Origin of the sequence: Terribacillus sp. 7520-G (genome assembly GCF_002271665.1) — a bacterium.
Classification (GTDB): Bacteria; Bacillota; Bacilli; order Bacillales; family Amphibacillaceae; genus Terribacillus.
Genome location: NZ_NQFP01000001.1, coordinates 1 through 57,671, shown reverse-complemented (window position 1 = coordinate 57,671; position 57,671 = coordinate 1). Strand labels below are relative to the sequence as shown.

Sequence of the window (57,671 nt, the reverse complement as noted above, 5' to 3'; positions counted from 1 at the left end):
GGAAATTACGGAATCCCTGTCAGTCAGCTCGTTTTCCAGAACAATCCGCTCGGGGTCTCGATCCAGCTGATCGTCATGGTATATCAAAACCTGCTCACCTTTACATACGGTCTTTACAATATGGTGAGTGTAAAAGCACAGGGAAATGCCATTTTGAAGGAACTCATCCGACTGCCGATGATTTATGCCATCATCCTCGGGGTCTTATGTGCGTCATTCCATATAGACATTCCAATCGTGCTGTGGAACCCGATTCAGTCGATCGCGGACGCCTTCCTTGCTGTCGCCTTGATCACACTCGGAGCACAAGTGGCACAAATCAAACTGCAGCGCCCGCATATTGTCCTTTATTTGAGTACGGCAGCCCGGCTTCTGATCGGACCTGCCGCAGCCCTGGGCATCATTTACTTATTGGGATTGGATGGTACGGTGGCGCAGTCGCTGTTCATCGCAAGTTCGTTCCCGACTTCACGGAACAGCTCCATCTTTGCCTTGGAGTATAACAATAATCCGGATTTGGCTGCCCAGACAGTATTGATGACGACCATCCTGAGCAGCATAACCGTCACCATTGTTGTATATCTGGCAGGAATCTTGTTCGGATAAGGATATTTTGATAGCGGAAGATAAAAGTTTTAGGCGGAAAGAGACAATAGGATTAACAGAAATGGGAATGCAGGATCGATAAATAGTATAACTCAGAACGGAAATATAGGTTATACTATTCAAGCTGTGTGAGGCGTTTATTAGGATGCAAACACAGGGGATCTGCCTGGATCTTGGCAGCAAAAGCTGTGACAGGCTTGTTTTGTCTGCTGCCAATGTATTTTCTTACTTAAAAAAGTAACAAAACTATTGAAATTATTTTTGGAAGCGCATACAATGGATGTAATATATTATGCAACGCTGCTTAGGATTTGGGGGAATTGTTTCAGGAGACGATGAGGGGGATTTAGCATGTTAGCTATAATGGGTTTCTTGATGGTCTTTCTATTCATGTATTTGATTATGACAAAAAAGCTATCTGCGTTAATTGCGCTGATGATCATTCCAGCGATTTTCGCTGTACTGACCGGGCATGCCTCTGAATTAGGAGAGATGTCACTCCAAGGCATCACAGACTTGGCACCAACCGGTATCATGCTATTATTCGCGATTCTTTATTTTGGAATCATGATTGATGCAGGTTTATTCGATCCAGTCGTCGGCCGCATTTTGAAAGCGGTCAAAGGGGATCCGACGAAGATCGTCATCGGTACGGCTGCGCTTGCACTTGTCGTATCCTTGGATGGGGATGGGACGACAAGTTATATGATAACGGTTTCTGCGTTCTTCCCGCTGTATCAGCGGCTGAAAATGAATCCGCTCATCCTGCCGGCAATTGCGGTCATGTGTGTGAGCTTGACCAATATGGTGCCATGGGGCGGACCGACTGCGCGTGCTGCGGCTGCCTTGAATGTGGATGTAGGCGATGTGTTCGTTCCGCTAATCCCGACTATGATCGGCGGGGCAATCTGGATATTCTTCACTGCATTCATCCTGGGGCGCCGGGAAAAGAAACGTCTTGGTGTCGTTACATTCGATGATGCAGAACGGCGCACTTTGCAGCAGCAGGCTGCCACGGTCGATGCTTCGCTGAAGCGGCCGAAGCTTCTATGGGTCAACTTTGCACTGACAGTTGTCTTAATGTTCGGTCTAATCAAGGGCATCATGCCGCTGCCGGTATTGTTCATGCTAGCATTTGCCGTTGCCATCACAATCAACTATCCGAACCTGAAGCAGCAGAAGGAACGTATCGCCGATCATGCCGGCAACGTACTCGCCGTCGTTTCCCTCGTATTCGCTGCCGGTATTTTCACGGGTATCCTATCCGGCACCGAGATGGTGGATGCAATGGCATCCAGCCTCATTTCCATCATTCCGGATTCATGGGGACCAGCATTTAGCATCATCGTAGCAGTCACAAGTATTCCCTTTACGTTCTTCATGTCCAATGATGCGTACTATTTCGGGGTTGTACCGATTCTGGCAGAAGCCGCTGCCAACTATGGCTTCTCGGCTGCTGAAATCGCGAGGGCATCCCTGCTTGGGCAGCCTGTCCACTTGCTCAGCCCGCTTGTACCAGCAACCTATTTGCTGGTCGGGATGTCGAAGGTCGACTTCGGGGAATTCCAGCGATTCACGATCCTGTGGGCGACAGGAACTGCATTTGCCGTTATTGCGGTGGCTATCGTAACGGGGATAATATTCTAGGAAATATAAAAATACCGTCCGGAATGGACGGTATTTTAGTGAGAAGCTTTCGCCGGGCCTCTGCCTGCGCCTGCGGCTTGTCAATCGGCCAGTTTTCTTTATACTTTCAGGGATAAAACTTTAACAGAAAGCAGATTCGATGCAGGTAAAGTTTTAAGGAAGAAAGTATAAGAGCAACTAGGCCTCTGTCTGCGCCTGCGGCTTGTCAATCGGCCAGTTTTCTTTATACTTTCGGGGCATAAAACTTTAACAGAAAGCAGATTCGATGCAGGTAAAGTTTTTAGGAAGAAAGTATAAGAACAACTAGGCCTCTGTCTGCGCCTGCGGCTTGGCAGTCGGCCAGTTTTCTTTATACTTTCCAGGGATAAAACTTTAACTGAGGGCAGATTCGACGCAGGTAAAGTTTTAAGGAAGAAAGTATAAGAGCAACTAGGCCTCTGCCTGCGCCTGCGGCTTGTCAATCGGCCAGTTTTCTTTATTTCGCTTTAAAATGTGCCACAGCGCTATAAAAGCGGCGGCCGTTTTCGTCTATATGCATATTGTGAGAGACGTGATGGAGCTCCAGCAGGATTGCTTTGTTGTGCTGGATTTGTTCGTTGATTTTCTTTTCCAAGGTGGCCAAGTCATTTGCTTCGAAGAACTCGACTTTGTCTTTCAGCATTTCCAAATCTAGCATGATTTCGTTCCTTTCTATTACAGCTTTCACCCTATTATATTATGCATGGGATATTTCGGGAAACTGGAATACAGCAGGGAGCAGCTCTGGTTTATTCACAAACAAAGTATCACGTTCGGTATGCTTGTGGCTGATAGGCTCCAAATCCGGGAAGGTCGGCGTGAAATGGAAAATGACCTCGGTAATGCCGTCCTGGGCGATGTAATCTTCTATTTGCTTCCAGACGAGCCGGGTCTGGCTGATCACTTCATATAAGTGCATCGTCTGCCCGATCTTTTTATAAATCAGCAGGGCGGCCGGCTCCAACAGCTCGATGATCTCGATTTCCGGATCATACAATGTGTGGAAGCCGAGGAGATGCTGGGCATCCGATATGTCGAGAATATCCGACTGCGGGCAGCGTTTGCCATAGCGGTCAAGCAGCACGACCATGTCCTGGGGATTGGCAGCAGGCTGAAGCTTGCGATAATCCGGAACAGGACGGAGCTCAGGGGACACTGGAATGGAAAACAAATATTCCTCGACAGCAGTGAAGCCAAGCTTCCCATAGAATCCTTCCATCCCTGGCCGGGAAAACAAATAAATCAAATCGGTCTCATCCTCATATTGCTGGATGACACGCTGCAGCAGCTTGGTAGCCAGGCCTTGATTCTGATAGCCAGGGTCTGTCATGACAGTGCCGATCTGGATTGCCTTCCTTTTCTGTTTGTGGATATGTACTGTGAGCGCGCTTACAGAAACATTTGCAACGATCTGTGCATCGTCTGCGAAGGCATGTGTATGATAGCGCTCATTCCACAGACCGCTTTCATATAATAATTCAAAATCGAAGCCGAAAGTTTTTCTGGCTAATTTATTAAAACTTTTACGTAAATTCTGTTCATGTGCAAATGCAGTTACTGCTTGCAAAGCAGTCATCATGCATCCCCCATTTCTGACAAACTAATCTGGATTTTAAGATTATTAATATTTCTATTTTATAATAATTTTCGTAATTGTACAGTCTGCGCTATCTGTTGACGCAGAAGGAGAAAACTTCCATAGTAGAATAAGAGAGACGAATGAGGTGATAGTTTTGCGATATGGAGCTATTGAAGCTGGCGGTACAAAATTTGTTTGTGCTGTCGGAGATGAGCATGGGAATGTGGAGGAACGAGTCTCCTTCCCTACAGCAAAACCGGAAGAAACAGTCCAGCAGGTGCTCGGCTTCTTCCGTGATAAACAAATCAAAGCGCTGGGTGTCGGTGCTTTTGGACCGGTCGATGTGAAGGAAGACAGTCCTGGCTATGGTATGATCGGCAACACACCGAAGCTGGAGTGGAAAGATTATCCGCTGCTGTCTGAGCTCAAAAGCAGGCTGGGCGTGCCGGTCAAGCTGGATACCGATGTGAATGCAGCTGCTTTAGGGGAGTATATGCACGGGGCGGCAAAAGATGCCGGAAGCTGCTTGTATATCACAGTCGGGACAGGCATCGGGGCCGGAGCCATCGTCAACGGGGAAACGTTGCGGGGCTTTTCGCATCCGGAAATGGGTCATATGCTGATCAGACGGAGTCCGCATGACGCCTACCCGGGGAAATGTCCGTATCATCGTGATTGCTTGGAAGGCCTCGCCGCAGGCCCTGCCATCGAGGCCCGCTGGGGGGAGAAGGCGCAGAAGCTCTATCACCAGGAGGAAGTCTGGCAGATGGAAGCCTTTTATTTGGCGCAGGCAATCATGAACTACACCTTGGTGCTAAGCCCGGAAAAAATCATCATGGGCGGCGGCGTCATGAAGAAGGACGGGCTGCATGGGATGATCCAGCAGGAGCTGGAGCAGCTTATGCATCAATATGTCCCGCTTCCGGATAATTACCTCGTCCCGCCTGGATTACAGGATGACGCGGGTATCGTCGGAGCACTCATGCTGGCAAAAGATGCTCAACGAATGGAGGGATCAGGATGAAGTACTTCGCAGCATTTCTGAAAATGGAGAAGCCGGAATTGAACCAGCAATACCGCCAGGCGCATTTGGATTTCCTGGCCGATATGGATGAGAAGGGGTATATCTTCGCCAGAGGGGCATTTGCTGACGGCGCAGGCGGTCTGGTTATCTATCAAGCGGCGGATGAGGCCGAAGCGAAGCGATTGGCTGAGCAGGATCCATACTTGATCAATGGCGTCCGCAGCTTGGAGCTGCATGAATGGAATAAGGTCTAAACTTTACCATTTCTGTAAGTGAAAGCATGCTATAATTTAATTGATAATATAGGAGAATCGAGGGATATGCTATGAAAGTGCTAGTTACTGGCGGTGCCGGCTATATCGGCTCCCACGCGGTGGCCAGACTCCTGGAAAAAGGACATGAGCCTGTAATCATCGATAATGTGATGACCGGCCATTTGGCAGCGGTCAACAAGGATGCGGTCTTTTATGAAGGGGATCTTCGCGATGCAGCATTTTTGGATGATGTATTTGCGAAGGAAAAAGTCGATGCAGTCGTCCACTTCGCTGCCAGCTCCCTTGTCGGGGAATCAGTCGAGGAGCCGCTGAAGTACTTCGGCAATAACGTCTATGGTATGCAGGTCCTGCTGGAAGCAATGCGCAGGCATGACGTCAAAAAAATCGTCTTCTCTTCCACAGCTGCTACATATGGAGATACGAATGTCGTTCCATTGACGGAGGATTTGGATACGAACCCGGAGAGTCCTTATGGCGAGTCCAAGCTGATGATGGAAAAAATGATGAAATGGTGCGACAAAGCTTACGGTATCAAATTCGTCTCCCTGCGCTACTTCAATGTCGGCGGAGCACATCCGGACGGAAAGATCGGGGAAGATCACAGCCCGGAAACACATTTGATTCCGATCATCCTGCAAACAGCACTCGGACAGCGGGAATATATCACCATCTTCGGCGACGATTATCCGACAGAGGATGGAACATGCATCCGCGACTACATCCATGTCATCGACTTGATCGATGCCCATCTGCTTGCTCTTGAATATCTGGATGATGGCGGCAAGAGTGATATCTTCAACCTCGGCTCCAGCCAAGGCTTCTCTGTCAAAGAGATGATCGACGTTGCCCGCACCGTCACGGGCAAAGAAATCCCGGCCAAAGTCGGTCCGCGCCGAGCTGGCGATCCGGCAGTCCTGATTGCCAGCTCTGATAAGGCGAAGGAAATACTGGGCTGGAATCCAACGCGCACGGATATGAAGGACATCATCGGTGATGCCTGGAGATGGCATCAGAACCGGCCGAATGGTTATGATGCATAAAATGACACAGCAAAGAACTGCCGAATGATTTCGGCAGTTCTTTGTCTTGCACGGAGTCCATCGGCAGTGACTTTATGGAAAAGGGGATATAATATGCATGACATTACAACAATCGAACTCATTTTGGAGGATTTCACAAGTTTCATCATACCTTCTGCATGCATAACAACATTGCAGCTGAGCCACAAAGAGCGTCATCCAAGCAATGACCATGGCGATAAAGTATTAGGCTGGCGTGCAGATGGTGTGGTATTGGGATTGAGCAGTGCAGTCAATGTCCCGACGATCATCCAAGGGAGCAAGGTTGTGATGCCTTTTGACAGAATAAGAAAGTATGAAGATATAACCCATATCCAAATTGACTATATACATGGGAAATCAGATTATATAACTGTGCCATGGCCTGGAGAAAGCGATATAAGCAATGATATACAGCACTCCATTGTGAATCAGGAGAATGGTGATTTAGAGATTGAGATTGGATAGCATTCGACTCTCCTCTCTCCTTATCGTGTATAACGGTAAACCAACACATCTTTATCATAGCGTGTCATCGTTTTCCACACCACCATCCCTATTTTCTCCGCAACCCGGCGGGACGCCATATTATCAGGGAAAATCAATGCAATCACACGCGCTTTATCCAATTGATGAATGGCTGTATCCTTAAACGCTGCAGCAGCCTCGGTGGCAAACCCCTTTCCCCAATGATCCGGAGCGATCCAATACCCGACTTCCAGCTCCATCACACCATCGATTTCCTGCGGGACCAATCCTGCATGGCCGATTTTCTCACCTGTGTCTTTCTCGATCAAAACCTGCAGACCCAAGCGATCATCCCCTTTTGTGTGGGATAAATTCCAGTTGAAAAACAAGCGGGCGCCTTCCTTGGTCCTTGGTCTTCCGTTTCCGATATAACGGACAACCCTCGGGTCGCCTACCAAGCTTTCCAGGAAAGTCATATCGTCCGAGGTATAAGGACGGATGAGCAGTCGTTCGGTTTCATGCATATTTCAGCCTCCTTTTCGTCGTTTCATGCTTAGAAAACATCGATTCAGGTAATAGGTAATATAGTGATATGATAACTATAGCAGTTCATACATAAAAAAGGAGTGAGGAAAGTGGCAGAAGCGACATTATTGATCGATGCGAAGCAAAGTCTGGCAGAAGGACCTTTTTGGCGGGAAGAGACAGAGGAACTGTATTGGGTCGATATCAACGGCAAGGCCATCCATGCTTACAATACGAAGACGAAGGAGCATCGGGAAATCCCGGTCGATCAGAAAGTTGGCGCGGCTATACTCAAGAAGGATGGCGGCATGATCCTGGCAATGGAAAACGGGATTTATGAAACGGATAGCGAACTGAAAGCAAAAGTGCTGCTTCATAGCCCGGAGACTGACAGACCCTCCAACCGCTTCAACGATGGCAAGGCCGATCCATACGGCAGACTTTGGGCAGGAACGATGCCGGAAAAAGGAAGCGGTTATAAAGGGGCTTTTTATCGGATGGAGCTGGATCAGACGCTGACCCGCATCATTGATGGCATCGGGAATTCCAATGGGCTTGCCTGGAGCCCGGATCACAAGTATTTTTATTACATCGATACACCGACAGGCGAGGTGCAATGCTTCGATTACGACGGAGAGAAGGGGGAAATCAGCAATCCGCGCACAGCTGTCTCATTCCAGGATGGAAAACCAGACGGCATGACGATCGATGAAGAAGGCAAGCTATGGATTGCCCATTACGGCGGCTCCAAGGTCTCGCGCTGGAATGCGGAAACAGGCGAGCGGCTGGAAGATATCCATCTGCCGGTCACCCAAGTGACAAGCTGCACCTTCGGCGGCCCGGAACGGAAGACATTATATATCACGACAGCAAGACAGAACCTGACCGAAGAGGACTTGGAAAAGCAGCCCCTTGCTGGCGGCATATTCGTATACGAGACCGATGTTGTCGGAGCACCCAACTATCGATTCGGAAAATAAAAGAACCGGCATCCGCCGGTTCTTTGTTTTTGGTATTAGAAGTCCGTAAGCGCAGGAGCATTAGGCAGGTGTCCTTTTTCCACTGCGCTATCATTAAATGAATAGCCTGCAATGCTGCTAAGGATTGTAGCAAGTACTAGAAATCCAACGATTCTTTTCTTTGTCATCTTTTTCACCTCCTTGAATGGAACATCACTATATTATTTTGATTACCCAGAGCTAAGCGATAAAAGTGGTTTGCCCGTTCAAAATCTTTTTCTTGCGTATAGAGAGTCGCGAGTTCATCTGCGTATATTTGTGTTTCAAAAATTCTATTCTTACTTTTAAAGTATTTGACAGCCTCCGTCAGAACCTTAATATAGTTACCCTTATCAATGTAACGAGCATAAAGGATCTTAAATTTCCAATAATAGTCCCTGTCATCTTTCTGGTTGAGGTGATCCATACCTAATTGATAGTACTCCATTGCAAGTTCAAAATTCTCTTCCTCGAAAGAAATACTGGTCAGCATATATAGCGTGGAAAGATAATTTTCGAAGTCCGGATGCGGCAAGACCTTCTTTAAATATCGCGTTGCAGCTCCGTACAATCGTTTGCGTTCATATAGTAATCCTAGATTATGATAAATACTTATCTTTACCATATCATCCGTTATAGCGTTTCTATCTTGCAGAGCTGAATGCAGATAATCCTCGGCTAAGTCAAATTCTCCCATGTCGATATAATTCAAGGCTATCAAGATCTTGGCTCGTGTCAGCTTCTTCTCATAAGCTGGATACAGCTGATAGATATAAATCGCCTTCTCCGCGTAGATAGCGGATCGATTCGTATAATCCAGATAATAAAGCGCAGAAGCAAACAGATCGAAGAATTCCGCTTTTTCTATTTCATCGTGGATATAGCCGAGATAGGATTCGACTTGTCCATATTCTTCGATGGCATTGTAATAGTCTTTTGTCGAATAGAGATACATGCCTTTGAATAGGTGCAGGTAATAGAGATGTTCTTCTTTGAGGTAGGGGGAGAATCCTTCTACTTGGCTGATGAGTTTTTCGGCTTCCGCGTGATTCTTGCAGAGAATATGATGGCGGCTATGGATCAGAAGTGCCAGCTTGACGACGTCGTCATTCGCTTCCCCTTTCGCGAGCTGTTCGGATACTTCCGCTTTCAGCTTTTCCGCTGCTTGGACTTTTTTCAATTTGATGTTCATATACCACAAATTGAGCAGTTCCCTTAGCTCTTCTGAGTTGAATGTGACGTCAGAACGCATCAGTTACACTCCCTAGTCTGTAAGTTTTTGCCTATTATAAGCATAGCATGTTTCCTGGCGGATTTTTATTGGGAAAGTAGGTCGAATTTTGCGACATTAATAAGCTGTTTTCCGTCATGGATATACTGCCTCAGGAAAGCTGACCTATAATCTGCTAGACATAAAAAGGCCTCCGTCCATTGGAAACGGAAGCTGATGGATTTTAAGAAACGAAAGGCTCCTTCTTTCTTACAGCCTGTGATTTTGTAAGCCGGGCCAGGAATAGGAAGGAGAGAATGGAAGACTTTTGGAATAGGACGCCGATTAGTAAAGGGATGCCTATACCGATGATGGTGTACGGTATGACCCCGTATCGAAGATCAAATAGCATCGCGATGAACATATTCACTGGAACATGGAGATACATGATGGTGACAGTGCGGACGCCCAATCTGCTGATCCAGCCAAACAGTCCATGGCTTGCAATCCGGACGCATACAGACAAAAGCAAAAGGACAAATGATAGCGGGATGATCAGATCCAAAAATATATGGTGGAAGATCCTATACTTCAGGTCGAGCTGAAATATAAATACCCCGAAATAATCTAGTGCAAGGAATGTACTGGAAATAAGGAAGCAGACAAGCAGCACTTTCCAATCCGCCATCCATTTTTTGATCCATGTCTTGCAGTAATAACCTGCTGCAAAATATGCTGCAGTTACAAGCGCGACATCCATATTAAGGGGGAAGGCCATGTCCGGGAAACAGGCTGCCAAAAGATGTGCCAATACATAGCCGCCTCCAATACAGCTTACTTGGATTGCAAGCGTATAGCGGAGCACATACCCGAAGAACAGCCGAGTCAGTAATAGGCAGGTGATGAACCAGAAGACAAGATGTGCGCCTTCCAGGATCTTTCCCCCATAAAGGAATTGGATGGACGTGTGTAACAGGTAGTCAATGGATGGATGAAAAACAAGGAATGATAAAATGAACAAGATACCGTATGAGGCATAAGGGATGAGCAGTTTCTGCATTTGTATCCTGCTCCATGCTTTATAGTTGAAATCCCCTGCGTATTTGAAGATGAGTCCGCTTACAAAAAAGAAAAAGGGCATACGGAACCAGGCTAGAAAGTGGTTTACTTCCAAGTGCCCGGAATGCCCGATCACAACCAAGATGATGCTCAATCCTTTTGCAATATCAATCCAATTTTCGCGATTGCTCATCGATTTAAGGCTCCCTATGGACTTTTACATAAAGTATACAGTACATGTGATTTTCGTTCCATATGGTGCTTCATGCAAGGTGCTGTGTCTCTTTGCGCTGGATGAACCGCAGCCGCAAGAAGAAGCCGATCGCAGCACAGGTCAGTCCGAGTGTGATGCCGACCCAGAAGCCGAATGGTTCCAATATCGTGAAGCGGGACAGCAGATAGCCGCTCGGCAGACCGACGATCCAATAGGAAATGAAAGCAATGATGAACGGGATGGTCACATCCTTATAGCCGCGCAGCACACCTTGAAGGGAGGCCTGGGCTGCGTCGGAAAACTGGTACATGATCGCAAACAGCATGAACTGCATGGCAAGCAGGACGACAGCGCGATCAGAGGTATAGAAGTAGCTGATCTGTTCCCGGAAAAGGAACAATAGCAAGCTCAAGATACCGATGATGACAAGAGCGGAACCAACACCAAGGATAGCGTATTGTTTTGCATGGTCCATCCGGCGGGCTCCGACTTCATAGGAGATGACGATCGTCATGCCGATCGAGATGCTGAGCGGCACCATGAACATCAATGTCGTAAAGTTCAGCGCTGTCTGATGGGCGGCGATGACTGTCGTATCGAATAACGAACCCATCAGCAAGGTGACGACACTGAAGATACTTGCTTCAAAAAACGTACTGAGCCCCATCGGCACGCCGATTTTCAATTGTTCCTTCCAAGCCTGGAAGGAAATCTTATACCAGCGGACGAACAAATGATGCGTGCGCATTTCCTTCAGCTTGAATGTCAGGAATACACTGGTACCGAAGATGAACCAATAGGTGAAGGCTGTAGCATAGCCAGCCCCTGCCCCGCCTAGCTCGGGGAAGCCGAAGTTCCCGAAAATAAGCAGATAATTCAGCAGCGCATTGATGGGCAAGGCCATCAGCAAAACCGTCATCGATACTCTTGTGTAGCCCTGGGCATCAAAGAAATTACGCAAAACGGCACTGGCAAACAGCGGAATGATCCCGATTGCGAGTCCATGCAGATAATCCGTTGCCACAGTATGTACATCCGCACTCAAATCCATGATCCCGAGCACTGGCTGGAGTGCAAATGCCCCGACGAACAGCACAACCAACGAAATCAAGATTGCCAAATAAAATCCTTGCATGACTGTCCGTCCGACATCGCTGCGGCGGTTGTTGCCGATCAGCTGCCCGACCATCGGCGTGATGGCCAGCATGATGCCGGTCAATCCGGTATAAACGGGCATCCAAAGGCTCGACCCGACAGCCACACCAGCCAAATCATCCGTCCCTGCCCGGCCCGACATCATCGTATCCAGCACCGTCATGGCATTGTAGCTGATCTGCGTCACCAGGATAGGCCATAATATGTGAAAGAATAAAGACGCTTTTTCGCGTAACGTGTTCGTAGGATACATATGTCCTCCTCCTGTTGTCAAAAAAAAGTGAAATCACAGCAACTAGTGTAACATACCCCCTGATGTAAAGCACTTTTGCTCTGGTGCTAAAGTTTCAGAAAGCCTGTGGATAAGTCGTTTGATTTTCAGCTGGGAGGGTACATAATAAGTAACAGCATCTGCCCAGACAGGAAAGGAGTGGTAAGAAATGACTTACCCTTCATTGACGTTAAGCGTGCAGGATTTTATCGAGCGAACAAAAAGAGGCTCGTCCATCAATGATAAATATTTTTTCGTTTTCAACCGCAAACCGATTGTGGCGAAGATAAATATAGGAAGCCATAAGATCGAAATACCCGATCTGCATGATATTGTGCTCGAGAAAGGGAAGGATGGCAAAAACAGCCTATTCTTCATGCCCCAATCCTTCATTTATGAAAACCCGAAAGCCAAGCGGACATTGGACGATATGCCCCGTATCATCCTGGAAGGAAAAGAACTATCGATGTCGATGGAGCAAAATGAAGAAGCCTACACAATGACGATCACCATTCGTTAGTGTAGGCTTTTTTTATATCTTGATGGAAATATGACAGAAGAAGGATATCCGGTAAAAAGATGAAACCAATCTGTCCCTCCATTCGTCTATCAAGTAACAAACATAGGAGGGAACGACATGTTCCAAATGGTTTTCTTTTCTCTAGGTGTCCTTGTCCTGCTGTTCCTGGTGGCAGAACTCGCCCGCCAGCTGACAGACCTTCGCCGGCTCATCTCACCGGAAAGCAAAAGAAAAAAGCCTGGGACAGAAGATCCTGTCCCAGGCTTTGGTGATCAATAGAAACGTTTGTAGCTATCGAAATGCTTGCTGTAGTAAGGGTTGCTTGTGCTTGTGATGCGTACGCCATCGTTATCCGCATGGATGAACTGACCGCCGCCAAGGTAGATACCCATATGGGAGATGCCAGATTTGTACGTACCTTCGAAGAAGATCAAGTCACCAGGCTGCGGTGAGTTTACATGGTAAGAACGGTTGTAGTAACCTTCCGCAGATGTACGGGAGATATCATACCCGGCATTCTTGAATGCGTAGTAGATGAATCCGCTGCAGTCGAAACCAGCAGTTGTGGCTCCGCCCCATACATATGGTTTGCCAAGCTGGGATTTAGCAACGCTGATCAGCTTGTCCACGCTCTTGGAAGTGCTTGCGGAATCCACTTGTGTGTTGTTCGCAGGCTTCGAAGAAGAGGAACCGCTGCTTGCTTTCCCATTGATCTTCAATGTCTGACCGACGCGGATGACATCGGAAGACAGGTTGTTCCAGCTCTTCAGGTTCGCAACGGAAACACCGTGCTGATTCGCGATCTTCCATAGTGAATCACCGGACTTCACTTTGTAAGTGGAAGAAGGGCTGCTGCTGGATGAGCTTCCGGAATTGGAAGAAGAACTGTTGGAAGAAGAACCGCTTGCCGAAACCTTCAGCTTGTCCCCAGGATAAATCAAGTCACCGGAGATATTGTTCCATTTTCTCAAATTGCTTACGGAAACTTTGTGTTTAGCAGCAATACCGCTCAGCGTATCACCGGATTTAACCGTGTAAGTGGAAGCGGAGCTGCTGGATGAACTTCCGGAATTGGAGGAAGAACTGTTAGAAGAAGAGGAAGAACCTCCTGCTGAAACTTTCAGCTTGTCACCAGGATAAATCAAGTATCCGGAGATATTATTCCATTTTTTCAAGTCGCTCAAAGAAACGTTATGCTTGGCCGCAATCCCGCTCAGCGTATCACCGGATTTAACAGTATATGTAGATGCACTGCCAGAAGATGACTTGGAACCAGAGTTAGACGAGCTGGAAGAACCAGAAGTCTGCAAAACTTGGTTAGGGAAAATCAAATCGTTTTTCAGATTGTTGATTTTCTTCAATTCAGAAACGGACATGTCATATTTGTTTGCGATCTTCCAGAGCGAGTCGCCCTTCTGTACCTTATACGAAGCAGCGTCAACAGTTGTGGCATATGAACTAGCGATTACCGCAGTTGCAGCAAGGGTAACAATCGTCTTTTTCATTCTAGTAACTTTCTCCTTTATTTTCATAATCCATAGAAATTAATCATACTATAGCATATTTTGGCACATAGATTACCAGAATTTACGTCATTGTAATGTAACTGTAATATTAGGGTCGTATATTGTAAGGAAATGTAGAATGGATGTTATTGAGGGTTTCCAGATAGTATGTTACTATTTTTACAGTTTCAGTAAGCGGATAAGGACTTTTGTACGAGTTGTCATTTGTCCCCTCGGATAATGTTTTATCTTTTAGATGGGGGGAAGTATAATTCGTATGAAACACTCAATGCGCATTCTACATATATTACATAAAGAGGTGCAGAACGTATGAAAATCAAAAAGGCCATCATTCCAGCTGCAGGTCTTGGAACACGCTTCCTGCCAGCAACGAAAGCACAGCCGAAGGAAATGCTGCCAATCGTCGACAAACCGACAATCCAGTACATTGTCGAAGAAGCGGTGAAATCCGGCATCGAGGACATCATCATCGTCAGCGGACGCGGTAAACGCGCGATCGAAGACCACTTCGACAAATCCTACGAGCTCGAAGATCAGCTGATCAAAAAAGACAAGATGAAGATGCTCGAGGAAATCCAGGACATCACCAATCTTGCCGACATCCACTATATCCGCCAAAAAGAAGCAAAAGGACTTGGCCACGCCATTTCCACTGCCAAGAAATTCATCGGCAACGAGCCTTTCGCAGTCTTGCTAGGCGATGACATCGTAAAAACGGAGGGCACACCGGCATTGAAACAATTGACGGAAGCCTTCGAAAAATACCGCGGTTCCGTCGTAGGCGTGCAGCAAGTGCCGGATTCCGAAGTATCCAAATACGGCGTCGTTGCACCACAAGGTTCCACAAGCGAACCAAACTTGATGCAAGTAAGCGACCTCGTCGAGAAGCCGAAGAAGGAAGAAGCACCTTCCAACTACGCTATCATGGGCCGCTACGTATTGACTCCAGAAATCTTTGATATCCTGGAAACTCTACCTCCTGGTGCTGGCGGAGAGATCCAATTGACAGATGCGATTAAAGAGTTGAACAAGAAACAAGCTGTATATGCTTGTGAATTCAGCGGAGATCGTTATGATGTCGGGGATAAGTTTGGGTTTATCAAAGCGACTATTGAATTTGCTTTGGATCGGCCGGATTTGAAAGGTCAATTAGAAGATTATCTTAATAATTATGTGCTAAAAGAAAATAAATAAAGTTAACTCCGAGAACAAGCCTTTTTTAAAGGCTTGTTTTTTTATCCAAATTTATTTGTAAATCTACTCCCTAACTGGAAAATCTATGTTATACTTCTATAAGTTTGTTTTGAATAGAGTCAAAAAGGACTATATATTATACTAATTTTCCCTGATAACGCAACAATATTTGTAAGTTTTTCTACTGTTCGACAAAAAAGGACATTGCAAGGTAACAAATAGAAGATATAATAGGATAGTACTATTTCACGAAAAGTTAGTATATTACACCGACAGCAAGATTAATTAACGGAGGGAAATGAATGGAAGAAACAATATCTTTAAAGGAAATATTTGCATTGTTAAAGAAGCGCATGTTAATGATTTTATCCTTAATAGTGAGCTTTGCTGCAATTGCACTTATACTTAGCTACTTTTTAATAACTCCTACATATACAGCAAAAGCTTCTGTGGTCGTCAATCAGGAGGAGAATGTCGATGTTTCAGCGTTAAATACGGCAATTCAATCCAATATAAGCTTGATCAATACATATAAGATCGTTATGACAAGCCCTGTCATTTTGGATGAAGTTGCGAAAGAGATGAATTTGTCTCTATCATCTACTGAAATTGCCGAGAAGTTAGAGGTTACTTCAGAAGCAGACACGCAGATCATCACTGTTACAGCAACTGATACAAATCAAGCAAAAGCCGCAGAGCTTGCTAACACGACAGTGAATGTATTCCAAAATGAAATACCTGAATTGATGAACTTGGAAAACGTTAAACCCCTATCGCTAGCGGAAACAGAGGACAACCCATCTCCAGCCAGTCCGAATATTCTGTTGAATACAGCTATTGCTATAGTTTTAGGTGCTATGATCGGAATTGGTCTTGCGTTCTTGCTAGAGTATCTAGATAACACTGTAAAAACGGAAAATGACATCGAAAAGAAAATCGGTATTCCAGTGATCGGCTCTATCAGTCATATGAGCGAAGAGGATTTAGTAACCAATAAACAATATCAAACTACAGCACAGAGAAGAAATGTAAGGAGAGACTATAATGGCCAAAAGAAAAAAACAGTTTAAAACCAATGTAAGATCTCTCATTACAAAGCAAAATCCAAAGTCCCCTATTTCAGAGCAATTCAGGACGATTCGGACGAATGTTGAATTTGCATCTGTCGATGAAAAAATCCAAAGCATGCTAGTTACATCCTCGGGACCATCTGAAGGTAAATCGTCTATTACTGCTAACTTGGCTATCGTGTTTGCACAACAAGGCAAAAAAGTGCTATTGATTGATGCCGACTTAAGGAAACCAACTACGCATTACACGTTCAAGATGGATAATCGTGTAGGATTAAGCACTGTACTCATTGGTGAGAAAACACTGGAAGAAGCAGCACAGGAAACAGATGTACCTAATCTTGATTTATTAACTTGTGGGCCAATTCCGCCAAATCCTTCTGAGCTCCTGGGCTCAAATGCGATGAAGCGCTTGTTGGAAATAGCGAAAGAAGTCTATGACATGGTTATCATAGACACACCACCTGTATTAGCTGTCACAGATGCGCAAATTCTTGCAAATATTTGCGATGGCTCCATTATAGTGGCACGCAGCGAACAAACAGAGTACGATTCCCTTTTAAAGGCAAAGGAACTGATTGAGCCTGCAAAAGCTAAGCTGTTGGGTGTTGTGCTGAACGACGTAGCACAGAAACATTCAAATACCTATTATTATTACGGAAACTAAACTTACAAGGGAGCAATGTTGATCAGCAACTCATAGACATTGCTCTTTTGTGAATAAATGGGGTGAAAACTATGATTGATATTCATTGTCACATATTGCCGGGGATTGATGACGGGCCGAGAACATTAAACGAAAGCCTCGAAATGGCGAAAGCAGCAGTAGCGGAAGGAATCGATACAATTGTAGCTACTCCTCATCACCGCAATAATCAGTTTAATAACCATTACGCTGATATTATGAAAGAAGTACATAATCTAAACGATGCATTAGTGGCGGCAAGCATTCCATTGACCATTCTCCCAGGACAGGAAACAAGAATTTTTGGCGAGTTGGTTGAGGGACTAGAAGAGAGAGAAATCTTGCCAATAAACCAACATACACCCTACATCTTAATTGAACTTCCGACTGCAACTTTCCCAAAATTCACGAAACAATTGCTTTATGATTTACAACGACAAGGATACAAACCAGTGATTGTGCATCCTGAACGAAATAAAGCCATTTTGGAAGATCCTAATCTCTTATATGAAATTGTAAAAGGAGGTACCTTATCCCAAGTAACAGCAGCAAGTATTTTAGGTAAGTTCGGCAAGAAGATACAGGAACTCAGTTTCAAACTGATTGACAGTAATCTTTGTCATTTTGTAGCGTCTGACGCCCACAACATAAGTACTAGGTCATTTGTCTTACGAGAAGCATATGGTCTTCTAGAGAATGAATATGGTCCTGTATTTGTCAATCAAATGATAGAAAATGCCGCTGATCTTATCGAAGGAAGAAACATTGTAGGTGAAATTCCAGAACGTATAAAAACAAAGAAAAAGTTATTTGGTATCTTCGGTTAAACATGTTAAAGGTGGGTTTCCTATCAATCAATTTGATACTTTGCCTAAATCAATTAAAAAGACAATGCGCTATATCAAGCAGGATGCGCCTCTTCATAAACTCTTATTCATAAAAAAACTTGTAAATGAAGCCATAGATAAGAGAATTCAAAATGAAGAAAGTAAAAAGGGGACGATCTCTTGAGTTATTCTAAAAGACTAGCTTTGTTAGTCGGTATGGATTCACTTATTGTATTATTTTCTGTTTATGTTGGATATTATTTTTTAAACCCTTATTTCGGTATCTTTACATCTAAAATGCTGTTAATCAGTTCGATAACATTACTTATAACACATCATATTTTTTCTTTTATTTACCGTCTGTATCATAAGGTTTGGTCTTATGCGAGTATAGGGGAAGTTATTGCTATTGTTAAAGTCGTTAGTTTTTCGATTATTTCTGCAGCCATTGTACAGTCTGTTTTTATGGGGAATATCTATGTTCGCGTTTTGTTTCTAACATGGTTATTACATATCTGTCTGATAGGAGGTAGCCGTTTTTCCTGGAGGCTGTCAAGAGACAGGTTAGTTAAGTCAAGTATTGTAAAAGAAAATACGTTGATAGTCGGAGCAGGTGCTGCTGGTACGATGCTAGTACGTCATTTGCTTAAAAATCATGACCATGAATTACAGCCAATTGCATTTGTAGACGATGATTTGAATAAACATAAGCTTGATATATATGGAACACCAGTAGTTGGTTCAACAAATGACATTCCTGAAATAGTAGAAAGATATAGAATCAAGCACATCATCTTGGCTATTCCATCACTAAACAAGCATAGAATGCAAACTATCTATCAACAATGCAGTAAAACTAGCGCAACAACAAAGATTGTCCCGATGTTAGAAGATATCATTACAGGAAAAGTGTCTGTTCAGCAGTTTAGGGATGTACAAGTTGAAGATCTGCTTGGACGGGATCCAGTGGAATTAGATATCCAAAGTATCTCTGAAAAAATTACCAATAAGGTTGTACTAGTCACTGGAGCAGGAGGTTCTATTGGTTCTGAAATCTGTCGGCAAGTAACTAAGTTTAAACCAAAACAATTGCTATTGCTGGGGCATGGAGAGAACTCTATATACGCTATTGACATGGAACTGAGAAATACAGTTGGTGAGGACATTGACATTATTCCAGTTATTGCTGATGTACAGGACAGATTGAGAATTCAACAAGTTATGGATGATTATCAACCTGATGTTGTTTATCATGCCGCTGCACATAAACACGTACCCTTGATGGAATATAATCCTAAAGAAGCAGTAAAGAACAATGTAATAGGAACAAGAAATGTGGCGGAGGCTGCAGATTTAGCTAATGTGACTACTTTTGTACTCGTTTCGACAGACAAGGCGGTAAATCCGACAAATGTAATGGGATCGACTAAACGTATAGCAGAAATGGTTATCCAAGACTTAGATATACACAGTAATACAAAATTTGTTGCAGTTCGCTTTGGAAACGTCCTTGGAAGTCGTGGAAGTGTTATCCCTCTGTTTAAGAAACAAATTAAGGATGGTGGGCCGTTAACAGTGACTCATCCAGAAATGACTAGATACTTTATGACTATACCAGAAGCTTCTAGATTAGTGTTACAAGCAGGAACACTGGCTTCTGGAGGAGAAATCTTTGTTCTGGATATGGGAGAACCTGTGCGGATTGTTGATTTAGCTAAAAATCTTATTAGACTTTCAGGATTTAATGAGAATGAAATAGGTATAAAATTTTCTGGAATACGTCCCGGTGAGAAGATGTATGAAGAGTTACTCGATAAAGACGAAGTTCAAGATGATATGATTTTCCCTAAAATATTAGTTGGAAAATCAAGAGAGTATGATGTTATGGTAATAGATCATTTACTTAATAATCTTGATGTCTTGCAAAACTCTCAAATAAGAGAAATCGTACTTAACATTGCAAATGATCAAGGAATAAAAAAAGAAAAAAGCCTTGTGAATTAGGAGGAGAAAATGTACGTCTATTTGAAGAAATTTATAGATTTTACCGCTGCGTTACTCAGTCTATTATTGTTATGGCCCATAATATTATTGATAGCTCTTATTATAAAAATTGACTCAAAGGGACCAGTATTGTTCAAACAAAAGCGTGTAGGCATAGGTAAGAAGACATTTTATATTTATAAATTTCGTACTATGCGTGTCGACACTCCAAAAGATATGCCAACCCATATGTTAGAGGATCCTTATTATTTTATAACTCGTGTAGGGAAATTTCTTAGGAAATCTAGTCTGGATGAACTGCCACAATTATTTAATATTATTAAAGGTGAAATGAGTATAGTGGGTCCTAGACCTGCATTGTGGAATCAAAAGGATTTAATAAATGAAAGAGATAAACATGGTGCTAATGATATTTATCCTGGTTTAACGGGATGGGCACAAATTAATGGTCGTGATGAGTTGCCTATAAAAGTTAAGGCGGTTTTGGATGGAGAATATGTAGAAAAAATGAGCTTTTCTTTTGATTGTCTTTGTATAATTAAAACTTTAACGTCTATTTTTAAAGGTAGTGGTATTGTGGAAGGTTCTTATGAAAAACAAGACAACAAACAACAGGTCCATATGAAGAAAGTGGAAAAATGAAAAAAATACTAATTATAGGTAAGAGTAGTTATATAGGTACCAAATTTGATGAATACATAAAAGAGAGTGGTGGTAATTATTCAATAGATTTCTTAAGTGTAAGAAATAATAATTGGAAAATATTTGACTTTAGTCCATATGATGTAATATTACATACTGCTGGATTAGCACATGTTAGAGAAACAGAAGAAAATAAAAAGCATTACTACACTATTAATAGGGATTTAGTTCAGTCTATTGCTTCTAAATCAAAAAGTGATGGAGTAAGACATTTTATTTTTATAAGCTCTATGAGTGTTTACGGTATTGAAGAGGGAACCATTAATCGTGAAACAATACCGAAACCAAAAACAAATTACGGTATATCAAAGCTTCAAGCCGAAGAGCTATTAACTAAGCTTGAAACTAGCACATTTAGAATTACTATCCTCCGACCTCCAATGGTATACGGAAGAAACTGTAAAGGAAATTATACAAGATTATCAAGGTTGGCAAATTATACATTGTTTTTCCCGAAAATAGACAATAGAAGAAGCATGATATATATAGATAATTTGTCTATGTGGATAAAAAAGGTAATAGATAGTGGGATCTATGGCATTATACTACCGCAAAACAATGATTACATTAATACAAGTGAATTAGTTGCTAGTATTAGAAAGGCTAATAACAAATATACCTGTCTTGTAAGAGTTCCGAAAGTTTTATTAAAAATTTTTAAAATAAAAACACTCAATAAGTTATTTGGTAACTTAATATATGAATACGAAAAAGATAATGAATTGTTTAAAAAAATTAAAATGATAGATTTAAAACAAACAATTGAATTATCGGAGGAACATAAATGAAAAAGGTAGTAATACTATCAAATCATCATGCATATACTTATAATTTTAGAAAAGAAATAATTGAAAAACTACTTAGTGAGAATATTAAAGTTTATCTTATATTACCCTACGGTGAAAAAGTGGAGCTCTTGAAACAAATGGGTTGTGAATTTATAGATCTGCCACTTGATAGACGAGGGAAGAATCCTTTGACTGATTTGAAATTAATAATAAGTTATTTCCGGGAGATAAAAAAAATTAAGCCGGATGCTGTACTTTCTTATACAGTTAAGCCAAATATTTATGGAGGTATAGTTTGTAACCTACTTAACATACCATTTTTCCCAAATGTAACGGGACTAGGAAGTGCAGTTGAAAACAGAGGTATAATGCAAAAAGTACTAATTAGTATGTATAAAATTGCATATAAAAAAGCAAAATGTATCTTCATACAAAATGAAGAAAACAAGCTTTTTCTTGAAAATAATAAAATATTATCACAAAAACAAAAAGTAATACCAGGATCAGGAGTTAATATTCATAAATTTTTGTTGACTGACTATCCTAATTCAGACATTATTGAGTTCGTTTACATATCGCGAATAATGAAAGAAAAAGGTATAGACAATTATTTAGATGCTGCTAAATATATAAAAAATAAATATCCTCAAACAAGATTTCATGTACTTGGATTCTGCGAAGAACGTTATGAAGATAAATTAATGGAATACGAGAATGAAGGATATATAAAATATCACGGTATGCAGGATGACGTGCGTAAATTTATAAGTACTACGCATTGTACCGTTCATCCATCCTATTATCCAGAAGGTATGTCTAATGTTCTATTAGAAAGTGCTGCTACTGGTAGGCCAATAATAACTACTAATCGATCTGGGTGTAAAGAAATCGTTGACAATGGTATTAATGGTTACTTAGTTGAAATGAATAATAGCGATGATCTAATTAGGAGCATAGAAAAATTCATTCAATTGCCACACGAAGACAAAATGAAAATGGGGTTAAATGGACGAGCAAAAGTTGTGAGAGAATTCGATCGAAAAATAGTAGTCGAAAGTTATTGGGAAGAGTTAAGGAAAGTATAAGTGATATCCAATAAGGGGATTTAATATGTACAAGCCACACGATATTCCAAATAAAATTATTGTAATAGGCGGAAATCATCATAATGGGTTAGGTATTATAAGGAGTTTAGGTGAAATAGGATGTAGTGTTTATTTTATTTCATATCAAAGTGAATCTAATTTTGTGAGCAAAAGTAAGTATCTAAAGGATTATTGGAGTGTTGGTAAATTCGAAGAATTTTTACATATCTTAAAAAAAGAATTTGGACAAGAAAAGTACACTCCAATTATTATTCCTTCTGATGACAATACAACTAGTTTGTTAGATAGTAACTTGGATTTATTAAAAGATCAGTATATTTTCCCCAATATAAATATGACAAAGAATGCAATTACGCATTATATGAATAAGATGTTAATGAGTGATATTGCAGCTGAAAAAGGACTTAGAGTTCCTAAAAGTGTAACCATTAATTTAGAGACTATGTCAAACAGTGAACTAAATATAGCTCTAGAACAAATAAATTTTCCTTACATAATTAAGCCTGTTAAAAGTATAGGAGGAAATAAAGAAGATATTATTATTAGTGAAGACAATAGTAAGAATTTAAAAAGAGATATTAATATAGTAAGTAAAAATTACAAAGATATTTTAATACAAGAGTATATTGCAAAAGATTATGAAATAGGCGTTCAAGGAATATCAGTTAATAAAGGAAAGGAAGTAATAGTGGCGGGTGTTGTAGAAAAATTTAGAGATTCAACTACAGCTCCAGGTAGTACAACTTATGGTAAGGTAACTTCAAACTACTCAAAACTAGATATTGGAGCAATAAAAAAACTAGTAGAAGAAATTAAGTTTGAAGGTATTTTTGATATAGAATTTGTCTTAAAAAATGATGAATTGTATTTTATTGAATGCAATTTTAGAAATGGTGCATATGGCTATGCATTCACCAAAAGTGGCTGTAATCTTCCAGCTTTATGGTGTAAAAAAAAGATTGAGGGATATAAAATAGATAATCACGTTAAGTTATCTGACATTACCTTTATCAATGAATTAGCCGACTACAGAAATATAAGAAAGAAAGTTAAAATTTTAAAGTGGATATCGCAATGCCTAAACTCAGATGTATATTTGATATATAATAAAGCAGACTTAAAACCATTTCTATATAAGATTATAAATACTATATTGAAAAGGAAAACTCATGAATAAATTATTAGCTAATCTTAAATACTATTCTACATTAGCAATAAAGAAACCGAGGTTAATTTCATCAGCACTTTATAAAAAGCATCTAGGATTAATTCTTAGCTTTGATATTAGAAAAACCCAAACTCTTAATCATAACGATAAGTATTCTGTTGCTGTATCAAGTGATATACAAGATATATATGATTTTTATAAGAGGATGAATAGAAATTCTATTAGCGTTTCAATAATTAAGGATTGGTTAAGTAGAGACTATGAATGTTTCTTGATAAAAGATGATTGTAAAAACACTTTAGGCGCAATGTGGGCTTTTAAAAATGAATTTTTGCTGAAGAATACTAGCGGTAGAACCTTGTCATCTAACAAAGAGATTAAGTTAGATAAAGATACCGTTTATGGTGCTTACGTAATAATAGATCCGACTACTAGAGGCAAAGGGTTAAATCATCAACTATTAGGCTATGTGATAAATTATTATGACAAAAAATATAAGAAGTTACTTGTAACCACGGGTGCGAGTAATGCGGCATATATAAGATCGAGCATGAAGAATAATGCCCAGTTAATTGGGATAGTAGAAGTACTAAATATATTGGGTTTTCATAAGAGAAAAATATTTTTTATCGATAGTAAAGAAAAAGTATGGCATTAGACTACGGTCTAGAGGGAGATTAATAAATGACTTTTATTATCAGATTAGATGATGCTTCAGAATACATGGATGTACATAAATGGAATAAAATAGAAGCTCTCCTAGATAAATATGAAATAAAACCAATAGTCGGTGTTATTCCAAATAATGAAGATGAGACATTTACTACAAAGTACGTAAGAGATGATAATTTCTGGTTAAAAGCGAAAGGCTGGCAAGAAAAAGGATGGGAAATAGCATTACATGGTTATAACCATGTATATGCATCTAATTCGGGTGGAATAAATCCAGTAAATCATCGCTCTGAATTTGCAGGTCTTTCTTTAGAAGATCAACAAATAAAGATTTCAAAAGGGATGAAGATATTTAAAGAAAAGGACATTATTAGTAGGATGTTCTTTGCTCCTTCTCATACATTTGATGATAACACTCTTAAGGCATTAACTTTAGAGAGTAATATTAGGATGATTAGCGATACGATTGCTAATAATTGTTACAAATACAATGATTTTTACTTTATTCCTCAGCAATCAGGTAAAGCTAGATTATTACCTCTAAAACTAGTAACTTTTTGCTACCATCCAAATGAGATGACTAATTCAGATTTTAACCATTTGGAATCCTTTATTGTTAAGCACAGAAGAAAATTTATTTCTATAGATGATATTACCTTCTTAGAAAGAAAAATGGGTATCTATGATATTGTTTTAAGAAAACTATACTTTACTTTAAGGAAAATTAAGAGAATGGGTAAGGGATAAACTAATGGACAGACCTATAAGAGTCTTACATGTACTTGGTAGATTAGATAGAGGCGGTACGGAAACTCTAATAATGAATATTTACCGCAATATTGACCGTTCGAAAATACAGTTTGATTTTTTGATTCATACTAAGGATGAATGTGATTATTCCAGTGAAATAAGAGGGTTAGGCGGAAAAATATATTCCATTTCTCGTTATAATGTAAAGAACCATTTTAACTATAAAAAACAATGGAAGGAGTTCTTATCTAACAAGGAATACTCAATTATTCATGGTCATCTAAGAACAACAGCTTCTATTTATTTAAATATTGCTAGAAAAAGAGGTATCTATACCATCGCTCATAGTCACAGTACGGCATCGCGTGGAAATATGAGTGAAAGGCTAATAAAAGGTATATTGCAATTTCGTTTAAGATATGTAGCAAATTACTATTTTGCTTGCTCTGATGAGGCAGGAAGGTGGTTATTTGGCAGAAAAATAATACAAAGTAAAAGATATCAGATATTAAAGAATGCAATTGACCTATCATCATATAAGTATGATGAAAACATAAGAAACAATCTTAGAGCAAATATAGGCGTTTACAATAACTTTGTAATAGGTCATGTAGGTAGTTTTACATTTCCAAAAAATCATAAATTTTTACTTGAATTATTCAAAGAATATTTAAAGGTAAATAATAATGCAATTTTGATCCTAGTTGGAACAGGAGAGTTAAAAGAGGAAATAAAAAGCACATCTCGTTATTTGGGCATAGAAGAACATTTAATACTTACTGGTTCTGTAAGCAACGTTAATGAGTATATGCAAGCTATGGACTGTTTTGTATTTCCATCAATCTTTGAAGGGTTAGGAATAGCTTTAGTTGAAGCGCAAGCTACTGGATTGCCTTGTATAGTTTCAGATAATATCCCAAATGAAGCTTTAATGACTGATAATGTTAAAAAGTTATCTTTGAACCAACCGTCTGTAGAATGGATTAGACAAATAGTCGATGTCAGTGATAAAAAAATTAATCGTAATCTTCAATTTAAGAAAGTTCAAGAAAATGGTTATGACATAAAGAATGTATCTAGTTATTTAATGGATTTTTATATTAAGGTTTTAAATGAGGGATAATTATATGGATTTAGTATCGATCATAGTGCCAACCTACAATGGTTCAAAAACTATTCGGCGCGCGCTTGAGAGCGCATTAAAGCAGGATTATACAAATATAGAAATTATAGTCGTGGATGATAATGGTTTAGGTAGTTCAGAACAAAAGAAAACCGAAGAAACTATAGCTGATTTAATTGAAAAATATAATGTAACGTATATAAAACATAAAGTTAATATTAATGGTTCAGCTGCAAGAAATACAGGAGTAAAAAGTTCTAAAGGTAAATATATTGCACTATTAGATGATGATGATGTTTATCTACCGTTTAAGATACGCTTGCAATTAGAAGCACTGAAGGGCAAAGGTGAAGAATACGGTGCTTGCTATACATCCTACAAAAATATCTTTCCAAGTGGCAGAATCAGAGAAACATTAGCTACTGAATCCGGTGATTTATGTTTTAGCTTACTTGCAATGAAGATTTCTGTTCTTTCAAGTGTTTTACTTATTCGAAGGTCTGCATGGGATGAAATCAATGGATTTGATGCCACTTTTAAGCGAAATCAAGATCAAGAATTCTGTGTGAGACTATTCAATAAGTATAAAGTAGCAGTGGTTAAGGAAATATGCATGGTTAGGTATATTCTTAGAAGAAACTCTCCAGAAAATGTTTATAAAGGTGTAGAATATAGAAATTATTACATATCAAAGATGAAACCAATTATTAAGAGTTTTGAAAGAGGTCAACAAAAACAAATCTATTTTGCTCATCAGCTAGATATCTCAAAAAGATACTTGAAGGCAAAAAAATATAATAAATGTCTAGTTAGTTTATTCAGGAGTAAACGTCCTTTAAGTGGATTTTCTTTATTACTAAAAGATTATGTGGAATACAAAAGTAGTAAACGAAACCTAACCAATAAAAATTAGAAAAGGTGCAAATATGATTAAAGACAGGGATAGGGTGTTTGGAAACGGAGAATATTTACCATATAATGACTATAAAAGATCAATTAAAAATCAAACATCAAATATTTCGAAGAGAATTAAATTTTTAAATAGTATTTCTATAGCATTCATAATATGTGCTAATTATCTTTCCATTATATTTGATTCTTTAAATTTAATCAGTAATGGATTTATACCTATTTTAATAGCTATATGTATCATATTTTCATACTCTGTTACTTTAATCTTTGGACTGCATTTAATCCATATAAATAAAAAATCACTATTTTTCCTTTTATTTATAATAGGATTCTTTCTTCTAACGATATTATTTAATGATAATGATATTGTTGTAAGATATTTCACAGAATTCTTAGGTTATGGATTAACAGCTTTTATGATAACTTTATTACCATTTAACCCTTCTACTGTTCTCAAATATTTAACTTTAAGTGGGTTATTAATTTTACTTAATCCTATGGCAGTGACAGAAAACATAGGACTAATAACAAATAGCTATGGTCGAATAGACATGGGTTCATCTTATGCTTTACTAGTACCTGTAAGTGCGGCCATTATATACTTCTTTAGGGAGAAAAAAGGAGAAAAAATAAGTTTAATTTTATTTTTATCGTACCTTACAAATATCTACATGCTTTTTTTATTACTATCACAAGCATCGAGAGGAACAGTAATCTCTTTATTGGTACTTTTATCATTATTAGTTTACAAGAAAGTGTCTAATAAATTCTCAGGAAAGAAGAGACTACTTTCATTTGCTTTTATTGGAGTGTTTTTATCGCTAAGTGTATTAGCTTTAATAAACATCACAAAAGTACTGTATTTTCTCTATTCTTTGTCCCAATTAATGGGAATTGAGATTGCTGCTATTCTGAAGACGTATAACTTAGTTAACAATTACCACCTGTTAGGCCTATTAAATGGTAGACAGGATCTATATTTGAATTCATTAGAAATGATTAAGAACCATATTTTTTTAGGTAATGGGATAGGCTCATATACTAGTTCATATGGTATATATCCGCATAATATTGTTCTTCAACTGATGGTCGAGGGAGGAATTGTACTTACAATCCCAGTTCTAATTATTATAACAGGTATAGTTTTCTTTTTATTGACTCCACAAGATAAAATTGAAATAAATTCAGAATGGTACCTTCTATTACTGTTACTATTTTCTGTAGCTATGCCGCGTTTAATGTTTTCTTCCTATCTGTGGCAACAACAGTCCTTTTGGTTAATGATTTTCGTATACTTTATAATAAGAACTTTAAACAAAAAGAAACTAACATAGTGAGGCTGATAATTTTTTAATTAGTCGATAAGTGTAGGAGAATCTAATGAACATAAAGCAAAAGATTACCAGAAATGCATTTTTAAAAAGTGTGCTACTAATAAGTGGCAGCACAGTAATTGCACAAGCTATTAATTTTCTGTTATCGCCAGTTATTACAAGGTTATATACTCCTGAAGATTATGGCGCTCTATCTATATTTACTTCAATAATAGGTATTATTGCTACATTTAGCTCTTTAAGATATGAGATGACCATTCCAATTTCAAAAAACGATAATATAGCTTTAAATATGTTTTTATTGAGCATAATTACTTTACTAGGTATGACATTTTTTACTCTTTTGTTAACTTTTATTCTTAGTAGAGAAACATATTTACTCTTAGGGATAGAGGTTTTATATCCTTATAAATGGACTATTCCGGTTGGAATGTTTTTAATCGGATTTTACAATATACTAGTTCAATGGCTGTATAGAACTAGGCAATTTAGTATTGTAGCTCAAACTAAATTGACTCAAAGTCTCTTGCAAAATACAGTCAAGATTATCTTGGGTGTACTAAAAGTAGGTCAAATTGGTTTAATTATTGGGAAAATTATAGAGTCAAGTGCAGGCATCATTAGTCTAATAAAGAATTTGACAATAAGAGATGCTCCTAGAAGAAAAGTTAATTTAAAATTGATATTAGCTGGAGCAAAAAGATACAGGAATTTCCCATTAATATCTACACCTAGTCAATTCTTAAATGTAGCTAGCCTTTATTCACCAGTATTTCTATTAACATTTCTTTATGGAAGTAGTGTTACAGGTTACTATGCTCTAGCAAATACAATGATCAACTTACCATTTAATCTAATAGGAAAGTCAGTTGGAGATGTATTTTATAGTGAAGCTGCCCATTTAGGATCAAGTAATGCAAAAAAGTTGAAAAAGTTATCAAATAAATTATTGAAGAAACTATTTTATATTGGCATCTTTCCGGCAGTACTTGTCGTACTTCTAGGACCTTCAGTATTTCAAATTGTATTTGGTGAAAATTGGTTAGATGCAGGAATGTTTGCTCGATTGATAGTAATCTCAGTGTTCTTCCGTTTTATATTTTTACCTATAAGTAGAATTTTTGAAGTTTTTGAGAAGCAAAAAGATGCATTTATACTAGACACAATTAGAACTATACTAATAATCATTGTATTTACACTTGCAGCAAATATAAATTTAACGTCGTTTGAGACTGTGGGATGTTATTCAATTGCTATGTCTTTAATCTATTTAGTTACATATTTAAGGGCACAATTTATACTGAAGAATGAAATTAAATCGGGGGAATAGATCATGAAAAATATTGCTGTTGCTGGGACAGGTTATGTCGGTTTAGTTGCAGGCGTCTGTTTTGCAGAGATGGGACATATTGTGACTTGTGTTGATATCGATCAAAAAAAAGTAGATTTAATGAAAAAAGGTATATCACCAATCTACGAAGAAGGCTTAGAAAATTTAATGAAGAAGAATAATTCGAGTGGAAGATTAAACTATACAACGGATTATCAAACGGCCTACAAAAATGCAGATGCGATTTTTATAGGAGTAGGTACACCGGAACAACCTGATGGTTCTGCAAACCTTTCATACATTGCAAAAGTGGCAAGACAAATAGCTGAGTCTGTAGAAAGAGATTGTTTAATCGTTGTAAAGTCAACTGTACCGGTTGGAACAAATGATAAAGTAGAACAATTTATCAGGGATTTTCTTATCAACGATGTAAGAGTTGAGGTTGCTTCAAACCCTGAGTTTTTGGCACAGGGCTCGGCTGTTTATGATACTTTACATGCAGAAAGGATAATAATTGGAACTGAAAGTTTATGGGCTGAAAATCTACTGCATGAAATTTATGAACCATTTAATTTACCGATTGTTTCAGTAAATAGAAGATCAGCAGAAATGATTAAATATGCATCCAATGACTTCCTAGCTCTAAAGATATCCTATATGAATGATATTGCTAATTTATGTGAATTAGTAGGAGCAGATGTAGAGGATGTAGCGAAAGGCATGAGTTTTGACAACCGTATTGGTAGCAAATTTCTAAACGCAGGCATTGGTTTTGGTGGATCGTGTTTCCCTAAGGATACAAAAGCATTAGATTATCTTGCTAAACAAAATGGATATGAATTGAAAACGGTACAAGCCGCGATTGATGTAAATAAAGAGCAAAAGACAATGCTGTACAAAAAAGCAAGCCGTCGATTGATTACGTTTGATGGCTTAAAGGTTGCAGTACTGGGATTAACTTTTAAACCCGGAACCGACGACTTGAGGGAAGCTGCCTCTCTTGAAAATATACCTTTATTATTGGAACGAGGGGCAGATATCTATGCATTTGATCCTGTGGGAACTGATAATTTCGCGAAAATCTATCCAGAAGGAAATAACCTAAACGGCAACATTAAGTATGTAAAAAATATCGAGGAAGCTCTTCAAAACGCAAATGTATGTTTTATCTTTACTGAATGGAATGAAATCAAAGCAATTACTCCTGATATGTATAAAAGCCTAATGCAAACTTCGTTGGTATACGATGGACGCAACATTTATAATATTAATGAAATGCTGGAAGCACAGGTTGAATATCATTCAGTGGGTCGTAAGTCAGCTGCAAGACTAGCATTAAGGGAGGTCAATCAACATGGACTCCAAGCAGTTGAATCATGACGATATCTATCTTATAACAGGAGCAGCGGGTTTTGTTGGCTATTATCTTTCTAAGAACCTATTAGAACAAGGATGCAATGTTGTAGGTGTTGATAATCTGAATGATTATTATGATATAAACTTAAAGTACTCCCGAATCGAAGATCTCTCAAACTATAATAAGTTCTCATTATACAAAGTAGATATTGCTGACAAGGTGGGGATTTTAAACTTATTTGAAAATCAACGACCAAACATTGTCATAAACCTAGCAGCACAAGCTGGTGTTCGGTATTCTATTGAGAATCCAGATGCTTATTTAAAGAGCAATATGATAGGCTTCCATAATATATTGGAGGCCTGTCGACACTATCCTGTAGAACACTTAATATATGCGTCATCAAGTTCTGTCTATGGAGCTAATGAGAAAGTTCCTTTTGCGGAAACTGATTTTGTAGATCACCCAGTTTCTCTTTATGCAGCAACAAAAAAATCAAATGAACTCATGGCTCATACTTACAGTCATCTATACAACATTCCAACCACTGGATTAAGATTCTTTACAGTTTACGGTCCACTAGGCAGACCTGATATGGCATACTTTGGATTTACTAATCAATACTTTGAGAAACAGCCGATAAAAATTTTCAACAACGGAGATTTTGAAAATGATCTGTATCGTGATTTTACTTATATCGACGATATAGTGAAGGGCATCGTTGGATTACTTCATCACTATGACAAAGAGAAACTTTACAATGTATATAATATAGGTAATAACCAGCCTGTTAGATTAATGGAATTTATTCAAACCCTTGAAGAATGTTTATCCAATTCTTTAGGGGAAAAAATTGAATTTATTAAAGAGTTTGAGCCTTTCAAAAAAGGTGATGTACCTGCAACATATGCTTCTACTGACAAACTTCATAAAGCAATAGGTTTTAAACCAGAAACATCACTAAAAGAGGGCTTACAAAAATTTGCAGATTGGTATGTTTCCTACTATATTAAAAAAGCAGAGAAAATAAATTAGCCACTATGGTTAGGGGATATGAGGTGTAATCATTGCCATCTAGAAAAGGTAAAAATAAAAAAAAGCGTATTTGGTTAAGAGTTCTATTGTCTCTTATAGTAATTTTAATCTTAGTGGTCGGTGTTTTTGCTTTCCTTACAATTAATAATGCTCGAAGTACAGTAAGTAATATTCAAAAGTCAACAAATGCTATTGATCAGAAAGAAGTACAGAAAAAAGTGGAGAACAACGAAAAGTTAAACGTTCTTCTTTTGGGTGTAGATGAACGTGAAGGCGACGCTGGGCGTTCGGATGCTTTAATGGTAATGTCTTTGGATCCCGATAATGATTCTATGAAGATTGTCAGTATTCCCCGAGATACACGTGCGGAAATTGTGGGAAATGGAACAACGGAGAAGATTAACCATGCTTACGCCCGGGGCGGAGTGGATATGTCAATCAATACTGTTGAGAACTTCTTAGATATCGATCTTGATTACTTTGTAGAGATGAATATGGAGGGGCTTTCCGATTTAGTGGATGCTGTAGGTGGTATTACAGTTAATAGTCAACTCGAATTCACACAAAATGGGTATAGCTTCACACAAGGCGAAACTTCTATGGATGGCAACAAAGCCATGGCTTATGTTCGTATGAGAAAAGAAGATCCTAACGGTGACTTTGGTCGTAATGCACGTCAGCGTCAAGTAATTCAAGCAGTAGTCGATAAAGGTGCTAGTATCAAATCAGTGAATAAGATTGACGACTTGCTAGATGTTCTAGGTAATAACGTACAGACAAACATTGATTTCAGTACTATGACAGATTTATTCCAAAACTACCGTAATGTAAGAAAGAATACTGAGAATTACCAAATGCAAGGGACGGGCACTACAATTGATGGTGTTTATTACTATGAAATTGATCAAGAGGAAAGAGATAAAGTTCACGATATGCTAGGTGAATAAAAATAGATTAGGATGTCTCAAATGGAGGCATCCTTTTTGTTTATCTGAATATGAGACAAGCGTGAGACATTTTCCTCTATGTCTCATGCTACCATTTCAATAAGGACAGTACTGGAATGGGGGATTCCTGATGATAGATGTTCACTGCCATATCTTGCATAGTCTGGATGATGGTCCGAGTACGTTGGAGGAAAGTTTGAAGATGACGGAGGAGGCTGTATTTGAGGGGATAGATACGATTGTAGCTTCTCCACATGATAAGACTAAGTATTCTTATAATTCCCCGTCAGAACATCTATGCTAGTATAGATAATTTGATTGAGGTGCTGCAAGAAGAAGGGATTCCGTTACAGGTTCTTCCTGGACAGGAGACTTTAGTATCCCAACGAATTACTTGAGGAACGAGATTTTTTGGACTTGATGCCGGTAAAGGTCTAGCTACAAATATCATGTGTCCCGAAACAGGGAGCGGTTTCCGTACAGCGATTGCTATACCAATTCCTTTAGCAGCAAGCTGTGGTATAAAAAAGTGCATGAACTAATCTGTAATTTCGACAAGCTCATCAAAATGATCGATAAAGCAGTCTTTCTCCTGCTGGGATATGAAGCAACAAATCTAAGGTTGTATCTTGATGGAAGGAGTGTAAAAGGCTATGGACGTATTCGATAAAACTTGCAGGCGTTTGCGGATAAGCAATGCCATCCAGAAAAAGACATCTGATACGTTCATTTTAGCCAGGAGCCAACTTTTACTGATGCCGTCCATGCCTGAAATAACTAAACATATTTTTATCATGTGTAACTAATCTCGGAATATATTCAATTCCTTTTGTCGCCAACAAATACAGGTTGGCGTGTCTCCGGTTTCATCGTATGATACCTTCCTCCCTTATTGTTAAGATCTACTAAAAGTATAGGAGTACATTGCTGCAATTCCGGTGTTTATATGGATGACAAAAATAGACAAAAACTATACAGAAATTTATTGATATATTAACTAGATGGGGTGTTCAGTTTTGAGTTGAAACGGATAGTAACAGCCCATGTAAAGGAAATGGATTATTTATACTGGATATTCCTTGCAAAAAATATAAAAACTATATTCCGTCTGGGCATTTCATGCTATTATCTTTAGTAGGTATTTTTTAGAAAGGCGGATCAACGTGACATTACAACGTCAAACACGTAAGAAAAAGAAAGTTCGCAAATTCAGAGTGTTTATAATGGTATTCCTGATCGCTTTCTTAGCAATTGGAGGTTATGCTGCGTATGAATATATTTCTGCTTCGCTTGCTGCGAATACAGATAACAATCTTAGTGATGATGTGGAATTCAATGGGTCGGATGAGAATGTCGATAATGTGAATGTGCTCGTCCTCGGCAGTGATTCCCGCGGGGAAGATAGTGCACGAGCGGACACAATCATGATCGCCAACTACAGCTCGGATACGAAACAGCCAAAGCTAGTATCGATCATGCGTGACACGTATGTGAATATTCCGGGATATGGCTATAATAAAATCAATGCTGCCTATTCAATCGGCGGACCGGAACTGATGCGGAAAACAATCACCGAAAACTTCGGTATCGATATTAATTACTATGCTGAGATTGATTTTAAAGGCTTCGAGAAGCTTGTCGATGCAGTGGCACCCGATGGTATTGAAGTTACCGTAACCCCTGAAATGACAACGGATCAAAAAGCCTTGGGAGTGCAGCTGACGGAGGGTACGCAAAAACTTCACGGCAAAGAGTTATTGGCTTATAGTCGATTCCGCCACGACGCAAATGGTGACTATGGCCGTGTTCAGCGTCAGCAGGAAGTCCTTGGTAAGTTGAAAGAAGAAGTGGCCAGTGTGACGACAGTTGCTAAACTGCCGAAAATGATTGGAATTGCCAATGGCTATGTCAGCACGAATGTCCGCAATGGCCTATTATTGTCGATGGGTACAGATGTCCTGCGTGGGAAAACCGGAAACATTGAGACGATGCGCATTCCGATGGATGATACTTACCATGATGCCCGCTACGATGTCGGGGCTGTGTTGGAGTTCAATGTTGGCGGTTTGGAACAGAATGCTCAGGAAGCGCAAACCTTCTTGAATCAGTAATTAAGACCTCTTCTTTTAAGGTGTTTTAAAAAGAAGAGGTTTCTTTCGTTGTATTAATCTAAGTTTCAGTGGTATTCAGTAGCTATGAAAGAAATGTATAAGAAGTCTTCGTTAACACAAAATTTGAGCATGGTCACGAAGAATAAATTAACCATGTATATTCTTAAGGCGGCGTGGATGCAACAATTAACTAGAAGAGAAAATCGATATAACTTAGTTTTACTTTGCGGTTGGGTTTATTTATTGGATTGTAATGAGTTGTAGGAAGAAAAACCATGTAAAAACTGTCCTTGGTAGTTGATTGGGATATAAAAAACGCACACTTTTGAATACAAAGGTTAATACTTTTTGAGAATGAACAGAGCTCCTGGCAAAACAGCCAGGAGCTCTTATTAGTTAATTTAATACATGCATATGCTTCGATTCCCCAAGCACAGCTTCTGCGATGTTAACGGCGTGATCCCCGATTCGCTCCAGGTTGCTGATGATGTCTACAAAGACAATGCCGGACTGGCCGCTGCAGGAGCCTTCCGTCAAGCGCTGGATATGCTGCTTGCGGAGCTTGCGCTCAAGTGTGTCGATTTTATTTTCTTGTTCCACCACGACTTTTGCCTGCTCTTTATCATTGTTCTGTAAGGAGAGCATGGCATCCCTCACGGTATCCGTTGTAAGCAGGAACATGTTTGTCAGATCTTCCATTGCGGAAGTGGAGATTTTGACTTTGTTCGTCTGCTGATATTCGACGAGTTCGACGATATTCTCGAAGTGGTCGCCGATTCGCTCGATATCGCTGACCGCATCAATCAAGGCGCTGTGTTCTTCTGATTCCTGTGGCGAAAGGGACTCGGCAGAAATCTGGACGAGATAGTCCGTGATTTTGCGGTCGAAGTTATTGATGGCTTCCTCGATCTGATAGGCAGTGTCGGCATGTTTCACTTGCTTGGTCTGCAAGTACTGGCTTGTTTCTTCCAATCCTTGTACAGCGATATCTCCCATGCGGACAACTTCCTGCTTGGCATTGCCCAAAGCAACGAAAGGTGACTGCTGAATGACAGCCGGATCCAATGTTTTGGCATGGAAGTCAGCCATTTTTTCTTCACCCGGGATCAATTTAGTGACGATCCAGGCAAGTAACGCGACGAACGGAAGCTGAATCAATGTGTTCGTAATATTGAATGTTCCATGCGCGAATGCAATGGTCATGCTTGGATTCAAATCCCATGCTGTCTGCATCCAGCTGACCAGGGCGGTATATGGGATAAGCAGGATCAAAAAGATCACTGTCCCGATGAGGTTGAATAATACATGGGTTGCCGCTGCTCGTCTCGCTGCAATCGAAGCACCGATGGAAGCAAGAATGGCAGTGATCGTCGTTCCGATATTATCCCCGAATAGGATTGGCAAAGCTGCCTGCAGATCGACAAGGCCCTCGGTATAAAGACCTTGCAGAATGCCGATTGTTGCACTGGAGCTTTGTACGACGACCGTGAATAGCGTCCCGGCTACGACAGCCAGGATAGGATTGTCGCTTAGCTGAACCGTAAGATCATGGAAGGATTCCAGGCTGCGGAGCGGTTTCATCGCACCGCTCATCAGTTCAAGGCCGTAGAACAGTGCACCGAAGCCGAAGAAGATTTGGCCGACGTTGTTGATTTTTTTGTTTTTAAAGAAGAATAGCATCATGGCGCCGACAGCGAGGATCGGCAGTGCATAGGCACCGACATCCAATCCGATGATGAAAGCAGTGACTGTCGTTCCGATATTGGCCCCCATGATGACGCCGATTGCCTGGCGCAATGTCATGAATCCGGCACTTACCAAGCTGACGGTGATGACCGTCGTACCAGAGCTGCTCTGAATCAGGATGGTGACGAGCATCCCGGCAAGGACACCCATCAATGGGTTGGTCGTGAGCTTATCCAGAATGTCACGCAATTTATCTCCGGCCGACTTCTGGAGACCGTCCCCCATCGATTTGATACCAAAAAGGAAAATACCCAATCCCCCGATAAAGGAGAAAATCAGTTCCTGTATATTTATATCCAAGTTTTCACCCCTAAGGTTATAATCTGTCGCAAACAGGACTATTATGTCTAATTGTTAAGTCGGTGTAAAGGTTAAAATGAAAGGATTTACAAAACCTTTACAAAGGGAAGGGGATTATTTTAAAAGGTTCCATATAAAGGGAAAAAAGCTGTTCCTTAAGGGAACAGCTTTTAAAATCCAAGCATTTCTTTATAGCCGGTAAATACGATATAAATCGTACCGATCATCATCACTGCAAGCAGCACGAGCATGGTGTAGAAGAAAGTCTTTTTTCCTTTGGATGGCATGGTGACGCTCCTTTTGCATAAGTCAATGGTATCATCATACCATGCCTGTCTTACATAATTCCAACGTTACTCCTCATACTAACAGGACGAGGAGGGAACGGATTGAAAAAGCATCCAGGTAATAAAGGGCAAGGCAAGACATCGAATACCGGGAATATGAAGTGGTGGCAGCTTTCGCTCATCGGCATCGGCTGCACGATCGGGACGGGATATTTCCTCGGTTCCGTGATCGGAATCCATCTGACTGGGGCTTCCATTGTCATTTCCTTTGTTGCTGCCGCCATTGGTACGCTGATTGTCTTCCTATCATTGGCGAAGATGACAGCGAGTGATCCGCAGGAAGGATCATTCTGTTATTATGCAGGCAAGGCATTCGGCGGCTGGGCCGCATTCAGCTGCGGCTGGAGCTATTGGTGTTCCAATATTTTGATCATGGGAAGCCAGCTGACTGCGATTTCGCTTTTGAGCCAGTTCTGGTTCGAAAAGGTGCCCTTATGGGTGTTTTCGGCAATCTATGCCGCATTGGCCATCATCGTCGTCCTGACCGGGGCGAAGGGATTCAATAAGATGGAGAATGTATTCGCGATCGTCAAAACGGCTGCAATCACCATGTTCATAGTGTTGGCTGCCCTTGTCTTATTTGATGTCATTTCGACTGAATCGACATATAAGCCCTTCCAGGAATCTTTCCTTCACGATGGATTCAAGGGATTATGGGCTTCGCTTATCTATGCGTTTTATGCTTTTGGCGGTATCGAGGTCATCGGGATGATGGCGATGCAGCTGAAGAAGAAGGAAGAGGCTGCCAAGGCGGGGACAATCATGCTGATCGGACTTGCCATTCTTTATGTCCTTTCCTTGCTGCTGGCCATCAGCCTGGTGAAGACACATGATTTCAAAATGAATGAAAGCCCATTCGTGACAGCGCTCAAGCAGACTCCGCTTGATTTCTTTCCGCATGTGTTCAATGCAGCCGTCATCATCGCCGGCTTCTCTACATTGTGTGCGGCGCTGTTTGCCGTGACCAATCTGCTCGTCATGCTGGCCAAAGACAAGGATGCGCCGCAGCTTTTTGCCAAAAAGCTGAAATTCAAGGACCTGCCTTTGGCGAGTCTGCTGCTCGCAGCTGTGGGGCTCCTTGCCAGTATCATCACGGCGCTATTATTGCCTGGGAAAATATATGAGTACATCACGACGGCGGCAGGTCTTTTGCTTTTGTACAATTGGCTGTTCATTTTGGCTTCTGCCTGGAAAAATGAAAAATTCAAGCTGGGCAGCAAGGTGGCTGCAATCATCGGGGCCATCCTGCTGCTTGCAGGCATCAGCGGGACGGCAGTCGAAGCGGAAGTGCGTCCCGGCCTTTATGTAAGCGGCGGCTTTGCCGTGCTGATCCTGCTTATCGGCATTTGGGTGAAGCGCAAGAAATCAGAAAACACGCAGCACGCCTAAATAGCCGAAATAAATACCAAAGCCGAGCAGGGAGAGCCCGGAAACGAAAGTGATCAGCCGCAGGAGCCGATCACTCAGGAAACGGCGCAGGCTGCTTGATAAAAGGGCGATGACATTATCCCATAAAAAGACACCGATAAAGATGCTCGTCGTGTAAAGCAGCAGGTGGTCAGCCTCGCCTTGCTCGACGATTTTGGCAAGGACGGACCCATAGACACCCACCCAGAACATGATGCTGATCGGATTGACGAGCGCAAGGAAGAATCCGTAGCGAAGACCCTGCAGCGGGGCAACCGTCGTCATGCCGGCGCGTGTCAATGTCCGCGTCTTCAGAACGCTTTCCATGCCAAGATAAAGGAAGACGAAGCTCCCGAAAAAATATAAAAAAGACTGGACGATCGGGATCATGATGACATGATAAAACCCAAGATATACGAGCAGCATATAGAGGATATCCGCCAGCATGGCCCCGAAGCCGACGGATAAGCTTTGCAGGAATCCGCCGCGGATTCCTTTTTCCATTTGGGCAGCATTCACTGGTCCGACTGGAGCGGATAAGCTGACTCCCAACAAAATATAGTGCAGGATATTTCCCATGCTTGGCCTCCTTTTGACTCTCTTGTACAGCCTATTCAGAGGAGGGGGAGGGTAGTCCGATTTTTTATTTTACAAAATATTAATGCATCCTTGAAAACACGCGTTTCTTAATGGAAAATGCGTGTTTTCTTTGTGCTTCAGGTTTTTGCGACAAATCCTGCAGTTAAGCTTCTGTAAAAATGGGGGCTATCCGCTTCAAGATGTCGAAAGTGGTAAATCCCCCCTTTTCTTGCAAAAACTACGATTATAAGACAGAATGGCGATGGATGAACGAAAAGTCCTAAAAAATGTCAAGGAGGGTCGGTGTTCGTAAGCTGTTCTGCCCAAAAATCAAGAGGAGTGGATGATAATGAAGGATATTCGCAATACCGATTTTCAGTTGATTCTCGATCAGTACAAGAACATGATTCATTACCATATCCATCGGATGAAGATCCGGGATCCGCATGACGAGTTCCTCCAGGAAGGCATCATGGCACTGTTCCTTGCCTGTAATGGGTATGACGAAACGAAAGGGGATTTTAATGCCTATGTCAGCAGAATGATCCGCTTCCGCCTGATCGACTACCTCAGAAAAATCATCCGCGAACAAGAAAAAGTCGACCTCCTCATCAATGAAACCCACACCCTTGCCGTTATCCAGGAAGAAGAAGATTTGATGGAGAAACAGGAATTCTGGGACAAAATCAAGCAGCTCCTGACGGATAAGCAATATAAATGGGTGTACTGGAAAATCAAGCATGACTTGACGATCAAGGAAATTGCCCATATCGAGGACACAACCGAAGATGCCGTCAAAAATTGGGGAAGGGAAGCGAAAAGGAAGCTGAAGGAACAGCCGTTCATTATGGAATGCCGAGGTAAATAAGGAATGACAAAGGGTGCATCTTCATGCACCCTTTACATATACATGAAAAATGTAAAATTAATGAAAAAGTTATGTAAATAATATCCGCAAATTGGATAATTTATAGTAAACTATTATCATTATCGCAACAGTATTCAGTTTGATTTATAGCTTGACAGAAGTGTTTATACACCTCGAAATAAGAAGGGATCGTAAAAATGAAGAAAATTGCAATTGTTGGCACAGGATATGTAGGCTTAGTGACTGGAGTGGCACTATCGGATATCGGACATGATGTAACATGCGTGGATATCGATGAAGCGAAAGTCGCCAAAATGAACCAAGGCTTATCTCCAATTTATGAGCCGGGTCTGGCAGAATTGATGACCAAAAATATCGAAAAGGGCAATCTTCATTTCACGACTGACCACAGCGTCGCTTTCAAGGATGCGGATGCCATCTATATAGCAGTAGGTACACCGGAAAGGGCGGACGGTTCTGCCAATCTTGACTTCGTGCAGCAGGTGGCAAAAGACATCGCTGCCAATGTGTCGGATAAAGGAGCCGTTGTCGTTACGAAAAGTACGGTGCCGGTCGGTACGAATAAGCTTGTGAAGCATTGGATTACCGAAGCGCTTGATCGCGATGTGCAAATCGAGGTTGTATCCAATCCGGAATTCCTTCGGGAGGGCTCGGCTGTCTACGATACATACTATGGCGACCGGATCGTGATCGGAGCGGAAAGCCCGGCTGCAGCGGATTTGATCGAAGAAATCAATAAGCCGTTTGGCGTTCCTGTATTCCGTACGGATATCGAGAGTGCCGAAATGATCAAATATGCATCCAATGCCTTCCTGGCAGCGAAAATCAGCTTCATCAATGAAATCGGTACGATTTGCGGCAAGCTAGGGGCCAATATCGAGGATGTTGCCAAGGGAATGGGCATGGACAAACGGATCGGCGACAAATTCCTGAATGCCGGCATCGGCTATGGCGGATCCTGCTTCCCGAAAGATACGAAGGCTCTTGTTCAGATCGCCGGTGACGTGAATCATAAATTCGACTTGCTGGAATCCGTCATCAATGTAAATAATCAGCAGCAGCAAATTCCGGTTGATATCGCCCAAATGGTCGTACGCGGCGGACTGGAAGGCAAGAAAGTCGCCATGCTCGGCCTGGCGTTCAAGCCAAACACCGATGATATGCGCGAATCAGCCAGCATCGTCTTGGCACGGAAATTGACGGAGCTTGGTGCGAACATCTCCGCATTCGACCCGATCGCGATGGAAAATGCGAAGCGTCTGCTTCCGGAGACTGTGCATTATGCAGCCAGCACGGAGGAAGCATTAAAGGATGCCGATGTCGCGATCATCGTGACAGAGTGGGATGAATTCAAAGACTTGCCATTGACTGTCTTTGAAAAGCAAATGAAGCAGCCGATCGTCATCGATGGCCGCAACTGCTATCCGTTAAGCTATGTGGAAACAGCGAATATCGATTATCACAGCATTGGACGACCTTCTGTCATCCGTGCGAAGAAATCAAATCAGCCAGCAAATTAATCACATAAGATAAACGAAAGGAGGCTGCTGTCCATTGTGGGACGGCTGCCTCTTTTTCATTTTGGCGGATCCATTCAAGGGTGCAGGAAGTATCTGCCGACGATCATGAATAGATTAAACATAATGAAAAGACATAAAGCGCTGATCATGATCATGTCAAATATACGTCTCTAGTGTGTACTCGGTTTATGGTCGGCGCTCTCCTCATCCTTGTTATATGTGAGCAATTCTTCTTCTATCTCTTCATTCAGTTTTTTTAAAGCTTCCGCTTCTTCGTTTTTATTACGCTCCTGTTCCGGCATTGCGTTCACCCTTTTAAGCCAGTCTTGATCAATGATTTCTTTTCGGCCTGCTCATATAGTTCCAGAATATTCTCCACTATCTGCTGGGAAGATACTGCCCCGATGATACAGAACATGAATCCGTTCAGGAAGGCGAGGCAGCTCTTTCTTTCTGAACCAAAGATGATGCCTCTCACATCAGCTGAAGCGGGGTTCATTATTGTTGGCAATTGCTGCTCCATGCCTTTCTTTCGCATCGAGGAACCGACTAAAAATAGGTCGTTTACATCATAGGATTGCTGCTCTTTGACACGATACCGGCCTGTGATATTCAAAGATGCTGCATCTGATAGGCGGAAAGACTGAGCCAATTTCAAAATTTGTTCCATGGCAGCCTTTCGACTATTGAAATATCTGTAAGCCAGTTCAAAAATCACACTTGGATGCTGCGTCATATATAGTTCCTCCAACAGCTCTTCGTAAAGGAAAGGCTCTCCTTTCCGGAATGGCTTGCCATGGATGCTGCTGCCATTGTTGGTAGGCCAGTCACTCAGGGTTAGTTCCCCTTTTTTCAATCCTTTCTCCAGGAGTGAATACAAGAGGAGCAAGGGACCCAAACCGTCAATTGTCTGGCTCTGTGTGTTTCCTTTTTCGTAAACATTTTTATCATCCTCATCGTAAAGCCTCGCAGCGAATGAACAATCGAGCAATTCTGCCAATTCGGATGGCTCATGACTGATGGCTTGTCTGCTGGATTGTTTTAGTTGTTCCGGAAGATAATGACTCGTTAAGCGAAAGTCACTTCCCGATACAGAACCTTTAAGCAAAATGAGGGAGTCATCAGAACAATATAACGGGATTCTTCTTGCTAGATCGTGTGCGTTATTAAACCAGCCGCCTACCTTGGAAGAAGGAATTTGCTTGATCACCTGTCTCATATATTTGCCATGCCCAAACACATAGTCAAATCCTGCATCCAAAATTTTTGGGAGGAGCTTATCGTGCAGCTGCTGACTGTTTTCACCCAAGTCTGCAACCTGCCCCAAGACCAATATCTTATTGCCCTTGTAAAACTTTTGTCTGGTACGAAAAGTGTCCAAGGCGTTCTCCATTGCTGGTATGGAAGCATTATGGGAATCATCGAGAATATCGACGGATCTTTGATCGGCGGTAGTGAGTGTTTTTAATTCCATGATTCGGTCCAGTGATTTGAAATGCAATAATTTCGGAATGAAGTGCTGCAGATCATAACCATTTTCACCCAAGTATAATAATACGGCCAGGGTGTTCTCGATGGTGCCTTTTCCGGCCAATTTCATCTGGAATTCGTACTCATCCCCCCGATAGCAGACAGTGGCGGATGTGACATATTTATCACTGGCGATATGCTTGAGATAAAGGTCTGCTTCGCTGCTTGTCATGCTGTATGTCCTGATTCGATCCGTTCTCTGCTTCGCTTTATCATAAAGAATATCAAATTCCTTGGCAGCGATATCCTGGTTGATGATTGCCAAGCCATCTTTTTTCAAGCCTTCAAAGATCCTCGCTTTGAACCGTGCTATGTTCGCTGTCGAGTGAAGGGTGGATAAATGCGCCTCCCCTATGGCAGTTACGATACAAGCGTCAGGCTCGATGTTCAAGGCTTGATTCCCTCTATTATTCAAAGCATTCAAGCTTATTTCCAATATCGCAAAATCGGGATTCGTGCATAATTTCGCACCATATAACGGAACGCCGGCTTGGGTATTATGATTGCCCCTGGTGGCTACAAGGGTATGTTCCTCTTTCAGCAAATGCTCGAATAAAAGCCGGGTGGTGCTTTTGCCGACGGATCCAGTAATCCCGATTACGGGATTCGTCATTTTCTTTCGGGAAGCTTTGGCTAACTGGGAAATAGCCCGGTAGCTGTCCTTGACGATCAATTGAGGGATCGAGTCCTTCAATGCTGGAATGGCTTTTTCCGTGATGATTAAACTGCATTTCTCAGAATGGCCCAATATTCTTTTGTTTCCATCCACCCATTGTGTTTGTTTGTTTTTGTGGGCAGCTTCCCATCTTTTTTTGGAAATGGAGATAAAGCAGTTCCCTTTTACGGGCTGAAAATGTCTTGGTTCGATTTCAAAGTTAGTAATCAAGCAATCCTTGCTGCTGTCATCATTCCAATAATATCCATCCAATATTTCCTGTATCTCACGTAAACTGTATCCCATCTCCAAAATCCTTTCTATCAGCGAACTTTTGAGGGAATACCCTCTGTGCCTCCTGCTATTCCTAATCTTACATAAAAAGTCTTTTGATGTAATGGATTTCCCTGTATAAAAATGGCATACGCTGTTAATTCATTCGTGCAATAGCTGAGCCAATGATCATGATTCTTCCAGTAATCTTTCTCGATAAAGTGATCAAATGCTTTTTCCACAGCATCGATCCATTTCTGCTGCTTATCCAGCCGGTACAGTCTCATCAGGGCAAATGCTGCTTCTCCATCGTAGTAAATGATACGGAATCTCTCTTTCACTTGAAGGGATGGATAGTGAAGCACATGCATGAATTCCCCATTTTCCAGCTGCAAATTCAAAATCCCTTGCGCAAGCTTTTGGGCATGGGGTAGATAGGAAAAGTCATCAAATACTTCCGCTAAACCAGAGCGGAGATATTTTGAATTCGGATTGAAGAATGTAAGCGATAAGCTGGATTTCATCTATCATCGGAATACCACCTTCCCTACATTTTTAGAGCTGACCCTGGCAACAAGCAAAATGATCGATCGCCTGAAGGAAACAGGACACAGCGATCTGTTGGACAGCTTCGATGAGGAAAAATTGGAAAATACGATTCATAAAAGAGCGGAATATCAGCGGAACGGTCACTTTTATCCGGAATTGGCCATGTACTGCAAGAACCCTGGCCGCATACTGGGCAGCTTCTTCATCAGACACCATTCTTTCCGCGCCCGTATAGATGACATCGAGCATTATTTGTCAGGCTACTGCGCCTACTATCAGCGATATGCAGGGGCAAAGCAGTCATGACGGCAATAAGCGGATGCCATTCATCTTGATCGGGAGGTAATATCGTGAAGATAATTGGAAATGGTCTTATCCTGGCAAGTGTCATATTGCTAGCGGTCTTCGGTTATCAATATTTTACGCAAAAGCAAGAACAAAACCATTCCTTCATTGAAGCGGAAGAAAAAATAAATGAAGAAGGGAAGGCCATCGACGAGCCCTCCATCGCAGATTTTAAAGCGGAAGAAAATGAAGCCTTTGCCATTTTGGAAGTCCCTAAATTAAAAAAATCCTTACCTATCATAGAAGGAACGGATCCAGATGATTTGAATAAAGGGGTCGGACATCTGACCGATTCCGTATATCCTGGACAAAAGGAACAAATTGTTTTGTCGGGGCATCGTGATACTGTTTTCCGGAGCTTCGGCGAGTTGGAGCTGGGAGATCGATTTATCGTGAAGATGCCTTATGGTACCTACACCTATGAAATCAAAAGCACCGACATCGTACCCGAGGATGATACAACAGTGATTCGCAAAATGGGGGAGGAAGTATTGGTAGTCACTACTTGCTATCCATTTCACTACGTGGGCAGCGCACCGGAAAGGTTCATCTTTTACGCTTATCCTGTCGCCGAATCATGATCAGTCATGACAAAATTCAGCCGGCAGCGGATACTGTCGGCGTTCCTTTGCTTGGAATCAGCGCGTGATGGAAACAAAATGTCAGGAACTTTGACGGGTGGACACCTTGCTGCACTGCAGGGTGCTTTTTTTCTGTGTGGAAATGAATCTATTATACTATTAAAAATTGTAAATGCAGTTACAAAAGTGCTAGATTTCACCACAAAATTCTGCGAGTTTTGTTATAATTGAAACAACAAAGCTGGAAAAGGTTGATAGTGATGCAGGAACAACAAGCTAGTCAGAATGAAGTGACAAAATCGGCTGTAACTGTCGGTCAAATGAGAATAGAACGGATTAAGCCCGGCAGTGTCTGGACGAGGATCGAGACATGTAAGCTGACGGCGGTGACGGCTCCCTCCGGCTATGGCAAGACGACCATGCTGCAGGAGTGGGCAGCACGGACGCATTTGGACGTGGGCTGGGTCAGCTTGGAGGAAGAAGATATCCAGCGAGTCCCTTTCTGGAAGAAGCTGATCCTGCATATGCCAGGTTTGCCGGAACAGGATCGGAAAAATTTATTGGATATCATACAGTCTGCTTCCTATTCGCCGACTCATTTCATTGCAACATGGTGTGCTTGCTTGCGTAATCATCAAGTCACCGGTGCATTGATCATCGATGATTTTCATTTGATGACAAATTCCAACGAATTATATGAAATGACAACATTATTGGAAGAGATGCCGGATACATTCCACATCATCGTTTCGGGGCAGTTCTTTCCCGGCCTGTCTTTAAAACGCCTATCGCGGCAGCGTCAGGTACTGCAAATAACAAAGTGCGATCTTATCTTTACAGAAGAAGAGATCGCATCGTACATCAGGAATCATCTGCAAAAGGAGCCGACCGAAGCGGCAGTCCGGGATATCATGCAGCAGACGCAGGGCTGGGCTGCCGGTATCCAGCTGATCCACATGTACGAGCAGTTCCAGGAGGATTATTCCGAGCTGATGTTTTCGAATGTCATGGTCGCAAGGCAGCTGATACAGGAAATTGTCTATAGTCTGCATGAAAATGAGCGGAATTACTTGCTGTCCACCTCCATCTTGAATGTGATGCATGTTCGCTTATGCGATTATATTGCCGGTACAAGGCGCGGCCGCGTGGTGATGAGAAGATTAAGGGATCAAGGCTTGCTGAATGAACTGCAGGATGAGCCGGGCTGGTTCACCTATAACAAGCATCTCCGTACATATTTGAAAGAAATGCTCGATATGCAGAATATCGATGTCAAGGAATTGTATAAACGGGCCAGTATCTGGCATGAAAATGAGCAGATGCTGCTTACGGCCATTCAATATGCTTGGAAGGCTGGTGATCACACACGTGTCAGACAGCTCCTGATCAAAGCAGCTCCCCGCCTTCTCCAGGAAGGGCGCATCGATCAGCTGCAGGAATGGATCAATAAGCTGCCGCGCAAATATATTTACCAGATGGAACTTGGTATCATCTATGGCTGGGTGGAGTGCCTCCGTTATCAGCCGAAGGTGGCCCAGCGGCATGCCCATATGATAGAGGAGCAGCTGCTTCGCCGCGAATTGCAGTTCAGTGAAGAGGAAGAGAAACGGCATTTTGCTGATTTGTATACATTGAAAAGCTTCATTTCCCTATTGGAGGATGATGTGAAAAGTACGATGGATTATGCCAGCAAGGCACTGGTATACAGTAAGGATTCCAGCAGATACTTTTCACATTCCTTCGATTATAATCGGCATGACGCCACCATCCTTCATTCCCCGCTTGGAGGAGGCGGTGATTTGCGGGCGGTCCAGCGTGTCTATGAAAGTTTGGCGCACACGATTTCAGGCGAATCCGTGTTCAGCGGCTATTATCATCTGAGTCTGGCCGAGCTTGCCTATGAATGGGGAATGTCGGCCAAAGCGAAAAGTCACTTGGGAAAAGCGTTGTCCATTGCGGATTTATTCGGATTGCCAGGTCTGCTCGTCCCTGCATACATATTGAAATCCCGTCATGAATTGGAGCAGCAAGGTGATGCACAATCGGCCAAGGTGACGCTGAACAGGCTGAAGGACATGCTGACAAGGAGCAATGCTTCGGCAGATTGGTTCAAGAAAGCAGAAGCGGCAAGGATTCATATAGCGATCGATCAAGGTGATACGAAAAGGATACATAATTGGCTGACGCTGTTTTTCATGCAGGAGCCTCCGATTGAACAAAAAACCTTGTTTGAATACATGACCCTCATATGGGCTTATACAGCACTCGGTGAAGTCGAAGCAACACAGAGATATATCAAGAAGCTGCTGCCGCTTGTCAAATTCAGCAATCGGATCAGTGCAGGGATCGAATTGCATATCATCCAAGCGATACTGCTGTATCCAGCTGATAAGCAGCAAGCCCTCCTTTCCTTGAAAGAAGCACTGCGTCTCAGCGCTGATCATAAATATCTGCGCACCTTCTGGCGGGCCGGCGAGACGGTGCGCGATATGCTGCATGAACTGCTGTCATCAGGCAGTGTGGCGAAAAGGCAGCAGAAGTATGTGGAACAGATCCTGTCGTATTGGTCCGAGGAAACCGATGATCAAAAGCTGCAAAGCAGGCTGACAACCAGGGAATTGCAGCTTGTCTATCACTTGCAGCTTGGCAAACGGAACAATGAGATAGCCCAGGAGCTTGATTTATCACTCGGTACCGTCAAGGTCTATTTCCACCGGATATATGAAAAGCTTGGTGTGAAAAATCGCAAGCAAGCGAAGGAAATTGCCGCTGGTCTTGATTTCTCCGCTATTTTGTAAAGAAGCAATGATATTTGCGGATTTATGCTGAATGGAGGATTTTTTTGTAGTAGAATGGAAGAAATGGAAAATGCGGAAGGAGGCGGCACCTTGCTGCAGGCTGTGCATCATATTGCAATCATTTGTTCGGATTATGCAGAATCCAAACGCTTTTATACCGAAATATTGGGGCTGCGGATCATTCGGGAAGTGTACCGTGAGGAGCGTGATTCATATAAACTGGATCTTGCCCTCGGAGATACCTACGTCATTGAACTATTTTCCTTCCCGAATCCTCCGGAGCGGCCGAGTTATCCGGAAGCAGCGGGATTGCGCCACCTTGCATTCTCCGTGGATGACGTCGAAAAAGAAGTGGCCCGTCTTCGGGACATGGGTGTGAAGACGGAGCCAGTCCGGGTCGATCCTTTTACAGAAAAAGCATTCACATTCTTCCAGGATCCGGATGGCTTGCCGATCGAGCTGTATGAAGAGGGGGCCTCGGTGTGAAAAAGGAGACAATGCTGATTGGGACATTCATCGTTTTCCTTGGTATCGCAGTTTCTGCTTTCTTCTATGTACAGAACAAATCGGTGACGAGCAATTCCCTGAAGGCGAATGAGCAGAAAGAGCAATCCTATGCTGCCAAGGCAAAGGTGACAGAGGAGCCTAAGGAACTGAAAGCCGAGCACATCGAAGGGGAATTTGCCCTTCAGAAAGAAATGATCACAGATGAAGAAAAGGAAGCTGCCGGACCAGAACCCGAGGTACAGGAAGAGGAAGTGCTGACGACCGAAGAACCAGTCATCGCAGAAGATGACACGGAAGAAGTCGATGGCTCTGATTCCACTTACCAAGCACCTGCCCCGAGCTATACTGCACCAGTGGGCGGATCATCAGGCAGTTCCCCGAGTTATAGCGGCAGCTCTGGCAGTTCCGGCAGCTATAGCGGCGGCGGAACTTCAGGCAGCAGGGGATCATCAGGCAGCAGTTCCGGCAGCAATGGATCTTCCAAAGAGCCGGAAGAGGAAAAATCGGCAGATCCAGCGACTGCCCCTCCTGAAGAAAAGGAAGGACCAGCAGCAAAACCTGATACAACCCCGAAGCCGGCTGAGGATGAGCCGGACGAGGAAACGGTACAGGAGCAAGAGCCTGCACCAGAGCCTGAGCCCGATGTCCCTGCCGGAGACGATGAAGAAATCCAGGCAGTTGGATGATGCCGTATAGTCGCACATTTGTGCGGCTTTTCTTTTAGCGACTATGTTATGTTGGCTGCTCTATGGGTAATATGGAGAGAAAGGCTTTCACATGAGGGGAGTAGTTATGAAAACAAGGTACTATGCCATCATTGATATTGGATCCAATACAATGCGTCTTGTCGTATATTTGCGTGACAAGAACGGAAGAATCAAAGAAAAAGAGAATGTAAAGGTCGTCGCGCGTCTGCGCAATTATTTGACAGCAGAAGGAATCCTTGATGGGCAAGGGATCCGGATATTGCTTAAGACATTGCACAGCTTCCAGGAAGTGACACGCTATTATGAATTGGAAGAGACGACCTGTGTGGCGACTGCTACGGTTCGGCATGCGAAGAATCAGCAGGATATATTGGATATGGTGGCAAAAGAGACGGACTTCACCATCCGGGTCCTTTCGGATTATGAAGAAGCGTATCTAGGCTACTTGGCAGTGACGAACAGCATGCCATTCCAGGATGGGATCACGATAGATATCGGCGGCGGCAGTACCGAGCTGACATATTTCAAGGATCGGCAGCTGCAGTTCTATCATAGCTTCCCATTCGGGGCCCTGTCGCTGAAGCGGCAGTTTGTCGCCGGGGATAAGCCGACAGCAGAGGAGCTGGATCAGATTCATACGTATGTATACGGGCAGCTGCAGACCTTGGAATGGCTGGCGGACAAACAGCTGCCTGTCATCGCCATCGGCGGAAGCGCACGGAATGTGGTCCAAATACACCAGGAAAAGGTGGGCTATCCTTTAGCAGGACTGCATCAATACAAGATGAAGAAGCAGGATATCGAGGATATGGAAGCAGAGCTTGCTCCGCTGGACTTTGCGGAACTGCAGAAGGTCGATGGCCTCTCGAAGGATAGGGCTGATATCATCCTCCCGGCGATGCAAGTATTCCGCTGCCTGCTTGATATCGTAGGTACGACGGATTTCGTCCTCAGCCGCAAAGGCTTGCGGGATGGTTTGCTCTATGAGGTGCTCAGGCGCCGGGATCAGATGACATTGTTCGCCGATGTGCTGGAACGCAGCTTCGAGGAATTGGCGAAGGATTTCGAGATTGACCGTGCGCATGCGCTGGAGCGGCAGGGGACAGCCTTGCAGCTGGCGGAGCTGGTGGAGGGCCTTGATCTTGCGGAATGGAATGCAAACGATAAGTTCCTCGTCAGGTATGCAGCTTTTGTATATAATATCGGGGCTTATATCGATACGGAATCCGGAAACCAGCATACATTTTACCTCCTTGCCAATCGGACGATCGATGGTTTGCTGCATAAGGATCGAATCATCCTGGCGCTGCTGGCGTCCTTTAAGAACAAGTCCTTCTATAATCGGAATGCAGAAGTGTTCCGATCCTGGTTCAAGGGGGAGGAGCTGGCCCATTATCGTTTGCTGGGAGCCATCATAAAGCTTGCCAACAGCCTGCATGCGACAAAGCGGAATATCGTCGCGGGCATCGAGCTGCAGGATGAAGGGGGAGATTTGGTGCTTATCGTGACATGCAATAAGGACTGGCAGGCAGAAAAGTACCAAGTCGAAAAACAGAAGAAGCATCTCGAAAAACAGCTGCGGCGAAATATTCAGCTTGTTTTCCGGGAAGATGCACATTCCAATATAAGCTAAAAAATTACAAAAACTTCATAAAATCTCATGATTAGCTGCTGATATACTAAAATTGATAGAATATTGTCGAAAAGTGGTGCATGGAAATTGAGAACAGAGGAACAGCTTCGGGTGGATTTGAATAACCCGAATAATTACAATAACCGAGAGTTGAGCTGGCTTGCATTTAATGAACGAGTGCTGGAGGAAGCGCTTGATGAGCGCAACCCTTTGTTGGAAAGGCTAAAGTTCCTATCGATTTTCAGTTCCAATCTGGATGAGTTTTTCATGGTTCGTGTAGCAGGTTTGAAAGACCAGGTGAAGGCCGGCTTCAACCGTCCGGAAAACAAAGCGGGCATGACACCGAAACAGCAGCTCCAGAAAATCGGAGCGAAAGCGCATCGTCTCGTCGAGATGCAGAATAGTTTGTTCCAGGATATCATCATACCCGAATTGAGGGAAGAGAAGGTGGAGCTATTGGGGATGGAGCAGCTGTCGAACGCGCAACTGCTGCGCCTGGAAACATACTTCGAGGAAGAGATATTCCCTGTCCTTACACCGATGGCAATCGATGCGTATCGTCCGTTCCCGATGCTGTTGAACAAGAGTCTGAATCTTGCGGTATCTTTGCTGGATGAGCATGAAGCCGATGAGGCATCCCAGCATAAAACGGCCATCGTACAAGTGCCGGCTGTCCTGGATCGTTTCATCCAGCTGGAGGACACGGAGGAAGATGCCCTTCACTTCGTCTTATTGGAAGACGTCATCAGTCATTATATGCATAAGTTATTCCGCGGTTATCATATCAAGTCCGTCACTGTCTTCCGGATCACACGGAATGCGGATATGACCATCCATGAAGAAGGTGCCCGCGACCTGCTGAAAGTGATCGAGAAAGAACTGAAGAAGCGCAAATGGGGAGCGGCTATCCGGCTGGAAATCCCGAAACGGGAGTATGACTATAAAATGGTCACTTACCTGACGGATATATTGGATATCCACCGTAAAGATGTCTATGAAATAGATGGACCAATCGATTTGACAAGCCTGATGCAATTTTACAAAATAGTGGCTGCCAGGCGGGAGCATCTGGTCTATGAAACACTCATCCCGCAGCCGCCAGCTGAAATCGGGACCGATGAGAATCTGTTTGATGCAATCAATGACCGGGATATTTTCCTGCATCATCCGTATGAATCATTCGAACCCGTCGTTGATTTCGTTTCGAAGGCGGCGGATGATCCCGATGTGCTGGCCATCAAGCAGACGCTCTATCGGGTGAGCGGGGATTCCCCCATCATAGACGCGTTGAAGCGTGCAGCCGAGAAAGGGAAGCAGGTCACCGTTTTGTTCGAGCTGAAGGCCCGCTTTGACGAGGAGAATAATGTGCAGTGGGCAAAGGAGCTGGAAAAGTCCGGCTGTCATGTCATCTATGGGATGACGCATTTGAAGACGCATAGCAAGATCACACTTGTCGTGCGGAAAAAGCATAACCGGATCGAGCGCTTTGTCCATCTTGGAACGGGGAACTATAATGATCAGACGGCCAAGCTGTATACGGATATGGGGCTGTTTACCTCCAAACGTAAATTCGGCATCGATGCGACGAATTTCTTCAATTACTTGAGCGGCTATACCGAGAAGCCCACCTTCCATCATCTTTCGGTGGCGCCATTTGACATTCGCTCGGATATGATCGGCATGATCGATGAAGAAATACGTTTACATAAAAAGCATGGTAATGGACGTATCATCATGAAAATGAACTCCATCACCGATAAACCGATCATTCAAAAATTATATGAAGCATCGATCGCCGGTGTGAAGATCGATTTGATCATCCGGGGCATTTGCTGCCTTCGCCCCGGCATCAAGGGTATCAGTGAGAATATCAAGGTGCGGAGTATCGTCGGAAGATACTTGGAGCATACACGAATCTATTACTTCCACCATAACGGGGAGGAAAAGATCCATCTGTCTTCGGCCGATATGATGACAAGGAATATGGAGAAGCGAGTGGAGATCCTTTTCCCTATATTCAACGGATCGATCAAGCGCAGGATCCGCGGTATCCTCGCTGTGATGCTGCAGGATAACTGCAAAGCAAGGGAACAGGATGAAAACGGCGTCTATCATTATGTGAAACGCGTTGATCAGGAGGAGTTGATCGATAGCCAGCTGATTTTGTTCAATGAAGCATATCACCATGTAATGGAAGACGAGGAATGAAAATGGGACGCAGCCAGCGTCCTATTTTTGCTTTTCGACAAAAACTGCTGGGAATCATTGCTATAATATAGACTGGCACTTTTCTAACACTTCCGGCAGAGGGGCGAAAAGCAGTGAAGGCATTTTACATTACGTTACTAAGTATTGGTTTACTTGCAATAGTCGGTACTGGTGTCTACTTCTTCCTAGCACAGGAAGAAGACAATTCGGCAAGCGGGAAAGAGAGCGTGCCGCCGGTGCAATCACAGCAGCCAGAGGGAGCAAAGGATAAAGATATAAAACGAGAAGGAGCTTCCCAGCTGGAGGAACTGACTGGTGGTACGAAGGATTTCCTCTCTACGTTCTCTTATGAGGAATATGATGAACCGATTGCTTATCAGGATGAAGAGCTTGTCAAACAGATCATCAGTGATCAGCATGCCTATTTGAATGATCTGACCGGCTGGGGGCATATCGACAATGTAGACACTGCTTATCTGGCCGAATCAGATGAATGGCAAAAGCTGCAGGATGATGTGGAACGTCTGCGCACGGAAGGATTCGCTCCATCGGAAGCAGTGAATGATATGTGGAACGCCGAGGCCTTCATGCGAATCGCTGCAGACAGCGCGGATTTGAACAGCCTGCGATATGTGCACCGGATCTTTCATGACATGGATGCCGAAATCAATGGTGCCGAGGTGGATAAAATCTGGGGGGCGACGCGTGCATTCGGTGCGGAGCTGGAGACGCAGGAGCTATATGCTTATATCAAAGGATAAAAACGGAGCAGTCCTCAATGACTGCTCCGTCCTGCTTCATAAAGCCGTGCTGCATAGGAGGCATACATGTAATCAAAAAAATGAATATCCGTATAGGATGGAGACGCCTGCATCGGTGCTTGCTTCTGCAGCTTGAGGAACCATTCATCAGCCATTTCCTGATCATGTACAGCCAAGCTGTAAAGTACAGCCAGCGCATACACCGAGCTGGATTCATAGCTGGATGCTGGTGCAGCAGTAGTCCGGTTGTAGCGTCCATGAAGAACATTATCTGCTTTCGCTTGTTTTTGCAGCCAGTCATGGAATTTCGCTGGTGTTTCATTTGTGCTTTTCACATACTGCATTGCAATCAGGAATTGATCGATCATGTTTACCGTTTCTGGATCAGCCGTATGATAGCTTTTGTCCCGGGGATGATAGATTTCGATAAAAAAAGGTGTGTCTGTCTGGCCACCCCTCAGTATCCGCTTGTATTCTTCCAAATTAGGCGCCCTCATATCTTCCAATACAGTGAAATTTAAATAACTGAGATGCATTTCGGAAGATTGCTGTTTCCATGATCTATCATAGAAGTCCGTGATAAGGCCATCCGTGAGCTGCGTGCGGATCATGGTATCCCAAATCTGTTCTGCCAGGTCGGTATAGGCCGCATCATGGAATTTTTCCCCGCCGGCCATCAGCACCTCTATTATCCGGAAATCATCCACGGAAGCATTGGTGGAGATGTTTTCCCCGATCTGCCACTTCAGATGGATTTCTCCCGCTTGTTCCACTGCGAAATGCTCCTGCAGCAGCTGAAATTGCTCCTCGAATCCCTTTTGATCATCGGCCAATAACAAATACTCCATATATTGACCCATACTTTCAAGGAGGATGGGGCTGCTATCACGTCGTTCATCCCCATAGCTGCTGATCAGCCTGTCGCTGTTTTGGTAGTGGCGTTCGACAGTGCGGGTCACCGATTCCGTAACGGGCAAGGCGGAGAAGTTAAGAAACAATGCCATGCAGCAAATCAACAGTATGGTCCCTTTCACAGCATAGCTGTTCATGCAGCATCATCCTTGAATCTTTCCGTCTTATCCCATTGCATGGTTTTCCTGGTCACTCGGCTCCATAGATAGGCTACGCCACTCCGCAAAAGCAGGAGCAGGAAGATCTGCGCATATGTGAAATACATTATCAATCCAATAAGGACATTGAATGGCGTGATTGTTCCTTCGAGCACCATCGCGCTGATGATTTGGGCGGTATATACCACATAGCTCATGAACCAGAACAACAGCAGCGGCGACTCGAAATCAGGCAGATCGACCCCCAGCAAGTTGAGGACAAACCATATATTGGAGAACAGCAGCAGCAGTACGAATAAAAGATACGTCATGACATGCTGCAAGCTATGGACGAATGTCCGTCCCTTCCAGTATCGCCATTCATGAAATGATTTCTCCAACAAATAAATATTGCCTGTCAGCCATCTAGTGCGCTGTCTGATAAAAATGCCTATCTTTTCAGGCTCTTGTTCCCATGTCCTGGAATGATGGACGACAGGTAATTTCCATCCAAGGGATGTCAGTCTTACCGTCAGCTCCGCATCTTCCGCTAAAGCATACACATCATAGCCGCCAGCTTCCCGAAGGACACTTCTCCTGAGCAGCATGTTCGTCCCCGCCAGGGAACCAGTTTTGAACATTTTCCATCTGCCGCTTTGCATCAAGAGCTGGAATACTTGAAATTCGATGGAGATCATCCTGGTCAGGATGTTCCGATGCGCATTGATTGTCTTGACATAACCTACTGCGCCGCCGGCCTCGGGTGTGGATTCGGCAGCGTGTACAAGCTCGATCACACTGTTTTCATCAGGCTGGTTATCTGCATCGAATACGATGAAGTAATCGGATTCCGTTACCGACAGACCATAGTTCAATACCCTGGATTTTCCTTTCGGTGATCCAGGAGGAACCTTCAGATAATGGATCCGTGAAAAGGTGCTGCTGAATTTCTGGATGATGTCGGCTGTATCGTCAGTGGAGGCATCATCCAGCATATAGACATCCAGCGTCCCGGGATATTTCAGGCGAAGCATGGCATCCAAGGTTTGTTTGATCACTATCCCTTCGTTATGTGCTGGAATCAAGACAGCCACCGAAGGATAAGCAGGTAAGGTGATGCCATTTTTCTTTTGTAATCGCTGAAGGACCCCGGCGATCGTAAGGATGGAGTAATAAATGAGCAGAATCCAGAAAAAGGCAATGACTGCTATCAGAATTATCTTCATCTCACAGCTCCTTCCAACGGACGGTCCATTTCCGTCCCCTCATCCATGTCTTCTTCTTTCATGATTTCACATAAGAGCGGAGGATCGATCAAGTTGAATTGATCACGAAGCTTATTCCTCAACCTTTCCACCACGATATGGCAGCCCGCTTCATTTGTATTCTGCAGGAAAACAAGAAACTGCTCGGGATTCCTTTGGGTGACCAAATCGAATTCAGCACGGATGGAGCTTAAGATACCCTCACTTATGGTGTGGGATAGGGACGCAAGCGTTTCGGGTTTTCCGGCAGGTGTCAAAATCGAGACAAGGAGATAATGATTGCTTTCATTCCTGCGTCTGGTGCCGGTGGTGATCAGCTTCACACGGCTTTGGAATTCGGACTCTGTCAGCAGATTGGTGGAACCGGCATATTTTTCAAGTGTTTGGATCCGTTCCTTTAATGCTATATTTTCAGATTGATAGCGGGAGGTGATTCCATAGATGAGCCAGATCAAGATGATCGCCGCCGTCACGAAAATATGACGAAGCATGAAATGAATCTGATCCTGGAGAGATACATGTGTAAATAACGCATCGAACAGTAAGTAGAAGCCAAAGGCAAGACTTAGCGATAGCAGCGTCACGAACTGTCTGGTAAAGCTTCCGGCATGGATGGAAAAGATGGCCAAAACCAAAATCAAGCCATCAACAGCAGGTATCGTGGAGGAGGTTGTATACGATAAGGCTATCAAACTCAAAAACAGACATGTCAGCAAGATACGTAGTTGCATGCAATACCTACTTTCTTTTGTAT

Annotated in this window: 54 protein-coding genes and 2 pseudogenes (1 of these 56 running past the window's edge); 40 read left to right on the top strand and 16 right to left on the bottom strand. The window is 42.4% G+C overall.

From position 1 onward, the window contains the following. On the top strand, positions 1 to 606 hold the 3' portion of the coding sequence (locus tag CHH53_RS00270; RefSeq protein ID WP_095214118.1) for an AEC family transporter. Its footprint begins 321 nt before the window's first position; 606 of the gene's 927 nt are visible here — the last part of the coding sequence; the start codon falls outside the window, past its left edge; the stop codon is at positions 604 to 606. A 351-nt stretch (positions 607 to 957) separates the two neighbouring features. Then, positions 958 to 2,253, top strand: coding sequence for a CitMHS family transporter (locus CHH53_RS00265; protein WP_095214117.1), 1,296 nt, complete (start codon positions 958 to 960; stop codon positions 2,251 to 2,253). A gap of 475 nt (positions 2,254 to 2,728) precedes the next feature. Here CHH53_RS00265 and CHH53_RS00260 read toward each other — a convergent pair whose 3' ends face one another. Continuing rightward, entirely contained in the window at positions 2,729 to 2,929 is a 201-nt protein-coding gene (locus tag CHH53_RS00260) for a DUF2536 family protein (RefSeq protein ID WP_095214116.1), read from the bottom strand. Positions 2,930 to 2,968: 39 nt separating this feature from the next. Beyond that, positions 2,969 to 3,847, bottom strand: coding sequence for a GNAT family N-acetyltransferase (locus tag CHH53_RS00255; RefSeq protein WP_158221430.1), 879 nt, complete (start codon positions 3,845 to 3,847; stop codon positions 2,969 to 2,971). A gap of 157 nt (positions 3,848 to 4,004) precedes the next feature. Between CHH53_RS00255 and CHH53_RS00250 the strand changes: the two genes are divergently transcribed. The 4 genes from CHH53_RS00250 (at position 4,005) to CHH53_RS00235 (ending at position 6,675) form a co-directional block, all read left to right on the top strand. Further along, positions 4,005 to 4,874 (top strand): ROK family protein, encoded by an 870-nt coding sequence (locus CHH53_RS00250; RefSeq protein ID WP_095214114.1) that lies wholly within the window; start codon positions 4,005 to 4,007, stop codon positions 4,872 to 4,874. Further along, on the top strand, positions 4,871 to 5,128 hold the full coding sequence (locus tag CHH53_RS00245) for a YciI family protein (RefSeq protein WP_095214113.1): 258 nt from the start codon (positions 4,871 to 4,873) through the stop codon (positions 5,126 to 5,128). Before CHH53_RS00250 ends, CHH53_RS00245 begins: the two co-directional genes overlap by 4 nt. A gap of 71 nt (positions 5,129 to 5,199) precedes the next feature. Next, the gene (gene galE / locus CHH53_RS00240) at positions 5,200 to 6,189 is read left to right on the top strand and encodes a UDP-glucose 4-epimerase GalE (protein WP_095214112.1); all 990 of its coding nucleotides are present in this window, start codon (positions 5,200 to 5,202) and stop codon (positions 6,187 to 6,189) included. A 93-nt stretch (positions 6,190 to 6,282) separates the two neighbouring features. Continuing rightward, positions 6,283 to 6,675, top strand: coding sequence for a hypothetical protein (locus tag CHH53_RS00235; protein WP_095214111.1), 393 nt, complete (start codon positions 6,283 to 6,285; stop codon positions 6,673 to 6,675). Between the two features lie 20 nt (positions 6,676 to 6,695). On the opposite strand, the gene CHH53_RS00230 is transcribed toward CHH53_RS00235, so the two are convergent. Continuing rightward, positions 6,696 to 7,199 carry a GNAT family N-acetyltransferase gene (locus tag CHH53_RS00230; RefSeq protein WP_095214110.1) on the bottom strand — a complete coding sequence of 168 codons (504 nt, stop codon included), beginning with the start codon at positions 7,197 to 7,199 and terminating at the stop codon, positions 6,696 to 6,698. A 111-nt stretch (positions 7,200 to 7,310) separates the two neighbouring features. On the opposite strand from CHH53_RS00230, the gene CHH53_RS00225 reads away from it, so the two are divergent. Continuing rightward, positions 7,311 to 8,180, top strand: coding sequence for an SMP-30/gluconolactonase/LRE family protein (locus CHH53_RS00225; protein WP_095214109.1), 870 nt, complete (start codon positions 7,311 to 7,313; stop codon positions 8,178 to 8,180). 35 nt (positions 8,181 to 8,215) lie between these two features. Here CHH53_RS00225 and CHH53_RS17750 read toward each other — a convergent pair whose 3' ends face one another. The 4 genes from CHH53_RS17750 to CHH53_RS00210 all read right to left on the bottom strand — a co-directional run bounded on the left by CHH53_RS17750 (position 8,216) and on the right by CHH53_RS00210 (position 12,089). Next, on the bottom strand, positions 8,216 to 8,347 hold the full coding sequence (locus CHH53_RS17750; protein ID WP_255374686.1) for a hypothetical protein: 132 nt from the start codon (positions 8,345 to 8,347) through the stop codon (positions 8,216 to 8,218). A 5-nt stretch (positions 8,348 to 8,352) separates the two neighbouring features. Next, positions 8,353 to 9,450, bottom strand: a complete 1,098-nt coding sequence (locus CHH53_RS00220) for a response regulator aspartate phosphatase (protein WP_095214108.1) — start codon at positions 9,448 to 9,450, stop codon at positions 8,353 to 8,355. A 202-nt stretch (positions 9,451 to 9,652) separates the two neighbouring features. Further along, the gene (locus CHH53_RS00215; RefSeq protein ID WP_095214107.1) at positions 9,653 to 10,660 is read right to left on the bottom strand and encodes an acyltransferase family protein; all 1,008 of its coding nucleotides are present in this window, start codon (positions 10,658 to 10,660) and stop codon (positions 9,653 to 9,655) included. Between the two features lie 70 nt (positions 10,661 to 10,730). Continuing rightward, on the bottom strand, positions 10,731 to 12,089 hold the full coding sequence (locus tag CHH53_RS00210; protein WP_095214106.1) for an MATE family efflux transporter: 1,359 nt from the start codon (positions 12,087 to 12,089) through the stop codon (positions 10,731 to 10,733). A gap of 187 nt (positions 12,090 to 12,276) precedes the next feature. On the opposite strand from CHH53_RS00210, the gene CHH53_RS00205 reads away from it, so the two are divergent. Together CHH53_RS00205 and CHH53_RS17200 are read left to right on the top strand one after the other, a co-directional pair. After that, the gene (locus CHH53_RS00205; RefSeq protein WP_095214105.1) at positions 12,277 to 12,627 is read left to right on the top strand and encodes a hypothetical protein; all 351 of its coding nucleotides are present in this window, start codon (positions 12,277 to 12,279) and stop codon (positions 12,625 to 12,627) included. Positions 12,628 to 12,744: 117 nt separating this feature from the next. Next, positions 12,745 to 12,906 (top strand): hypothetical protein, encoded by a 162-nt coding sequence (locus tag CHH53_RS17200; protein WP_158221429.1) that lies wholly within the window; start codon positions 12,745 to 12,747, stop codon positions 12,904 to 12,906. Here the strand turns inward: CHH53_RS17200 and CHH53_RS00200 are convergent. Further along, the gene (locus tag CHH53_RS00200) at positions 12,900 to 14,132 is read right to left on the bottom strand and encodes a C40 family peptidase (RefSeq protein ID WP_095214104.1); all 1,233 of its coding nucleotides are present in this window, start codon (positions 14,130 to 14,132) and stop codon (positions 12,900 to 12,902) included. The two genes, CHH53_RS17200 and CHH53_RS00200, sit on opposite strands and share 7 nt — an antisense overlap. A 330-nt stretch (positions 14,133 to 14,462) precedes the next feature. On the opposite strand from CHH53_RS00200, the gene galU reads away from it, so the two are divergent. The 20 genes from galU (at position 14,463) to CHH53_RS00095 (ending at position 35,268) form a co-directional block, all read left to right on the top strand. Then, positions 14,463 to 15,347, top strand: a complete 885-nt coding sequence (gene galU / locus CHH53_RS00195; protein ID WP_095214103.1) for a UTP--glucose-1-phosphate uridylyltransferase GalU — start codon at positions 14,463 to 14,465, stop codon at positions 15,345 to 15,347. 302 nt (positions 15,348 to 15,649) lie between these two features. Beyond that, positions 15,650 to 16,417, top strand: a complete 768-nt coding sequence (locus CHH53_RS00190) for a YveK family protein (protein WP_095214102.1) — start codon at positions 15,650 to 15,652, stop codon at positions 16,415 to 16,417. Further along, complete coding sequence (locus tag CHH53_RS00185; protein ID WP_095214101.1) at positions 16,392 to 17,084, top strand: CpsD/CapB family tyrosine-protein kinase; 693 nt, start codon at positions 16,392 to 16,394, stop codon at positions 17,082 to 17,084. The genes CHH53_RS00190 and CHH53_RS00185 overlap by 26 nt, the downstream gene beginning before the upstream one ends. 71 nt (positions 17,085 to 17,155) lie before the next feature. Beyond that, on the top strand, positions 17,156 to 17,929 hold the full coding sequence (locus CHH53_RS00180) for a tyrosine-protein phosphatase (RefSeq protein WP_095214100.1): 774 nt from the start codon (positions 17,156 to 17,158) through the stop codon (positions 17,927 to 17,929). 180 nt (positions 17,930 to 18,109) lie between these two features. Beyond that, entirely contained in the window at positions 18,110 to 19,933 is a 1,824-nt protein-coding gene (locus CHH53_RS00170; RefSeq protein ID WP_095214098.1) for a polysaccharide biosynthesis protein, read from the top strand. A gap of 9 nt (positions 19,934 to 19,942) precedes the next feature. Beyond that, a complete protein-coding gene (locus CHH53_RS00165) occupies positions 19,943 to 20,575 on the top strand; it encodes a sugar transferase (protein ID WP_095214097.1) in 633 nt (210 codons plus the stop codon). Then, positions 20,572 to 21,423: an NAD-dependent epimerase/dehydratase family protein gene (locus CHH53_RS00160; RefSeq protein WP_095214096.1), complete on the top strand. Its 852-nt coding sequence runs from the start codon at positions 20,572 to 20,574 to the stop codon at positions 21,421 to 21,423. Before CHH53_RS00165 ends, CHH53_RS00160 begins: the two co-directional genes overlap by 4 nt. Further along, positions 21,420 to 22,508: a glycosyltransferase family 4 protein gene (locus CHH53_RS00155; RefSeq protein ID WP_095214095.1), complete on the top strand. Its 1,089-nt coding sequence runs from the start codon at positions 21,420 to 21,422 to the stop codon at positions 22,506 to 22,508. Before CHH53_RS00160 ends, CHH53_RS00155 begins: the two co-directional genes overlap by 4 nt. A 25-nt stretch (positions 22,509 to 22,533) precedes the next feature. Beyond that, positions 22,534 to 23,706, top strand: a complete 1,173-nt coding sequence (locus tag CHH53_RS00150; RefSeq protein WP_095214094.1) for an ATP-grasp domain-containing protein — start codon at positions 22,534 to 22,536, stop codon at positions 23,704 to 23,706. Further along, a complete protein-coding gene (locus tag CHH53_RS00145; protein WP_095214093.1) occupies positions 23,699 to 24,355 on the top strand; it encodes a GNAT family N-acetyltransferase in 657 nt (218 codons plus the stop codon). The genes CHH53_RS00150 and CHH53_RS00145 overlap by 8 nt, the downstream gene beginning before the upstream one ends. A gap of 26 nt (positions 24,356 to 24,381) precedes the next feature. Continuing rightward, on the top strand, positions 24,382 to 25,116 hold the full coding sequence (locus CHH53_RS00140; protein WP_095214092.1) for a DUF2334 domain-containing protein: 735 nt from the start codon (positions 24,382 to 24,384) through the stop codon (positions 25,114 to 25,116). 4 nt (positions 25,117 to 25,120) lie between these two features. Then, the gene (locus CHH53_RS00135; RefSeq protein WP_095214091.1) at positions 25,121 to 26,242 is read left to right on the top strand and encodes a glycosyltransferase family 1 protein; all 1,122 of its coding nucleotides are present in this window, start codon (positions 25,121 to 25,123) and stop codon (positions 26,240 to 26,242) included. 4 nt (positions 26,243 to 26,246) lie between these two features. Next, positions 26,247 to 27,155 carry a glycosyltransferase family 2 protein gene (locus tag CHH53_RS00130; protein WP_143594443.1) on the top strand — a complete coding sequence of 303 codons (909 nt, stop codon included), beginning with the start codon at positions 26,247 to 26,249 and terminating at the stop codon, positions 27,153 to 27,155. A 13-nt stretch (positions 27,156 to 27,168) separates the two neighbouring features. Further along, positions 27,169 to 28,488, top strand: coding sequence for an O-antigen ligase family protein (locus CHH53_RS00125; protein ID WP_095214089.1), 1,320 nt, complete (start codon positions 27,169 to 27,171; stop codon positions 28,486 to 28,488). 46 nt (positions 28,489 to 28,534) lie between these two features. Further along, entirely contained in the window at positions 28,535 to 29,818 is a 1,284-nt protein-coding gene (locus tag CHH53_RS00120; RefSeq protein WP_095214088.1) for a lipopolysaccharide biosynthesis protein, read from the top strand. Positions 29,819 to 29,821: 3 nt separating this feature from the next. After that, positions 29,822 to 31,198, top strand: a complete 1,377-nt coding sequence (locus tag CHH53_RS00115; RefSeq protein ID WP_095214087.1) for a UDP-glucose dehydrogenase family protein — start codon at positions 29,822 to 29,824, stop codon at positions 31,196 to 31,198. After that, positions 31,173 to 32,210, top strand: a complete 1,038-nt coding sequence (locus CHH53_RS00110) for a GDP-mannose 4,6-dehydratase (protein WP_095214086.1) — start codon at positions 31,173 to 31,175, stop codon at positions 32,208 to 32,210. Before CHH53_RS00115 ends, CHH53_RS00110 begins: the two co-directional genes overlap by 26 nt. 32 nt (positions 32,211 to 32,242) lie before the next feature. Beyond that, on the top strand, positions 32,243 to 33,157 hold the full coding sequence (locus CHH53_RS00105) for an LCP family glycopolymer transferase (protein ID WP_095214085.1): 915 nt from the start codon (positions 32,243 to 32,245) through the stop codon (positions 33,155 to 33,157). A 130-nt stretch (positions 33,158 to 33,287) separates the two neighbouring features. Next, positions 33,288 to 33,461 carry a CpsB/CapC family capsule biosynthesis tyrosine phosphatase gene (locus CHH53_RS17535; protein WP_233134718.1) on the top strand — a complete coding sequence of 58 codons (174 nt, stop codon included), beginning with the start codon at positions 33,288 to 33,290 and terminating at the stop codon, positions 33,459 to 33,461. 859 nt (positions 33,462 to 34,320) lie between these two features. Beyond that, positions 34,321 to 35,268, top strand: coding sequence for an LCP family protein (locus CHH53_RS00095; RefSeq protein ID WP_233134711.1), 948 nt, complete (start codon positions 34,321 to 34,323; stop codon positions 35,266 to 35,268). A gap of 396 nt (positions 35,269 to 35,664) precedes the next feature. Here the strand turns inward: CHH53_RS00095 and CHH53_RS00090 are convergent, their stop codons facing one another. Beyond that, a complete protein-coding gene (locus CHH53_RS00090; RefSeq protein WP_095214083.1) occupies positions 35,665 to 37,314 on the bottom strand; it encodes a Na/Pi cotransporter family protein in 1,650 nt (549 codons plus the stop codon). Positions 37,315 to 37,757: 443 nt separating this feature from the next. Between CHH53_RS00090 and CHH53_RS00085 the strand changes: the two genes are divergently transcribed. Beyond that, a complete protein-coding gene (locus tag CHH53_RS00085; RefSeq protein ID WP_095214314.1) occupies positions 37,758 to 39,050 on the top strand; it encodes an amino acid permease in 1,293 nt (430 codons plus the stop codon). Here CHH53_RS00085 and CHH53_RS00080 read toward each other — a convergent pair. Further along, entirely contained in the window at positions 39,027 to 39,647 is a 621-nt protein-coding gene (locus tag CHH53_RS00080; RefSeq protein WP_095214082.1) for a LysE family translocator, read from the bottom strand. The genes CHH53_RS00085 and CHH53_RS00080 overlap by 24 nt on opposite strands. Before the next feature lie 349 nt (positions 39,648 to 39,996). On the opposite strand from CHH53_RS00080, the gene CHH53_RS00075 reads away from it, so the two are divergent. Both CHH53_RS00075 and CHH53_RS00070 read left to right on the top strand, forming a co-directional pair. Next, the gene (locus CHH53_RS00075) at positions 39,997 to 40,515 is read left to right on the top strand and encodes an RNA polymerase sigma factor (RefSeq protein ID WP_158221428.1); all 519 of its coding nucleotides are present in this window, start codon (positions 39,997 to 39,999) and stop codon (positions 40,513 to 40,515) included. 197 nt (positions 40,516 to 40,712) lie between these two features. Next, entirely contained in the window at positions 40,713 to 42,056 is a 1,344-nt protein-coding gene (locus tag CHH53_RS00070; protein ID WP_095214080.1) for a UDP-glucose dehydrogenase family protein, read from the top strand. Between the two features lie 170 nt (positions 42,057 to 42,226). Here the strand turns inward: CHH53_RS00070 and CHH53_RS17745 are convergent, their stop codons facing one another. From CHH53_RS17745 to CHH53_RS17530, 3 genes and pseudogenes are all read right to left on the bottom strand, one after another. Continuing rightward, positions 42,227 to 42,358: a hypothetical protein gene (locus tag CHH53_RS17745; protein ID WP_255374682.1), complete on the bottom strand. Its 132-nt coding sequence runs from the start codon at positions 42,356 to 42,358 to the stop codon at positions 42,227 to 42,229. 5 nt (positions 42,359 to 42,363) lie between these two features. Then, positions 42,364 to 44,547, bottom strand: a complete 2,184-nt coding sequence (locus CHH53_RS00065) for a UDP-N-acetylmuramoyl-tripeptide--D-alanyl-D-alanine ligase (protein WP_095214079.1) — start codon at positions 44,545 to 44,547, stop codon at positions 42,364 to 42,366. A gap of 116 nt (positions 44,548 to 44,663) precedes the next feature. Then, positions 44,664 to 44,954: pseudogene (locus CHH53_RS17530) on the bottom strand (hypothetical protein); the annotation flags it as partial. A 25-nt stretch (positions 44,955 to 44,979) separates the two neighbouring features. Between CHH53_RS17530 and CHH53_RS00055 the strand changes: the two are divergent. The 8 genes and pseudogenes from CHH53_RS00055 to CHH53_RS00020 all read left to right on the top strand — a co-directional run. Then, positions 44,980 to 45,369 (top strand): annotated as a pseudogene (locus tag CHH53_RS00055) (hypothetical protein); the annotation flags it as partial. Between the two features lie 44 nt (positions 45,370 to 45,413). Further along, on the top strand, positions 45,414 to 45,989 hold the full coding sequence (locus CHH53_RS00050; RefSeq protein WP_095214078.1) for a class D sortase: 576 nt from the start codon (positions 45,414 to 45,416) through the stop codon (positions 45,987 to 45,989). A gap of 260 nt (positions 45,990 to 46,249) precedes the next feature. Further along, positions 46,250 to 48,787 carry a LuxR C-terminal-related transcriptional regulator gene (locus tag CHH53_RS00045; protein ID WP_095214077.1) on the top strand — a complete coding sequence of 846 codons (2,538 nt, stop codon included), beginning with the start codon at positions 46,250 to 46,252 and terminating at the stop codon, positions 48,785 to 48,787. Positions 48,788 to 48,877: 90 nt separating this feature from the next. Then, entirely contained in the window at positions 48,878 to 49,273 is a 396-nt protein-coding gene (gene gloA2 / locus CHH53_RS00040) for an SMU1112c/YaeR family gloxylase I-like metalloprotein (protein WP_198946011.1), read from the top strand. Then, positions 49,270 to 49,980, top strand: a complete 711-nt coding sequence (locus CHH53_RS00035) for a hypothetical protein (RefSeq protein ID WP_095214076.1) — start codon at positions 49,270 to 49,272, stop codon at positions 49,978 to 49,980. The genes gloA2 and CHH53_RS00035 overlap by 4 nt, the downstream gene beginning before the upstream one ends. Before the next feature lie 106 nt (positions 49,981 to 50,086). Then, on the top strand, positions 50,087 to 51,634 hold the full coding sequence (gene ppx / locus CHH53_RS00030) for an exopolyphosphatase (protein ID WP_095214075.1): 1,548 nt from the start codon (positions 50,087 to 50,089) through the stop codon (positions 51,632 to 51,634). Between the two features lie 87 nt (positions 51,635 to 51,721). Continuing rightward, positions 51,722 to 53,842 (top strand): RNA degradosome polyphosphate kinase, encoded by a 2,121-nt coding sequence (locus CHH53_RS00025; protein WP_095214074.1) that lies wholly within the window; start codon positions 51,722 to 51,724, stop codon positions 53,840 to 53,842. Between the two features lie 113 nt (positions 53,843 to 53,955). Continuing rightward, positions 53,956 to 54,603, top strand: a complete 648-nt coding sequence (locus CHH53_RS00020; protein ID WP_095214073.1) for a hypothetical protein — start codon at positions 53,956 to 53,958, stop codon at positions 54,601 to 54,603. Between the two features lie 14 nt (positions 54,604 to 54,617). Here the strand turns inward: CHH53_RS00020 and CHH53_RS00015 are convergent, their stop codons facing one another. From CHH53_RS00015 to CHH53_RS00005, 3 genes are read right to left on the bottom strand one after another with little or no spacing between them, the layout of a single operon-like run. Then, a complete protein-coding gene (locus tag CHH53_RS00015; RefSeq protein WP_095214072.1) occupies positions 54,618 to 55,652 on the bottom strand; it encodes a hypothetical protein in 1,035 nt (344 codons plus the stop codon). After that, complete coding sequence (locus tag CHH53_RS00010) at positions 55,649 to 56,878, bottom strand: glycosyltransferase family 2 protein (RefSeq protein ID WP_095214071.1); 1,230 nt, start codon at positions 56,876 to 56,878, stop codon at positions 55,649 to 55,651. Before CHH53_RS00010 ends, CHH53_RS00015 begins: the two co-directional genes overlap by 4 nt. Next, a complete protein-coding gene (locus CHH53_RS00005; RefSeq protein WP_095214070.1) occupies positions 56,875 to 57,648 on the bottom strand; it encodes a hypothetical protein in 774 nt (257 codons plus the stop codon). Before CHH53_RS00005 ends, CHH53_RS00010 begins: the two co-directional genes overlap by 4 nt. Between the last annotated feature and the right edge of the window lie 23 nt (positions 57,649 to 57,671).

What these genes read in the sequence shown, in the direction of transcription:
- CHH53_RS00085 (WP_095214314.1), top strand. Translation starts at nt 37,758, where the DNA reads ATGAAGTGGTGGCAGCTTTCGCTCATCGGCATCGGCTGCACGATCGGG.
- CHH53_RS17535 (WP_233134718.1), top strand. Translation starts at nt 33,288, where the DNA reads ATGATAGATGTTCACTGCCATATCTTGCATAGTCTGGATGATGGTCCG.
- galU (WP_095214103.1), top strand. Translation starts at nt 14,463, where the DNA reads ATGAAAATCAAAAAGGCCATCATTCCAGCTGCAGGTCTTGGAACACGC.
- CHH53_RS00150 (WP_095214094.1), top strand. Translation starts at nt 22,534, where the DNA reads ATGTACAAGCCACACGATATTCCAAATAAAATTATTGTAATAGGCGGA.
- CHH53_RS00070 (WP_095214080.1), top strand. Translation starts at nt 40,713, where the DNA reads ATGAAGAAAATTGCAATTGTTGGCACAGGATATGTAGGCTTAGTGACT.
- CHH53_RS00215 (WP_095214107.1), bottom strand. Translation starts at nt 10,660, where the DNA reads ATGAGCAATCGCGAAAATTGGATTGATATTGCAAAAGGATTGAGCATC.
- CHH53_RS00075 (WP_158221428.1), top strand. Translation starts at nt 39,997, where the DNA reads ATGAAGGATATTCGCAATACCGATTTTCAGTTGATTCTCGATCAGTAC.
- CHH53_RS00245 (WP_095214113.1), top strand. Translation starts at nt 4,871, where the DNA reads ATGAAGTACTTCGCAGCATTTCTGAAAATGGAGAAGCCGGAATTGAAC.
- CHH53_RS00155 (WP_095214095.1), top strand. Translation starts at nt 21,420, where the DNA reads ATGAAAAAGGTAGTAATACTATCAAATCATCATGCATATACTTATAAT.
- CHH53_RS00185 (WP_095214101.1), top strand. Translation starts at nt 16,392, where the DNA reads ATGGCCAAAAGAAAAAAACAGTTTAAAACCAATGTAAGATCTCTCATT.
- CHH53_RS00165 (WP_095214097.1), top strand. Translation starts at nt 19,943, where the DNA reads ATGTACGTCTATTTGAAGAAATTTATAGATTTTACCGCTGCGTTACTC.
- CHH53_RS00145 (WP_095214093.1), top strand. Translation starts at nt 23,699, where the DNA reads ATGAATAAATTATTAGCTAATCTTAAATACTATTCTACATTAGCAATA.
- CHH53_RS00125 (WP_095214089.1), top strand. Translation starts at nt 27,169, where the DNA reads ATGATTAAAGACAGGGATAGGGTGTTTGGAAACGGAGAATATTTACCA.
- CHH53_RS00110 (WP_095214086.1), top strand. Translation starts at nt 31,173, where the DNA reads ATGGACTCCAAGCAGTTGAATCATGACGATATCTATCTTATAACAGGA.
- CHH53_RS00160 (WP_095214096.1), top strand. Translation starts at nt 20,572, where the DNA reads ATGAAAAAAATACTAATTATAGGTAAGAGTAGTTATATAGGTACCAAA.
- CHH53_RS17200 (WP_158221429.1), top strand. Translation starts at nt 12,745, where the DNA reads ATGTTCCAAATGGTTTTCTTTTCTCTAGGTGTCCTTGTCCTGCTGTTC.
- CHH53_RS00010 (WP_095214071.1), bottom strand. Translation starts at nt 56,878, where the DNA reads ATGAAGATAATTCTGATAGCAGTCATTGCCTTTTTCTGGATTCTGCTC.
- CHH53_RS00255 (WP_158221430.1), bottom strand. Translation starts at nt 3,847, where the DNA reads ATGACTGCTTTGCAAGCAGTAACTGCATTTGCACATGAACAGAATTTA.
- galE (WP_095214112.1), top strand. Translation starts at nt 5,200, where the DNA reads ATGAAAGTGCTAGTTACTGGCGGTGCCGGCTATATCGGCTCCCACGCG.
- CHH53_RS00115 (WP_095214087.1), top strand. Translation starts at nt 29,822, where the DNA reads ATGAAAAATATTGCTGTTGCTGGGACAGGTTATGTCGGTTTAGTTGCA.
- CHH53_RS00205 (WP_095214105.1), top strand. Translation starts at nt 12,277, where the DNA reads ATGACTTACCCTTCATTGACGTTAAGCGTGCAGGATTTTATCGAGCGA.
- CHH53_RS00005 (WP_095214070.1), bottom strand. Translation starts at nt 57,648, where the DNA reads ATGCAACTACGTATCTTGCTGACATGTCTGTTTTTGAGTTTGATAGCC.
- CHH53_RS00080 (WP_095214082.1), bottom strand. Translation starts at nt 39,647, where the DNA reads ATGGGAAATATCCTGCACTATATTTTGTTGGGAGTCAGCTTATCCGCT.
- CHH53_RS17745 (WP_255374682.1), bottom strand. Translation starts at nt 42,358, where the DNA reads ATGCCGGAACAGGAGCGTAATAAAAACGAAGAAGCGGAAGCTTTAAAA.
- CHH53_RS00230 (WP_095214110.1), bottom strand. Translation starts at nt 7,199, where the DNA reads ATGCATGAAACCGAACGACTGCTCATCCGTCCTTATACCTCGGACGAT.
- CHH53_RS00140 (WP_095214092.1), top strand. Translation starts at nt 24,382, where the DNA reads ATGACTTTTATTATCAGATTAGATGATGCTTCAGAATACATGGATGTA.
- CHH53_RS00065 (WP_095214079.1), bottom strand. Translation starts at nt 44,547, where the DNA reads ATGGGATACAGTTTACGTGAGATACAGGAAATATTGGATGGATATTAT.
- ppx (WP_095214075.1), top strand. Translation starts at nt 50,087, where the DNA reads ATGAAAACAAGGTACTATGCCATCATTGATATTGGATCCAATACAATG.
- CHH53_RS00200 (WP_095214104.1), bottom strand. Translation starts at nt 14,132, where the DNA reads ATGAAAAAGACGATTGTTACCCTTGCTGCAACTGCGGTAATCGCTAGT.
- CHH53_RS00265 (WP_095214117.1), top strand. Translation starts at nt 958, where the DNA reads ATGTTAGCTATAATGGGTTTCTTGATGGTCTTTCTATTCATGTATTTG.
- CHH53_RS00045 (WP_095214077.1), top strand. Translation starts at nt 46,250, where the DNA reads ATGCAGGAACAACAAGCTAGTCAGAATGAAGTGACAAAATCGGCTGTA.
- CHH53_RS00190 (WP_095214102.1), top strand. Translation starts at nt 15,650, where the DNA reads ATGGAAGAAACAATATCTTTAAAGGAAATATTTGCATTGTTAAAGAAG.
- CHH53_RS00120 (WP_095214088.1), top strand. Translation starts at nt 28,535, where the DNA reads ATGAACATAAAGCAAAAGATTACCAGAAATGCATTTTTAAAAAGTGTG.
- CHH53_RS00180 (WP_095214100.1), top strand. Translation starts at nt 17,156, where the DNA reads ATGATTGATATTCATTGTCACATATTGCCGGGGATTGATGACGGGCCG.
- CHH53_RS00235 (WP_095214111.1), top strand. Translation starts at nt 6,283, where the DNA reads ATGCATGACATTACAACAATCGAACTCATTTTGGAGGATTTCACAAGT.
- CHH53_RS00210 (WP_095214106.1), bottom strand. Translation starts at nt 12,089, where the DNA reads ATGTATCCTACGAACACGTTACGCGAAAAAGCGTCTTTATTCTTTCAC.
- CHH53_RS00130 (WP_143594443.1), top strand. Translation starts at nt 26,247, where the DNA reads ATGGATTTAGTATCGATCATAGTGCCAACCTACAATGGTTCAAAAACT.
- CHH53_RS00015 (WP_095214072.1), bottom strand. Translation starts at nt 55,652, where the DNA reads ATGAACAGCTATGCTGTGAAAGGGACCATACTGTTGATTTGCTGCATG.
- CHH53_RS00260 (WP_095214116.1), bottom strand. Translation starts at nt 2,929, where the DNA reads ATGCTAGATTTGGAAATGCTGAAAGACAAAGTCGAGTTCTTCGAAGCA.
- CHH53_RS00220 (WP_095214108.1), bottom strand. Translation starts at nt 9,450, where the DNA reads ATGCGTTCTGACGTCACATTCAACTCAGAAGAGCTAAGGGAACTGCTC.
- CHH53_RS17750 (WP_255374686.1), bottom strand. Translation starts at nt 8,347, where the DNA reads ATGACAAAGAAAAGAATCGTTGGATTTCTAGTACTTGCTACAATCCTT.
- CHH53_RS00135 (WP_095214091.1), top strand. Translation starts at nt 25,121, where the DNA reads ATGGACAGACCTATAAGAGTCTTACATGTACTTGGTAGATTAGATAGA.